The sequence below is a fragment of the Mesorhizobium sp. ES1-4 genome, assembly GCF_020164745.1.
GTDB lineage: Bacteria > Pseudomonadota > Alphaproteobacteria > Rhizobiales > Rhizobiaceae > Mesorhizobium.
In genome coordinates, this window is the sequence record NZ_JAIUGV010000007.1 from 109,956 (window position 1) to 165,937 (window position 55,982).

Consider the following 55,982-nt stretch of genomic DNA (forward strand, 5'->3'; position numbering starts at 1 on the left):
GTTCATGGTGCTCAAAGGCACCGTGGAACTCACCCTCGCCGACGAGCGCCACGTGATGCGCGAAGGCGACAGCGTCGAATACGCGACCTCGGTGCCGCACCGAACGGTCAATATCGGCGACACGCCGGCGGAGGTGCTGTGGATCATCGCCCCGCCAACCGCCGGCGCGTTCGAACTCGATCAATACAGGCCCGGAAACCGCTCGCATCCGGGTGAATGAGAACAAATGCGAGTTCTGCAATGGGAGAGTTGACGATGAGACTGAGATTTGGACATGCGGCGGGCGTCGCCGTGCTTCTGGCGGCCACCGCCGCGCTCGCACAATCGAAGCCGGTGGCGGGAGAGGTGGCGGAAGGCTCGCTCAAGGGCAAGACGCTGACCTTCGTTTCCTATGGCGGCATCTACCAGGACGGGCAGGCGGCGGCGCTCAAGGACTTCGTCGACAAGTCCGGCGTCAAGCTGCTCAATGACGGCCCGACGGAGATCGCCAAACTGCAGGCGCAGGTCGAGTCCGGCAATGTCACCTGGGACGTCGTCGATACCGACGACCTGCCGCCCTATGTCTATTGCGGCAAGCTGTTCCAGAAGCTCGACCTGACGAAGCTCGACGTTTCGAAAATTCCGGAAGGCCAGGTCGGCGAATGCTCGGTGCCGGCGATGAACTACGGTGTCGTGCTGATGTACAACAAGGAAAAGTACAAGGATAACCCGCCCAAGAGCTGGGCCGATTTCTTCGACACCCAAAAATTCCCCGGCGTGCGTGGGATCGACGGCTCCGGCAGCCCGACCGGCGGCCTGCTGGAACAAGCTTTCAAGGTTGCCGGCGGCGACCCGAAGACGATGACGGTGGCCGATATCGACAAGGCCATCGATGTGGTCCGCAAGCTCGGCCCCGACACGATTTTCTGGAAGACCGGCGCCGAATCGCAGCAGCTCGCCGAATCCGGCGAGGCCGACATGCTGATGATGTGGACGGGCCGCGCGATGACCGCGGTCAAGAACGGCGCGAAATATGCGCCCGCCTGGCAAGACTGGCTGGTGGTGATGGACCAGATGACGATCCCGGTCGGCGTCAAGGACACGGATGCGTCCTACGCGCTGCTCAATGCCTATCTCGGCAAGAATGCTCAGGAAATATTGGCGGAGAAAACCTCCTACACGCCGATCAACAACGACGCGCAGCCCAAGGTCGACGCTTCCGTGTCCGCCTACCTGACCAATACGCCTGAACGCCAGAAGCAGGGCTACAAACAGAACTTCAAGTTCTGGGTGCCGAACTTCGCGGTGGCGCAGGAGAAGTGGTCGGCGCTGATGGCCGGCAATTGACCAGCTGACGGGAACAGCACCGTGAGCGCGTCCGAGCCAACCATTCCGGCTGCCGAAAGGCGCTGGGCATGGCGGCCGTACGCGCTCGCAATGCCGGCGCTGGTCCTGCTCCTGGCGGTGATCGGCTATCCGCTGCTCACCATCGTCCTGCGCAGCCTGTCGGAACCACAGTGGGGCCTTCAGAACTATATCTGGTTCTTCAGCGCGCCGATCAATCTCACCGTGCTCCAGCGGACCTTCGTCATTTCGACGTGGGTCACGCTGGTGTGCGTGGTCTCAGCCTATCCCTACGCCTATCTGATGACCGCGGTCGGACCCCGCATTCGGCTGGTGCTGATGCTGTGCGTGCTGATCCCGTTTTGGGTGAGCGGCGTGGTGCGCACCTTGTCCTGGGTGATCCTGCTCCAGGATTCGGGCGTCATCAACTCGATCCTGCGGTCGTTCGGGCTCGGTGGCGTTCGGCTGATCCGGACCCAGACCGGCGTGGTCATCGGCATGGCGCAGGTTCTTTTGCCTTTCATGATCCTGCCGCTCTATTCGGTCATGAAAGGCATCGATCTCAGGCTGATGCGCGCGGCGCAAAGTCTTGGCGCGCGACCGTTCCGCGCCTTCTTCACCATCTACCTTCCGCTGTCGCTGCCGGGCGTCTATGCCGGGGCGATCATCGTCTTCATCCTGGCGCTCGGCTTCTACATCACACCGGCTTTGCTCGGCGGCCCGCGTTCGACCATGCTTTCCACCCTGGTGCAAACACAAGTGCTAAGCCTGCTGCAATGGGGCAGGGGCGGCGCGATGGGCGTGGTGCTATTGGTCGTGACCTTCGTGCTGCTGGCACTTGCCGCGCCCGTGATGCGATCCAGGTATCGGGAAGCGGGGCGGCGCTAAATGGAGATGAAGCCGCTCACGCGCGCCGTCCTGGGCCTCGTCTGCCTGCTGGTGGCGATATGGCTGGTGGCGCCGACGCTGGTCGTGGTGCCGATGTCGTTCAACGAGAACAAGTCGCTGGCGTTTCCGCCGCAGGGCTTCTCCTGGCAATGGTACCAGAACTTCGTCACCAACCCGGATTGGTCGAACAGCTTCCTCAATTCCCTGAAGGTCGCCTCGATCGTCGCGGTGCTGGCAACGGTGCTCGGCACGCTTGCCGCCTTCGGTCTCGACCGCATGAAAGCGCGGCCGGCGAACCTTTTGCGCATGCTGATCTTGACGCCGATGGTGGTGCCGGGCGTGGTGCTGGCCATCGGCATCTACGCGGTCTATCTCGATACGCGGCTTGTCGGCACGCTGCTCGGCTTCGTGCTCGCCCACACCATCCTTGCGCTGCCCTTCGTGCTGATTGCCGTCTCGGCCAATCTCGAAGTGTTCGACAGGCGCCTCGAGACAGCGGCTGCGAGCCTGGGCGCCAACGCGCTCACCACCTTCCGCACGGTGACGCTGCCGCTGATCGCGCCCGGCGTGCTGTCGGGCCTGCTGTTCGCCTTCGCCACCTCCTTCGACGAGATCGTCGTGTCGCTGTTCATCACCAATCCCTATCTCAAGACATTGCCGGTGCAGATCTTCGCCTCCATCACGCGCGACGCCGACCCGACGGTCGCGGCCGTCGGCACGATCCTGCTGTTTGCCACCACCATCCTGATCGGCGGCGGCATGCTTCTTCTTGGCCGTGAGCGGAAAGGACGCCAATGAACCCGGGACAGGAAAACAGGGGGAACCCGGGACAGGAAAACATGGGGAACCCGGGACAGGAAAGCAGGGGCGCGGCGATCGATCTCAGGGCGATCAGCAAGGCCTATGGCAGTTTCAAGGCGCTGGACGGCGTGTCGCTGCGCATCGAGGCCGGCGAGTTCATGACGCTGCTCGGGCCAAGCGGCTCCGGCAAGACGACGACGCTCAATGTCGTCGCCGGTTTCACCGAGGCCAGTTCCGGCGCGCTGGAAGTGGGCGGCAGGAGCGTCGTCGGCGTGCCGGCGCACAAGCGCAATATCGGCGTTGTCTTCCAGCATTACGCCCTGTTCCCGCACATGACGGTGAGCCGCAACGTCGCCTATCCGCTCGCTCTGCGCGGTGTCGCCGGAGCCGAGCGCGAACGCCGCGTGCGCCAGGCGCTCGACATGGTCAAGATGGCGGATTTCGGCCACCGCTTTCCCAGCGAGCTTTCGGGCGGCCAGCAGCAGCGCGTGGCGCTGGCCCGCGCCATCGTCTTCGATCCGCCGCTGCTGTTGATGGACGAGCCGCTCGGCGCGCTCGACAAGAAACTGCGCGAATGGCTGCAGCTCGAAATCAAGCGCATCCACCGCGAACTCGGCACCACATTCGTCTATGTGACGCACGATCAGGAGGAGGCACTGGTGCTGTCGGACCGCATCGCCGTGTTCAACCGGGGCCGCATCGAGCAGATCGGCACCGGGCGCGAGCTGTATGACGAGCCGGCGACGCTGTTCGTCGGCAAGTTCATCGGCGATTCCACCGTGCTGCGCGGGGCCGCCGCCATTTCCGGCGGGGAGACGGCGATCGAAATAGCGGGCCAGAAGGTGGCGACCCCCCGGCGCCTTGCCAATGGCGGCAGGCCGGTCATGCTGCTGCGGCCCGAAAAGCTGGCGCTCGTCCGCCGTGGCGCCAGCGGCGATGGCCGCAACCGGCTCACGGGGCGCATCGGCGAGGCCATCTATCTCGGCTCCGGTTCCAAATACGAGGTTGATCTGGCCGACGGCTCGAAAGCCATCGTGCGCTCGACGCTGGAAGCAGACAGTTTCGCCATAGGAGACGAGGTCGAGGTGTTGTTCGCGGGCGCCGACGTGAAGTTGCTCGCCGACGACGACAAGGCCGATCTGTCGCTTACCTGAACCCTCTTTGTTTCAACGCGATTCCGGACGGAAAGCCGCTTCCTGAATTGCCCATCGAAAGCAGTCCGCAATGCAAGCAGAGCACAATGGCGACGTGTCGTTCTGGTATGCCGATATCGGGGGCGTGCCGGCCTATCGGCCCTCCCTGCCGGGCGACATCGAAGCCGATGTCTGCATTGTCGGCGCCGGCTACACCGGCCTGTGGACCGCCTATTATTTGAAGAAGGCGCAGCCTGCGCTGCGCATCGCCATGGTCGAGAAGGAGTTCGCCGGCTTCGGCGCTTCGGGCCGCAATGGCGGCTGGCTGTCGGGCGGCTTCAGCTGGTCGCGCGAGAAATACGCAAAGACCTCGTCGCGCGGCGCCGTGATCGACATGCAACGCGCCATGTCCGGCACGGTCGATGAGGTGATCGCGGTGACGGAAGCCGAGGGCATCGATGCCGATATCCGCCGTGTCGACAACATCACCGTTGCCACCAACGCCGCGCAATTGCAGCGCGCCAGGGCCGAATACGAGGAGCTGCTGGACTGGGAAATGCCGCCGGAGCGGCTGGCTTTCCTCGACGCGCGGGAGGCGCGCCAGCGCATCGCCATCGACAAGGTGCTGGGCGCTTTCGTCGTGCGCAACGTCGCCCGTGTCCAGCCGGCCAAGCTGGTCCAGGGTCTGGCGGCCGCGGTCGCTCGGCTCGGCGTGCCGATCTACGAGCAGACGCAGGTGCTGGCGATCGAGAAGGGCAAGGTCACCACCACCAGGGGCATCGTGCGGGCGCAAAAGATCGTCCGCGCCACCGAGGGATTCACGGCGGGTATTCCCGGCTACGAGCGTCTCTGGCTGCCGCTGAACAGCGCCATCGTGGTGACCGAGAAGCTGCCGCAGGAACTCTGGGACGCGATCGGCTGGAACGGCTACGAGGTGCTGGGCGACGCGGCGCACACCTATTGCTACGCGCAGCGCACGCGCGAAGGCCGCATCGCCATGGGCGGCCGCGGCGTGCCCTATCGCTTCGGCTCGCGCACCGATGTGCGCGGCCGGACCCAGCAGGCGACCATCGACCAGTTGCATGAGGTGCTGACGAGGCTGTTGCCGCAGACCAAGGGCGTGCGTCTCGACCATGCCTGGTGCGGCACGCTCGGCGTGCCGCGCGACTGGTGCACCACGTCGGGCTTCGACCGTGAGAGCGGCATCGGGTGGGCCGGCGGCTATGTCGGGCTCGGCGTCTCGAGCTCCAACCTTTCCGGCCGCACCTTGCGCGACCTGGTGCTCGGCCACGACACCGAGCTGACCCGGCTGCCCTGGGTCAACCGCACGGTCAAGAAATGGGAGCCGGAGCCGCTGCGCTGGCTCGGCGTCCACACCATGTACCAGCTCTATCGCATCGCCGACCGGCGTGAAGCAAACGCCTTGGGCCGGACCTCACGCCTGGCGGCTTTTGCCGATCGGCTGACCGGACACTGAAAGCATTCGAGCAGGATTTGTAACGGTTTCCGTCAGCAATCGCGCCGAACCGTATGACGCTACAACTGGCGATCGATGGGGGTCTCGGATCCCGGCTTGTGGATGAAAGCCGCACCCAGGATCGGGCCTGGCAGGCCATCCTTGCCGACCGACTGCAGAAGCACGGCGCAGCCGCCCTTCTTGGTGATCTCGCTCAGCGGCAATTCGTAGCGCTGCGCCTTGCCGTGCCACATGCCGGCGGTCTGTATTCCGGTGACCGCGTTCCAATAGGTCATCTTGCGGCCGGTGTTCTCCCCCTGGCCGATCTTGACTGTCTGCGGCGCCTCGAAATAGACGATGACGACATGGGCGTCGTTCGGGCCGGTGCCGGCATCGCCGGTGTCGATGATCACGCGGTCGCCGGTGCGGCTGACCCTGACAGCGACGCGCATGCCTTCGCCGCCGCGGGCCATGCGGGAAAGCGCGCCGTCGACCTCGCCGCGATTGGCGCCGTTGACATGCATGCGGCCGTTCAGCACGGCCTGCGGCGTATAGACGGACCGGCTGCCGAAATAGCGCATATAGTCATATTGCCGCTCGGTGTTTTCCTTGCGGCTCAGCGTGTCCTTCCAGCCGAGATAGTCCCAGTAGTCGACGTGATAGGCGAGCGCGACAAGGTCTTGCCTGGCGGCGAGTTCGGCGAAGAACGCATCCGCCGGCGGGCAGGAACTGCAGCCCTGGCTGGTGAACAGTTCGACCACGCCGAGCGGCCGGTCGGGCTGGGGCTTGTCAGCCTGGACCTTTTCGGGCTCGCTGGCATGGCCAGCGCCGGCAAAAGCCGACAAGGCCAGCGCCAAGGCTGCCAGCCACAGTGATCTCCGCGAGGCCATGACCATTCCAATTCCCGCCGGTGATGCCGGCTTTGTTCTGCTTTGCCGAAATATGTGGCAGAACGGGAAGTCAACGGGAAGTCACGTTGCGGTGAAATTTTAGCGCGCCGTAACCATGGGGCAAGGCCGCAGTAGGAGTAGCCACTGCATTTCAGGACGTGGTTCGATTGAGCGGCGGCATCATCCCCATGAGGCAGGTTCTCCTCACCCCCGGCGATCTCCACTGCGAGCGATCTGGACTTTGGGCCGAACCGGTCAATGCTTTGACGAAGCTTGCCTTAGTCGCCGCGGGAGTAGGGGAGTAGGGGAGTAGGGGAGTAGGGATAGGCTCCCTACTCGCCCGCCGCCTTTGTTGCTAAGCCGCCAGATCGCGCAGCACGTATTGCAGGATGCCGCCGTTCTTGAAGTAGTCGAGCTCATCCAGCGTATCGATGCGGCAGATGATCGGCACGTTCCTCACCGTACCGTCGCCATGGGTAATCTTGGCGGTCATCTTCTGGCGCGGCTTGATCGCATCGAGGCCGTCGATCTCGACCAGCTCGTCGCCCTTGAGGTTGAGGGAAGCCCATGAGGTGCCTTCCTCGAAGACGAAGGGGATGACGCCCATGCCGACCAGGTTCGAGCGGTGGATGCGCTCGAAGGACTGGGCGATGACGGCGCGGACTCCAAGCAGGTTGGTTCCCTTGGCCGCCCAGTCGCGCGACGAGCCGTTGCCGTATTCGACGCCGGCGAAGATGACCAGCGGCACGCCTTCCTTCTTGTACTCCATCGCCGCGTCGTAGATCGATTCCTCTTCCTTGCTGGGGTAGTGGATGGTGTAGCCGCCCTCGCGGCCATTCTCGCCCAGCATGTGGTTGCGGATGCGGATGTTGGCGAAGGTGCCGCGCATCATCACTTCATGGTTGCCGCGCCGGGTGCCGTACTGGTTGAAGTCGGCAACGCCGACGCCGTGGTCGGTGAGATACTTGCCGGCCGGCGACGCGGCCTTGATGGAGCCGGCCGGCGAGATGTGGTCGGTGGTGATCTTGTCGCCGAACAGGCCGAGCACGCGGGCGCCCTTGATGTCGCCGATCTTGCCGAAACCCGTGGTCATGCCGGCGAAATAGGGCGGGTTCTGCACGTAGGTCGAATTGTTGTCCCAGGCATAGGTCTGGCCTTCCGGCGCCTTGACGTTCTGCCAGTACTCGTCGCCCTTGAAAACGTCGGCGTATTTGCGGGCGAACAGTTCGCGGGTGACGTTCTTCTCGATGAACTCCTGGATCTCGGCCGAGCTCGGCCAGATGTCCTTGAGATAGACCGGATTGCCGTTCCTGTCCTCGCCGAGTGGCTCGGTGGTCAGGTCCTTGGTGACCGTGCCGGCCAGCGCGTGCGCCACGACCAGCGGCGGCGAAGCGAGATAATTCGCCTGCACGTCGGGCGAGACGCGGCCTTCGAAGTTGCGGTTGCCGGAGAGCACGGCGGCGGCAATCAAGCCCTTGTCGTTGATGGTTTTCGAGATCGGCGCCGGCAGCGGGCCGGAATTGCCGATGCAGGTGGTGCAGCCGAAGCCGACCAGGTTGAAACCGATCTGGTCGAGCTCCTTCTGCAGGCCCGACTTCTCCAGATACTCGGCCACCACCTGGCTGCCGGGCGCCAGCGAGGTTTTTACCCACGGCTTCTGCTTCAAGCCGACGCGGTTGGCGTTGCGGGCCAGCAGGCCGGCGCCGATCAGCACGCTCGGGTTCGAGGTGTTGGTGCAAGAGGTGATGGCGGCGATGACGACGTCGCCATGGCCGAGGTCGTGGTCGGTGCCTTCGACGGCGTAGCGCTTGGAGATTTCAGCCGCCTTCTTGTATTCGGTCTCCATAGCCTTGGCGAAGCCGGCCGGGATGCCTTCGAGCGCGACACGGCCTTCCGGGCGCTTGGGGCCGGCCATCGACGGCACGACGCTGTCCAGTTCCAGTTCGAGCAGGTCGGTGAAGACCGGATCGGCGGAGCCGGCCTCGCGCCACATGCCTTGCGCCTTGGAATAGGCCTCGACCAAAGCGATGCGGTCCTCGCTGCGGCCGGACATGGTGAGGTAGCGGATGGTTTCAGAATCGACCGGGAAGAAACCGCAGGTCGCGCCATATTCGGGCGCCATGTTGCCGATGGTGGCACGGTCGGCCAGCGTCATGTTGGACAGGCCGGGGCCGAAGAACTCGACGAACTTGCCGACGACGCCCTTCTTGCGCAACATCTGGGTGACGGTGAGCACGAGGTCGGTGGCGGTGACGCCTTCCTTGAGCTTGCCGGTAAGGCGGAAGCCGATCACTTCGGGCAAAAGCATGGAGACCGGCTGGCCGAGCATGGCCGCCTCTGCCTCGATGCCACCGACACCCCAGCCCAGCACGCCAAGGCCGTTGATCATGGTGGTGTGCGAATCGGTGCCGACGCAGGTGTCGGGATAGGCTGTCGTTTCGCCATCTTCGGTGTTGGTCCACACGACCTGGCCGAGATATTCGAGGTTTACCTGGTGGCAGATGCCGGTGCCGGGCGGCACGACGCGGAAATTGCGGAACGCCTGCTGACCCCATTTCAGGAACTTGTAGCGCTCTTCGTTGCGCTCATATTCGAGCTCGACATTGCGGGCGAAGGCCATCGGCGTGCCGAATTCGTCGACGATGACGGAATGGTCGATGACGAGATCGACCGGCACCAGCGGGTTGATCTTCTGCGGATCACCGCCGAGCGAAACCATGGCGTCGCGCATGGCGGCGAGGTCGACCACGGCCGGGACGCCGGTGAAATCCTGCATCAGCACGCGGGCCGGGCGATAGGCGATCTCGACGCCGGCTGTGCCCTTGTCGGTCAGCCAGCCGGCCACCGCCTGGATCGAGTCCTTGGTGACGGAGCGGCCGTCCTCGTTGCGCAGCAGGTTTTCCAGCAGCACCTTCATCGAATAGGGCAGCTGGGCAATGCCGGTGAGGCCATTCTTCTCGGCCTCGACGAGGTCGAAATAGACATATTCCGCATCGCCCGCTTTCAGCGTGCGGCGGCAATTGAAACTGTCGAGGGGTTTTGACACGTGCGATCCGTCCTTGTCTGTTCAGCCTGAAAGGGAACGGACGCCGATGGCATGCAATCACGCGCAAAGGTGCGGGTACGGCCATTTCCGCTGTCCGTTCCCAAGCAACCCGAGCCGTTCAAGGCGGCGCGTGCGCTGGTTCGGCGCTAATTCTGTTCCCGTGCCGACCGCTGGCACGGATGACCCGCATATAGAGAATTTTCCGGAATAGTTCTAGACAGTTGCAAAGCAAATTTGTGCGATGCGGCAGCGGCCGTGCCGCATCGTTGCAAGGACAGGGACGGGATGCGGCTGATCGCCGAAAATCTGGGCGGCGAGCGCGGCGGCGAGGCGGTGTTTTCCGGCATCGGGTTCGCGTTGGAGGCCGGGCAGGCGCTGGTCGTGACCGGGCCGAACGGTTCGGGCAAATCAACCTTGCTCAGGGTGGTCGCCGGGCTGCTTCCGAAAGCCGAGGGCCGCCTGCTGCTCGAAGGCGGCGGCGACGAATTCCCGTCGATCGCCTCGGCCTGCCACTATCTCGGCCATCAGAACGCGATGAAGACGGCGCTGAGCGTGGCCGAGAATTTGCGCTTCTGGCGGGAGTTCCATGGCGAAGGCCGGCTCGATGTCGAGGAGGCGCTGGAAACGGTCGGGCTGGGCGGCATCGGCCATCTGCCGTTCGGCTATCTCTCGACCGGACAGCGGCGACGCGCGGCGATCGCCAAGCTGCTGGTCAGCCACCGGCCGCTGTGGCTGCTGGACGAGCCGACGGCAGGATTGGACAAGGCTTCGGAGGGGCGGTTTGCGGGGCTGATGACGACACATCTCGGAGATGGCGGGATCGTGGTTGCGGCCACGCATCTGCCGCTGGGACTCGACGGCGTTAACGAGCTGCGGATGGGGGGCGCCCGTTGATGTCGATACTCCACGGCGCCTTCCTCCGCCTGAGAGGGAGGCCTGGGCGCAGGCATGTCAAACCATGCTAGCCCTCTTCGCACGCGACATCCGTCTTTCGATCCGCGCCGGCGGCGGCGCATTGACTGGCGTCATCTTCTTCCTCGCCGTCATCGCCACCATTCCCTTCGGCGTCGGGCCGGACCTGAAGCTGCTTTCCCGCATCGGCCCGGCGATCCTGTGGATCGGCGCGCTGCTTGCCTGCCTGCTTGGGCTCGACAGGCTGTTCCAGGCCGACCGCGAGGATGGCTCGCTCGATCTGCTGGTCCTCGGCAACGACCGGCACATGCTGGCGCTGACGGTGCTGGTGAAATGCATCGCGCATTGGGCGGGCAGCGTCTTGCCGCTGGTGGTCGCCGCGCCCCTGCTCGGCCTGTTCATGAACATGGAGCCGTTGGCGATCGGCGCCACGGCGCTGACGCTTCTGGTCGGCACGCCAGCGATCACCTTCATCGGTGCCGTGGGCGCGGCGGTGGCAGTGGCGCTGCCGCGTGGCGGGCTCCTGATTTCGGTGCTTGTGCTGCCATTGACCATCCCTGTGCTGATCTTCGGCGTTTCGGCGAGCTATGGCGCGACGGCCAATCCCGATCCTTTCCTGCAGCCCTTCCTCATTCTTGCCGCGCTGACGCTGTTTCTTGGTGTGCTGGGCCCTGTCTCGGCGGCGCTGGCGCTGCGCCATGGTACGGATTGATGTGGCCGCGCAGGTCTGAAGACCGCGGCGCGGCGGCCGATTGCGCGGGCCGTGGCGCGAGGCTAAGGGAAGTCATGATCGAACGCAGCGAACGGATCGGGTTGGCGAGCGGCATGCCAGGGAGGCAGCCGGCATGAGCCCGCACGCACTCTACGTCACCGCCGCCTATGCCATCACCGCGGTGGTGCTGGCCGGGTTGATCGGCTGGATCCTGCTCGACCAGCGGGCGCGCAAGCGCGAACTCGCCGAACTGGAGGCGGCCGGCGTGCGCCGCCGTTCCGACAAGGCGGGGACAGCAAAGCCGTGAGCAGCGAAACGGAAACACCGACGCCCCGCCGGCGCCTGTTCGTCTTCTTGCCGCTGCTGGTCTTCCTCGGCCTGGCGGGGCTGTTCCTGTCGCAACTGTTGTCGGGACGCGATGTCTCGGAAGTGCCCTCGGCCCTGATCGGGCTGGCGGCGCCACGGACCAGCCTGCCGCCCTTGGAGGGCAGCAACCTGCCGGGGCTCGATTCGAAAGCCTTCGCCGGCAAGGTAACGCTGGTCAACGTGTTTGCATCATGGTGCGCGCCGTGCCGGGAAGAGCACCCGGTGCTGCTGGCGCTGGCCCAGGACAAGCGCTTCGTCATGGCGGCGCTGAACTACAAGGACCGGCCGGAAAACGCCCGCCGCTTCCTTGGCGACCTCGGCAATCCGTTCCAGGCGATCGGCGTCGACGAAGCCGGCCGCACGGCGATCGACTGGGGTGTCTATGGCGTGCCGGAAACCTTCGTCATCGGCAAGGACGGCAAGATTGCCTACAAGCATGTCGGCCCGCTGACGGCTGAGTCCGCCAAGGAGCTTCTGTTGCCGCAGATCGACAAGGCGCTCGCAGCGCCCGGATGACGCGGCGGCGCCCCTCATCCGGCCGCTACGCAGCCACCTTCTCCCCGAGGGGAGAAGAAACAGGGGCGTTGGTGCAACTTAGCTCCTCTCCCCTCGGGGAGAGGTCGGATTGCCTGAATTGCTTTTGCAATTCGGTTCGGCAATCCGGGTGAGGGCAGTGGCTGCTGCTCTGAAAAGCTCAGCCGTAGATCTGCTTGTGGATCTGGTAGAGCATTTCCGAACGGTCGGCGCGCATGTCAGCCAGGTCGCGGCTGGAAAAGCTGTCGATTTCGGCGACAAGGCGGTTGTAGTGCTTGCGCTTGGCGATGCTGGTGCGAGCGCGGGTCATGAGATCGCTGAAGATCATGGCAAGGTTCCTTCTGTGCCGCGTTTGCCGCGGCTGGTTTCTTCCTCCCTTGATCGATACGGACCATGACATAGTAATGGTGCGACGCAAAAAGAAGATGTTGCAACGCACCATTGCAGTGAGCGCATAGCCGGTTAATGGCGTCCTAAAGCGCGTCGTGCCTGGACAGGCAGGGTCGGCTCGGCGCGGCAGCCGGGTTTCCGGTCCATTTTGTCTTACAATTGCTGATACGCCGTCTTGCCAGATCGATCGCGGGCTGGCTTGATCCGGCGTGACGTGATGCCGGGAGGACAATGCATGGCGGCCGCAGACTATTACGAAGTTCTCGATCCGCGCTTCGCGCGCCTGTTCAACGGCAGCGCGCAAGTGGAGAAGCTGTTCACCGGATGCCGCTGGGCGGAAGGGCCGGCCTGGTTCGCCGCCGGCCGCTATGTCGTGTGGTCCGATATTCCGAACAACCGGATGCTGCGCTATGACGAGACGGACGGCAGCGTCAGCGTGTTCCGGCAGCCGTCGGGGAATTCCAACGGCAACACCGTCGACCGGCAGGGCCGGCTGGTCACCTGCGAGCATTCGGGCCGCCGCGTCAGCCGCACCGAGCACGACGGCTCTGTCACCACCATCGCCGCCAGATGGAAGGGCAAGCCGCTGAACTCCCCCAACGACGTGGTGGTGAGGTCCGACGGCTCGATCTGGTTCACCGATCCGACCTACGGCATCGACACCGACTATGAGGGCGACAAGGCCGAGAGCGAGATCGGCGCCTGCCATGTCTACCGGGTCGACCCCGACAGCGGTGAGGTCGAAGCCGTGATCACCGACATGGTCAGGCCGAACGGGCTTGCCTTCTCGCTCGACGAGAGCCTGCTCTATGTCGTCGATACCGGCCGCACGCATGGCGCTGACAATCCGGCGCATATGCGGGTGTTCAATGTCGGCAAGCACGGCAAGAAGGTTTCGGGCGGCAAGGTGTTCGCCGACTGTACCGCCGGCCTGTTCGACGGCTTCCGGCTCGACGCCGACGGGCGCATCTGGACAAGTGCGGCCGACGGCATCCATTGCTATGATCCGGACGGTACGCTGATCGGCAAGGTCAAGGTGCCGGAGGTAACCGCCAATTGCGTGTTCGGCGGCGCCAAGCTGAACTGCCTCTATATCGCCGGCACCACCTCGCTCTATTCGGTGCGGCTGATGGTGAATGGGGCCAAGACCTATTGAGGCCCTTCAGGATCGAACAACAACCGGGAGGCAATCATGCCGTTCGTCAACATCCGCATCGTCAAGGAAGTGATCGCAGCCGATCCGGCGGGCAAGAAGGCCGACATCGCCAGGAAAGTCACGGCTGCCATCATGGACGCCACCGGGCTCGGCAATGACGATGTCTGGGTTGTCTTCGAGGAGGTCAACGCCCGGGACTGGTATGTCGGCAAGACCGATGTCGAGACGTTGCGGGGCAAGAAGTAAGCTGCCTCTCTTCCTTCTCCACAAGGGGAGAAGGAAGAGAGGCTGCGCCACTCATCGCCTGCGGATGAAATCCGCGAAGGCCGAAAGCGTGTCGCGCATCGCCAGCACCGTCACCGGCTCAGCCAGAATGCTCTCCATCTCCGGCGGCTTCTTGCCGAGCAGTGCGATCTCCAGTGCCGTCTCCTCAAACAGCGCGAACGACATCGTGCGCATGATCTCGGCCAGCGCGGCGCGGGCATAGGCCGAGCGTGGCGAGGCGTGCACCAGCATCGCCGGCTTGTTTATGGCGGCGTCGCGCGAAACCAGCCAGTCGAGCGCGTTCTTCAGCCCGCCCGGCACGCCATGGGCATATTCGGGGCAGGAGATGATGACGCCGTCGGCGCTGGTCACGGCGTCGATCAGGTCGAAGGCCTCGCGCGGCGTCCGCTCGCCCTCGTCGTCGGGGTTGAAGATCGGCAGGAGGCCAAGCCCGTCGTAGACGGTGACGCGACAGCCCTCGGGCGCGTTGCGCGCCAATGCCGCGACGAGGGCCGAATTGGTGGAGGCCGCCCGCAGGCTGCCCGAGATGGCAAGAAGATTGAGCAAGTTGGACAGGTCCGGGCGAATCGTGGGCCGAAAACTACCACATCGTTTGCTTGTACTCGTCGTCCAGCCAGCGATCGGTCGCCTCGGCCGTATCGGCCAATGCCAGTTGGTCGCGCAGGATCTGGCCGAGCGTCGGCAGCGTGGCGCGGTCGTACCAGCTCTCCGGCTTCCACAAATCGGAGCGCATGAAGGCCTTGGCGCAATGCATGTAGGCGGCTTTGACGGCGACGACGATGACACTTTGCGGCTCCTTGCCATCGACGGCAAGGCGCTCGCGCAAGGTGGCGTCGACGGTGAGGCGGGCGTCGCCGTTGACGCGCAGCGTCTCGTTCATGCCCGGTATGAGGAAGAGCAGCCCGACGGAGGGATTGCGTAGGATGTTCTCCAGCGTATCCAGCCGGTTGTTGCCGGGCCGGTCGGGGATGGCGATGGTCTTCTCGTCGAGAATGGCGGCGAAGCCGGGCTTGTCGCCTTTCGGGGTGACGTCGGCATTGCCTTCGCCATCGGACGAGCCGATCAGCACGAACGGGCTCTTGCCGATGAAAGAGCGGCAATGGCGGTCGAGCACCTTCAATTCCTTGCGGATCGAGCCATCGGTCGGGCGCGGCGTCTTGTAGATCGTCCGTAGCTCTTCGTGGGTGGTGACGAATTCCATGGCTCTCCCCTTTGTCCGCGGCCCTATTTGTTGGCCTTCTCTTCCTCGCCGGCCTTGTCGTCGAGCGAATGGCGCAGGATCAGCGGCATCTGGCTGAACGTGAACAGAAGCGTGATCGGCATGATGCCCCAGACCTTGAAGGTAACCCAGGCATCGGTGGAGAAATTGCGCCAGACCAGTTCGTTGACGACGGCCAGGAACAGGAAGAACAGGCCCCAGCGGAAGGTGAGCTTGCGCCAGCCTTCGACATCGAGCTTGAAAGCGGACTCGAAGACATAGCCGAGCAGCGACTTGCCGAAGAACAGGCCACCGAGCAGCACGCCGCCGAACAGCGTGTTGACGATGGTCGGCTTCATCTTGATGAAGATGTCGTCCTGCAGATAGAGCGTCAGCGCGCCGAAGATGAAGACGACGACGCCCGACACCATCGGCATGATCGGCAAGGTGCGGGTGAGCAGCCACGAGGCGATCAACGCGATCGCGGTCGCGGCCATGAAAAGGCCGGTGGCGACGAAGATCGGGCCGCCGAATTCGGCCAGGACGGGAAATTTCTGCGTCAGCCACTCGCCGCGCGCATTGGCGAAGAAGAACACCATCAAGGGTCCGAGCTCGAGCACCAGCTTAAGCAATGGATTGATGCCTTCCTTCTTCTCTTTCTGCGGGTCGGATGGATCGCGTTCGAGAATGGGTGGGTTCATGGTTTCCTTCTAACGCACGATCCAATCCGGAAGCCTCGTTTCCGGCGTCATGCTTGTTCAGGCCACTCCAGCGATCGCCCTGGCGAATTCGCTTGCCGAGAAAGGTTCGAGGTCGTCGACCTGTTCGCCGACGCCGATGAAATAGACCGGCAATTTGTGCTTTGCCGCGATCGCCACAAGAATACCGCCGCGCGCCGTGCCGTCCAGCTTGGTCATCACCAGGCCGTTGACGCCGGCGACATTGCGGAAGATCTCGACCTGGTTGAGCGCGTTCTGGCCGGTGGTGGCGTCGACCGTCTGCAGCACCGTGTGCGGTGCTTCGGGATCGAGCTTGCCCAGCACGCGGACGATCTTTTCCAGCTCCGCCATCAGTTCGGTCTTGTTCTGCAGCCGGCCGGCGGTGTCGATGATCAGCACGTCGGAGCCGGCTTCTTTTGCTCGTTCGAAGGCGTCGTAGGCGAGGCCGGCGGCATCGGCGCCGAGCCTGGAGGCAATGACCGGCGATTTCGTGCGTTCGCCCCAGATCTTCAGCTGTTCGATGGCGGCGGCGCGGAACGTATCGCCGGCGGCCAGCATCACCGACAGGCCGCCATCGGTCAGCTTGGCGGCGAGCTTGCCGATCGTCGTGGTCTTGCCGGTGCCGTTGACGCCGACCACCAGGATGACATGCGGCTTGTGCGACAGGTCCAGTTCGAGCGGTTTGGCGACCGGGGCGAGCACCTTCTCAACCTCGGCCGCCATGACGGCGCGAACCTCGGTATCGGAAACATCCTTGCCATAGCGGCTGGAAGCCAAGGAATCGGTGACGCGCAGCGCCGTTTCCACGCCGAGATCGGCGCGGATCAGAACGTCCTCCAGGTCCTGCAGCGTCTCCTCGTCCAGCTTGCGCTTGGTGAAGACGCCGGCGATGTTGCCGGTCAGCTCGCGCGAGGATCGGGCAAGCCCGTCGCGCATGCGCTGGAACCAGGATCGTCTCGGCGCCGGCTCGGGTGCCTTCTGGGGCTCGGCCTTCTGCTCGACCTTTTTGGTGACGGTTACCTTGCCCTGGGCGGGTGTCGGCTCTGGGGCTGGTGATGGGACCGGTTGCGGCTCAGGCGCGATCTCGGCAATGACAGGCTGTGCTTCGACCGGGGAAGGTTGCCGAAGCGGGGGCGCGATTTCCGCTGGTGGCGCCGGAATCGCCGGCGAAGCTTCGGCGGTGGGTGCGGAATTTTCCGCCGGCTGGCGCTGCCCCTCACCATACGGGGAGAAGGTGCCGGCAGGCGGATGAGGGGCAGCGCCGACCTCTGAAGTCGGCTGCTCGGAGGCGGACGACGGAGGCACTTCGACCGGCGCCGCCGGTGGCACCTCGACAGGCGCGGGCGTCTCGGCGGGCACTTCGGGGGGCGCCGGTTCCGGCTGCTTCTCCGGACGCGACGGAACGATTTCCGGCGCGGATGGCGCGGGCGGTGGCACCTCTTGCGGTTGTGGCTCTGGAACGGGCCCTGGAACGGCGGGCCGCGTCGGAATTTCCTCGGGCGCAGGCTGTTCGGCAGGGGTTTCCGGAGCAGGTTTTGGCACTTCCCGCGGCCCGGGTTGCGGCAGTGGTTCCGGCACGGCTGGAACGGTCGGCTCCGGTGTGGGCGGAATGGCCGGCTCCGGTGTCGGTTCCTCAGTGGGCGCTGGCCTTGCCTGTTCCTCGAGAGGAGGGGCGGCGGCGGGCGCGGCTTCCGCCGCCGGCTCCTCGCGCTTCAAAAACTCCGGCACGGCCTGCTCGGCCGCCGGCTTTAGCGCGTCGAGCTGGTCCCATTTGATCGGCGGCAGCGGGGCGGTCTCATCGATGCGCTCATCGACGACCTCCTTCTTGCCGAACGAAAATATCTTCTTGAAAAAACCAGCCATGCTTTTGCGTTCTCAGGCGGCGCGGGCGGCAAGCGGGGCGGCTATCAGCCTGATACCATCGTGGCCGGTTATTGTTGCTTCGACGATCTCTCCCGGTGCACCGGCGCCGAGTGCCGCAAGCGTGAACCCTTCGGTGCGGCCAAGGCCGTCGCGTTCGATCAGGATCGACTGGCGGCTGCCGGCGAGCGAAGACAGATGCCTGACATAGGCCGCTTCGCCGGCAGCGCGGAGCCTTGCCGCGCGCTGCTTGACCAGCTCGCGACGGACCTGCGGCATGCGCGCGGCCGGCGTGCCTTCGCGCGGTGAAAACGGGAATACGTGCAGGTGGGTCAGGCCGCACGCCTCGACGATTTCCAGCGACTTCTCGAACATGGCGTCGGTCTCGGTCGGGAAGCCCGCGATGATGTCGGCGCCGAAAACCATGCCGGGACGCAGCTTGCGCACGTCCTCGCAAAAGCGGATCGACTGATCGCGCAGATGCCGGCGCTTCATGCGCTTCAGGATCATGTCGTCGCCCGACTGCAACGACAGATGCAGATGCGGCATCAGCCGCGGCTCGGTGGCGATGGCATCGAGCAGGTCCTCGTCGGCTTCGATCGAGTCGATCGAAGACAGCCGCAGGCGTTTCACCTCGGGCACCTGTTTCAGGATGGTCTTCACCAGCCGGCCGAGCTTCGGAGCGCCCGGCAGGTCGGCGCCGAAGGAAGTCATGTCGACCCCGGTCAGCACGATCTCGGCATAACCGTTACCGGCGAGCCGCTTGACCTGCTCGACCACGGCGCCCATCGGCACCGAGCGCGAATTGCCGCGGCCGTAGGGGATGATGCAGAAGGTGCAGCGGTGGTCGCAGCCGTTCTGCACCTGCACGAAGGCGCGCGCCCTGCCCTCGATGGCGTCGACCATGTGGCCGGCGGTCTCGCGCACCGAGAAGATGTCGTTGACGCGCGCCTTCTCGGTGTCGTTGACGCCGAAATCGGGCAGCGCGCGGTAGGAGTTGGCCTTCAGCTTCTCTTCATTGCCAAGGACGAGATCGACCTCGTCCATGGTGGCGAATTTTTCAGGCTCGGTCTGCGCGGCGCAGCCGGTGACGATGATGCGCGCGGCCGGATTGTCGCGGCGCGCCTTGCGGATCGCCTGCCTTGCCTGGCGCACCGCCTCGCCGGTGACGGCGCAGGTGTTGAAGATGACGGCGCCGCCGGCCAGCGCGGCGAGGCCCGCACTTTCGGCCTCGCGCCGCATCACTTCGGACTCATAGGTGTTGAGGCGGCAGCCGAAGGTCACCACGTCGATGCGGCCGGGCTCCTTCGCCACGTCGACGTCCTTGGCAAGAGCCGACATCAGGCCGCGCTTTCGGTGTCGCGGGCCCATTTTCCGGTCGACGGATCGAAGCTGCCGGAAAATTCCCACTCGGCCGCGCCGGTCAGGATGACGTGGTCGTCATCGCGCCACTCGACGTGCAGCGTGCCGCCGCCGGGGGTCAGCAGATTGACGACGCGGCCGGTGCGCCTGGTGCGGGCAGCGGCCACCACGGCCGCGCAAGCCGCCGAGCCGCAGGCCTTGGTCAGGCCGGCGCCGCGCTCCCAGGTGCGGATGACCATGCCATCGGGCGAAGTCACCTGCGCTATGGTTATGTTGGCGCGTTCGGGAAAGATCGGATGGTTTTCCAGCAGCGGGCCGAAACGGTCGAGCTCATAGGTCCAGACGTCGTCGTCGACCCAGAAGATGGCGTGCGGATTGCCCATCGAGACGACGGAGGGCGAATGCAGCACCGGCGCGTCGATCGGGCCGACCTGCAATTCGATCATGCGGGTGTCGCGAAACTCCTCGGCCAGCGGAATGTCGCGCCAGCCGAAGCGCGGCGTGCCCATATCGACCGAGATCGAGCCGTCGGCGTGTTCGCGGGCATTGAGGATGCCGGCCACGGTCTCGAAGGTGAAGGTCTTCTCGCCGGTCTCGGCGGCCAGTGCCTGGACGACGCAGCGCATGCCGTTGCCGCAGGCCTGCGCACCCGACCCGTCGGAATTCAGGATATCGACGAAATAGGCGGTGCCCGGCGTCCTGGCGTCGTGGATCGCCATGATCTGGTCGAACCGCGTCGGGGCATCGGCGTTGAGCGCGATGGCGGCCGCGGCCGTCACCCGATCCGCACGGCCACGCATATCGGCAACGATGATCTCGTTGCCGATGCCGTTCATCTTGGCGAAAGGGGCCGTGCCTGCCATTGCTCCGAAATTCCATGTCCGCTCGGCGCTATATGGCGGAAACGGGCAGGAATTACCAGTGCGCGAAGGCGCCCGCCTCATGTCACCGCGAAGACCCCAAGCAAGATCAACAGGAAGATGATGAGCACGACACCGATGAGAATGCGCGCGCCAGTGGCGGCGGCGCCGGCCAGTGCCGGCATGCCGAGCAGGCTCGCCGCGGCGGCGATGATCAGAAGAATGATGATCCATTTGAGCATGGGACACCTCGCTTAGCCGAACACATTGAAACCGGTTGAAAAACGCGGCTGTGCTGCTTGGGTTCCCGAGGCCGGGAGGTAGCGCTTTCAGGTGTCGTTCAGCCGACGCCGATCGAACGAATGACCCGGGCCGGATTTCCGCCGACAAGGGTGTTCGGGGGAACGTTCCTGGTGACCACCGAACCCGCGGCCACGACCGCGTTTTCGCCCACAGTCACCCCGCCGATGACAATCGCACCGGCCGCGATCCAGACGTTTCTCCCGATCACAATGGGCTTTCCGATCGTTGCGGCGCGGCGCTGTGACGGATCAAGCGGATGCCCCGTCGTGATGACGCTCACATTCGGGCCGATCATCACATCGTCGGCGATGTCGAGGCCGCCGAGGTCGTAGAAGTGCAGTTCTGATTGATGAAGACATTGCGTCCGACGCGGATTTCGTCGCCGCCGGCTGTGTAGAATGGCGGGATCAGCAGGAAACTCTCGTGCACCTCCTTGCCGATGAGCTGGCTGAACAGGGCCCGGACTTCTTCCGCATCGTCGAACGTCAAGCGGTTAAGCCGGGCGGTGATTGCCATGGCCCGTTTGACATTCGCCAGCATGGAGGCGGATTCGGGCGTCCTGCGGTGAATTATCCTTGTGCCGTTTCCATCGGACATCGGTCGTTTCCAAAATCCCTTAGCCGGCGATCTCGACATCCTTGCCTATGGGGCCGTCTTGCTGGCCAAAAGACCTGCCATGAACGACTTCATCTGATTCCCCTATCCTGCCGGCGGAAGACCATCAGCGAAAAGCATGGCAGCGTAAACAGTCATTCTGGCCGTCGAGGCGATCATATCCGGGGCACTTCCCAGACCTCGCCGGGCCGCAGGGCACGGAACTGCTGTCGCGGCAGGCCTTCGGCCTCAAGCGCTTCGATGAGTTTCCGGACCGGCTCGTCGAATGGCTCGTCGGTGAGCTGGAAGGTGCCCCAATGGCAGCCGGCGGCGAAGGCGGCGTTGCACAACAGCATGCCCTGGACCGCTTCCTCGGGGTTCTGGTGCTGCGGCGCCATGAACCAGCGTGGCTCGTAGGCGCCGATCGGCAGGATGGCGAAGCGGAAGCCGCCATGTTTTTCCGCCATCAGCCGGTAGTTGATGCCATCGTGGAAGCCGGTGTCGCCGGCAAAATAAATCTTTCCGCCAGGCGTCTCGATGACGAAGCCGGCCCACAGCGCCATGCGCCGGTCGCGCGCCCCGCGTGCCGACCAGTGATGCGCGGGCTCGACGTGGATGGCGGCGCCGGCGCCGGCATCGATCCTGTCGTGCCAGTCATGCGCGGAAAGCCGCATGCCGGGCACGGCGGCGGCGATGATGGCATCGTTGCCGAGCGGCGTCACCACCAGCGGATCGTGCTTCTCCTTCAACTGCCTCAGCGTGGCAATGTCGAGATGGTCGTAGTGATTGTGGCTGACCAGAACGAGGTCGACGGGCGGCAGGTCGGTGAAAGCAATGCCCGGCGGGTTGACGCGTTTGGGCCCGGCGAAGGAAAACGGCGACGTGCGTTGCGACCAGACCGGATCGGTGAGGATGTTCAGCCCGGCGGTCTGGATCAGCAAGGTAGAATGGCCGACCATGGTCACGGTCAGATCCGCACCCTCGACCGTCGCGAGCGGCTTTGCCTGGGCAAAGGGGCTCGGGCTGGCAGGCGGCCATTTCGAACGTTGGCCGCTGAACTGCCATTTCAGCAGATCCACGAAGGGGCCGGGCATCCGGCCGCCGGGATTGAAGAACAGGGTGCCGTCGAAATGATCGCTGGGCGGACCGCTGTAGTAGCGGTTGGCGGCTTTCTGTCTCGAGGCCAAGGTCTGCGCTCCAGCGGGGTTTTGGTGAACTCTTGTTCTCATGCAATTCCCCCGGGAAAGCGCCGCGCGCTTTCCCGGAAAACCGCCGCGCACCTTTCCTGGAGCTGCCCCAGACATAGGCCGTGCCGCGGCTGGCGCAAGCGTTTGCCGGCCGAAGGCAAGCGGCGGCGAAGCGGCCTCTGCGACGTTTCAATGACAAGCCGCCTGATCCGGGCGCGTGCGATATACCGCTGGACCGGACTGATATGTGCTCTTGCGGAGCCTACCGCTCGCCGGAGGATTGCGATAAATTTGCAACAATCTTGCCGCAAAACCCTATTTTAACCATATCGGGTTGAAATTTCGCCACCTTCTCCATCTTGGTGGAGGCGAGATTGCGCGGACGGCGTCCCCCCAGCCGAATCCGACGGAGGTGGTAATGAATTTTTCGAAAGGCGGCCTGGTGGCCGTATCCTTGGCGGCATTGGTTGCGAGCGGCTGCTCAACCTCACGGTTTTCGTCGATGGACGACCAGCAGCCCGCCCCGCTGCAGGCGGCGCCTTCCGGCCAGGTGAGCTCGAGCCAGCTGCCGCCGCCGGCGTCGCCCGGCACCACCGACCCTTCGCAATTCCCGACCGCGCCGGCGAACACGCAGGTGGCCTCCTTGCCGCCGGACGGCACGGCACCCGCGGGTGCCTCGGATCTCAGCGCGGCAAGCGTCGCCGGTGTCTGGAACGTCAGCGTCTCCGGCCAGAGCTGCAAGGTGGCGACGCCGCAGACCAAATTCGGCGCCGGCTTCCGCGCCGGCCCGCTGCACTGCCCGCCGCCGATCGACGGCATCAAGTCGTGGAACGTCGCCGGCAAGCAGCTGACGCTTTATGACGAGAATGGCGGCTCGCTGGCGCGGCTCTATTCGTCGGGCGGCTCGAAATTCGACGGCCAGACCTCCAACGGACAGCCGATCTCGCTTACAAGATAGGCTGGGGCACGCCCTCTCACTCCCTCTTGAGCGTCCTGCTCTGAACAACGACGTGACCGATGCATCTGCGTGACGGCCTCCAGACCCATGCGACCGTCAGGCAGCGCTACGACCACCTGGTGGAAACCGGCGTGATCGGACGCGATGCCGCGCAGGAAAAGATCGCCGCCGCGCTCGACCGGCTGACCGTGGAGATCTCGGCCAAACGGCTGGCGCACAAGTCCAGTGCGCTGGGCTGGCTGTTCGCCCGCAAGCGCGAGACGCATGAGGCGGTCAGGGGCCTCTACATCCATGGCGGCGTCGGGCGCGGCAAGACCATGCTGATGGACATGTTCTTCGAGCTCTTGCCGGTGCGGCGCAAGCGCCGCGCCCATTTCAACGACTTCATGGCCGACGTGCAGGACCGCATCCAGAAGCACCGGCAGGGGCGCAAGGAAGGCACGGTCAGGGAGGACGATCCGATCCCGCCGGTGGCCAAGGCGCTCGCCGAACAAGCCTGGGTGCTGTGCTTCGACGAGTTCTCGGTCACCGACATCGCCGATGCGATGATCCTGTCCAGGCTGTTCTCGGCGCTGTTCGCCAACGGGGTCGTGCTGGTCGCCACCTCGAACGTGGCGCCGCAAGACCTCTACCGTGACGGGCTGAACCGCCAGCTCTTCCTGCCGTTCATCGCCACATTGGAGCGCCACGCAGAGGTACTGTCGCTGGACAGCCACAAGGACTACCGGCTGGAAAAGCTCACCCGCACGCCGGTCTATGTCACGCCGGCGAATGCGGCGGCCGACCAGGCACTCGACGAGGCCTGGCGGGAGATGACGCGCGGGGCGCCGACGGCCGGGACCTCGCTGACGCTGAAGGGCCGCAAGGTGGCCGTGCCGGCCGCCGCCGGCGATGCGGCGCGTTTCTCCTTCGCCGACCTCTGCGAAAAGCCACTCGGAGCGCGCGATTACCTGGCGATCGCCGGCCGGTTTTCGACCGTCTTCATCGACCATGTGCCGGTGCTAGGCGAAGGCAAGCGCAACGAGGCCAAGCGCTTCATCCTGTTGATCGATACGCTCTACGACCATCATGTGCGCCTGGTGGTGAGCGCCGAGGCGCCGCCGCACGACCTTTATGTGGCCAAGCGCGGCGTCGAGGTGTTCGAATTCGAACGCACGGCCTCACGACTGATCGAGATGCAGAGCCGCGACTGGCTGGAGGATTGGGCGGAGCGGCGGAAGACGAAGGCGGAAGCGCGGCAGGCGCAGGCCTGAATATCCGAATTGCTCGGCGCTTCGGCGTCCCGCCAGCATCAAATCGTCGAGATCACAAGGGCGTCATTTGCAGGATAGAGCCTTCTGATTTCGCTGTCCATTGTGTAAATTCTCGCAAGTCGGCTTACAAATTTTGACGTTTACGTAAATCCCAAACACTCTAACCGATTGAAAATACAGGGGTCGAAATAATCGTTTGAATTTATTTCGCGCCGGAGTTATTGGGTGCGGCGAAATTCGCGGTTCCCCGCGGCATTCCGGCCTCTTCCTCGACGCCGTGTCGGCGCCGTCACAGACAAAGGGAAATCATCCTCACATGGCACGCAACAGGATAGCGCTTATCGGCTCAGGCATGATCGGCGGCACGCTCGCCCACATGATCGGCCTCAAGGATCTCGGCGACGTGGTGCTGTTCGATATCGCCGAGGGCATCCCGCAAGGCAAGGGGCTCGATATCGCGCAGTCTTCGCCGGTCGATGGTTTCGACTCGCGGCTGACCGGTGTCAACGACTATGCCGGCATCGAGGGTGCCGACGTGTGCATCGTCACCGCCGGCGTGCCGCGCAAGCCGGGCATGAGCCGCGACGATCTTCTGGGCATCAATTTGAAGGTCATGGAGCAGGTCGGCGCCGGGCTGAAGAAGTACGCGCCGAAGGCGTTCGTCATCTGCATCACCAATCCGCTCGATGCCATGGTGTGGGCGCTGCAGAAGTTTTCCGGCCTGCCCAAGACCCATGTGGTGGGCATGGCCGGCGTGCTCGACTCCTCGCGCTTCCGCTATTTCCTGGCCGAGGAATTCAAGGTTTCGGTCGAGGACGTTACCGCCTTCGTGCTTGGCGGCCACGGCGATTCCATGGTGCCGATGATCCGCTATTCGACCGTCGCCGGCATTCCGCTGCCCGACCTCGTCAAGATGGGCTGGACCTCGAAGGAGAAGCTCGACCAGATCGTGCAGCGCACCCGTGACGGCGGCGCCGAGATCGTCGGCCTGCTGAAGACCGGCTCGGCCTATTACGCGCCGGCGGCTTCGGCGATCTCGATGGCGGAAGCCTACCTCAAGGACAAGAAGCGCGTGCTGCCCTGTGCGGCGCACCTCTCCGGCCAGTATGGCATCAAGGGCACCTATGTCGGCGTGCCCGTGGTTATCGGCGCCGGCGGTGTCGAGCGCGTCATCGAGATCGACCTCAACAAGGCCGAGCAGAAGATGTTCGACGCATCGGTGGCGACCGTGCAGGGCCTGACCGAGGCCTGCGTCAAGATCGCGCCGCAGCTCGCCTCGAAGTAACTCGTCCAAACATCACCCCGGCAAACGACCTGGAGATAGTTCCCGATGAACATCCATGAATATCAAGGCAAGGCGCTGCTGAAGAGCTTTGGCGCGCCGGTGGCCGAAGGCGTGCCGGTGTTCAAGGCAAGCGAGGCGGAAGCCGCCGCACAAGCGCTGCCCGGCCCGCTCTATGTGGTGAAGAGCCAGATCCATGCCGGCGGCCGCGGCAAGGGCAAGTTCAAGGAACTCAGCCCCGATGCCAAGGGCGGCGTCAGGCTGGCGAAGTCGGTCGCCGAGGTGGTCGCCAACGCCAACGAGATGCTCGGCCACACGCTGGTGACCAAACAGACCGGCCCGGCCGGCAAGCAGGTCAACCGCCTCTATATCGAGGACGGAGCCGACATCGAGCGCGAGCTCTATCTGTCTGTTCTGGTCGATCGCACGGTCGGTCGCGTCGCCTTCGTCGTCTCGACCGAGGGCGGCATGGATATCGAGGCGGTCGCCCACGACACGCCGGAAAAGATCATCACCGTTGCCATCGACCCGGATATGGGCGTGACGGCGGACGACGTGAAGAAGCTCAACGCGGCGCTCAAGCTCGACGGCGATGCGGCCAGCGACGGCGGTTCGCTGTTCCCGATCCTCTACAAGGCCTTCGTCGAGAAGGACATGAGCCTGCTCGAGATCAATCCGCTGATCGTCATGAAGAACGGCCGGCTGCGCGTGCTCGACGCGAAAGTGTCGTTCGACAACAACGCGCTGTTTCGCCACCCGGACGTGCTGGAGCTGCGCGACACCACCGAAGAGGACGAGAAGGAGATCGAGGCGTCGAAATACGACCTCGCCTATGTCGCGCTCGACGGCAATATCGGCTGCATGGTCAACGGCGCCGGCCTTGCCATGGCGACGATGGACATCATCAAGCTCTATGGCGCCGAGCCCGCCAACTTCCTCGACGTCGGCGGCGGCGCATCGAAGGAGAAGGTGACGGCGGCGTTCAAGATCATCACCAGGGATCCGGCCGTCAAAGGCATCCTGATCAACATCTTCGGCGGCATCATGAAGTGCGACATCATCGCCGAGGGGGTCATCGCCGCGGTCAAGGAAGTCGGGCTGAAAGTGCCGCTGGTGGTGCGCCTGGAAGGCACCAATGCCGAGCTCGGCAAGAAGATCATCAACGACAGCGGCCTGAATGTCGTGTCGGCCGATGATCTTGATGACGCAGCCAAGAAGATCGTGGCGGCGGTGAAGGGCTGATACGGTGCCTCCGCGCAAGATAAACCTGGTCGAGGCGGCGGATCAAAAGATCAGCAAGGTCTTCGATCCGCACATTGCCGGCGACGTCAACGACAGCCAGGCGAAGGTGGCCAAGTTCGGCGAGACCTTCGACTGGCACGCGCATGACAATGAGGACGAAGCTTTTCTGGTGCTGCGGGGCAGGATTGCCATCGATTTCCGCGATGGTCCGGTCGAACTCGGCGAGGGCGACTTCATCGTCGTGCCGCGCGGCGTGGAGCACCGGCCGCGCTCGCTCACCGTCGAGCCCGTGGTGCTGATGTTCGAGCCGTCGACGACGCTCAACACCGGCAATGCCAAGAGCGACCTCACCGTCACCGACCTGAAGCGGCTCTGACCCATGAATGCCTCGCCCTTCTCATCGCTCTCGGCCGACCACCAGCGCCTGCAGGCGCTGGTGGGTGCGTGGCGCGGCGAGGAAGAGGTGGCGGACACGCAGTGGGCCGACGGCGGCGCGGCGACCAGCGAAATGCTGGCGGAAGCGGAGTTCGGCGGCCAGTTCGTGGTGCAGCGCTATCGTCAGCGCCGTGACGGCACGATTTCGTTCGGATCGCACACTGTGTTCGGCTTCGACCACCAGCACGGCGCCGTCACCATGCACCAGTTCGATTCGATGGGTTTCGTGCCGATGTCGCCTGCCACCGGCACGTGGAACGGCAACGAGCTCAATCTGGAACGGTCGTCGCCGCGCGGCTCTGCGCGCGTGACGTATATTTTCGACGATGCCGACACTTACCGCATGCGATTGCATTTCAAACCCGCCGGCAGCGATGGCTGGCAAGACATGGTGAGCGGCGTCTACCGGCGCGTCTCGCCTTCCTCGATCAACGGTTTTTAGAAAAGGGCTCCGATGTCCATTCTCGTCGACAAGAACACCAAGGTGCTGGTGCAGGGCCTGACCGGCAAGACCGGTACGTTCCACACAGAGCAGGCGCTGGCCTATCATGGGACAAAAATGGTCGGCGGCATCCATCCCAAGAAGGGCGGCGAGACCTGGACCGGCTCCAAGGGCGAAAGCCTGCCGATCTTCGCCACGGTTGCCGAAGGCAAGGAAAGGACGGGCGCCAACGCCTCCGTCATCTACGTGCCGCCGGCGGGCGCGGGCGAAGCCATCATCGAGGCGATCGAGGCGGAAATCCCGCTCATCGTCTGCATCACCGAAGGCATTCCGGTGATGGACATGGTCAAGGTCAAGGCGCGTCTCGACCGTTCGGCCTCGCGGCTGATCGGCCCCAACTGCCCGGGCGTGCTCACCCCCGACGAATGCAAGATCGGCATCATGCCCGGCAACATCTTCCGCAAGGGCTCGGTCGGTGTTGTTTCGCGCTCGGGAACGCTTACCTATGAGGCTGTGTTCCAGACCACCAATGTCGGCCTCGGCCAAACCACCGCTGTCGGCATCGGCGGCGACCCCGTCAAGGGCACCGAGTTCATCGACATGCTCGAGATGTTCCTCGCTGACGACGAGACCAAGTCGATCATCATGATCGGCGAAATCGGCGGTTCGGCCGAGGAAGATGCAGCGCAGTTCCTCAAGGACGAGGCCAAGCGCGGCCGCAGGAAACCGATGGCGGGCTTCATCGCCGGGCGCACCGCGCCGGCCGGCCGCACCATGGGCCATGCCGGTGCCGTCATCTCCGGCGGCAAGGGCGGCGCGGAAGACAAGATCGCGGCGATGGAATCGGCGGGCATCAAGGTCTCGCCGTCGCCGGCACGGCTGGGCACGACGCTGGTCGAGGCCATCAAGGGCTAAGGTAGTGAGTAGGCAGCATTGAATAGGGACGACCAGGTGAGTGGCCGCTGAGTCGAAAGTTCCATTTTCTACTCACTACCGACCACTCACTGTTCCCTCAAAAGGAGACGGAGCCGGGCTCCGCTGAAACGACATGGCAAGACAAGATCAGGCCAACGACCAGTTCTCGCTCACCTCATTCCTCTATGGCGGCAATGCCGACTACATCGACGCGCTCTATGCCGCCTATGAAGACGATCCCGCCTCGGTCAATCCCGAGTGGCAGGAGTTCTTCGCCGGGCTGAAGGACGATGCCGGCGATGTGCGCAGGAACGCCAAGGGCGCTTCGTGGGCCAAGCCTTCCTGGCCGCTGCAGGCGAATGGCGAACTGGTCTCGGCGCTCGACGGCAATTGGGGCATCGTCGAAAAGCACCTGGAAAAGAAGGTCAAGGACAAGGCCGTCACCAACGGTGTCGTGCTGTCCGATGCCGATGTGCACCAGGCGACGCGCGATTCGGTGCGCGCCATCATGATGATCCGCGCCTTCCGCATGCGTGGCCATCTGCACGCCAATCTCGATCCGCTCGGCATCGCCAAGCTCGAAGACTACAACGAACTGTCGCCGGAGAATTACGGCTTCACCGAAGCCGACTACGACCGGCCGATCTTCCTCGACAATGTGCTCGGGCTCGAATTCGGCAGCATCCGGCAGATGCTGGAGATTCTCACCCGCACCTATTGCTCGACGCTCGGTGTCGAGTTCATGCATATTTCCGATCCCGAGGAGAAGGCCTGGCTCCAGGCGCGTATCGAAGGCGCGGACAAGGAGATTTCCTTCACCGCCACCGGCAAGAAGGCGATCCTGCAGAAGCTGGTCGAGGCGGAAGGCTTCGAGCAGTTCATCGACGTCAAGTACAAGGGCACCAAGCGCTTCGGCCTCGACGGCGGCGAATCGCTGATCCCGGCGCTGGAGCAGATCGTCAAGCGCGGCGGCCAGCTCGGCATGAAGGAGATCGTGCTCGGCATGGCCCATCGCGGCCGGCTCAACGTGCTGTCCCAGGTGATGGCCAAGCCGCACCGCGCCATCTTCCACGAGTTCAAGGGCGGCTCGGCGGCTCCCGACGAGGTCGAGGGCTCGGGCGACGTGAAGTACCATCTCGGCGCCTCGTCGGACCGTGAGTTCGACGGCAACAAGGTGCACCTGTCCCTGACCGCCAACCCCTCGCATCTGGAAATCGTCGATCCCGTGGTGATGGGCAAGGCGCGCGCCAAGCAGGATTACCTGTTCGGCCGCGGCCGCGAGGAGATCGTTCCTCTGGAAGAGCGGGCCAAGGTGCTGCCGCTCTTGCTGCACGGCGACGCCGCCTTCGCCGGCCAGGGCGTGATCGCCGAAATCCTCGGCCTGTCTGGCCTGCGCGGCCACCGCGTCGCCGGCACGCTGCATTTCATCATCAACAACCAGATCGGCTTCACCACCAATCCGCGCTTCTCGCGCTCGTCGCCTTATCCGTCCGACGTTGCCAAGATGATCGAGGCACCGATCTTCCACGTCAATGGCGACGACCCCGAAGCCGTGGTGCACGCCACCAAGGTGGCGATCGAGTTCCGCATGAAGTTCCACAAGCCGGTGGTCGTGGACATGTTCTGCTACCGCCGCTTCGGCCACAATGAGGGTGACGAGCCGGCCTTCACGCAGCCGCTCATGTACCGCAACATCCGCACCCACAAGACGACGGTGCAGATCTATGCCGACCGCCTGATCGCCGAAGGCCACATAAGCCAGGCCGAATTCGACAAGATGAAAGCCGACTGGCGCGCGCATCTGGAAGCCGAATGGGAAGTTGGCCAGCACTACAAGCCCAACAAGGCCGACTGGCTGGACGGCGCATGGTCCGGCCTGCGCACGGCCGACAACCAGGACGAACAGCGGCGCGGCAAGACGGCCGTGCCGGTCAAGACGCTGAAGGAAATCGGCAAGAAGCTGACCGAGGTGCCGAAGGATTTCGAGGCGCACAAGACGATCATCCGCTTCCTCGAGAACCGGCGTCAGGCGATCGAGTCGGGCGAAGGCATCGACTGGTCGACGGCCGAAGCGCTGGCCTTCGGCGCGATCCTGCTCGACGGCAATCCGATCCGGCTTTCGGGCCAGGATTCCGAGCGCGGCACCTTCTCGCAGCGCCATTCCGTGCTTTACGACCAGCGTGACGAGACCCGCTACATCCCGCTCAACAATCTGTCGGCGGCGCAAGCCGGCTACGAAGTCATCAACTCAATGCTGTCGGAAGAGGCGGTGCTGGGCTTCGAGTATGGCTACAGCCTTGCCGAACCGAAGGCGCTGACGCTGTGGGAGGCGCAGTTCGGCGACTTCGCCAACGGCGCCCAGGTTGTGTTCGACCAGTTCATCTCGTCGGGCGAGCGCAAGTGGCTCAGAATGTCGGGCCTGGTCTGCCTGCTGCCGCATGGCTATGAAGGCCAGGGCCCGGAACATTCTTCCGCCAGGCTGGAGCGCTTCCTGCAGCTTTGCGCCGAAGACAACATGCAGGTCGCCAACTGCACGACGCCGGCTAACTACTTCCACATCCTGCGCCGGCAGTTGAAACGCGACTTCCGCAAACCGCTGATCCTGATGACGCCGAAATCGCTGCTGCGCCACAAGCGGGCGGTCTCGACGCTGCCGGAAATCTCGGGCGAAAGCTCGTTCCACCGGCTGCTGTGGGACGACGCCCAGCTGTTGCCCGACCAGGCCATCAAGCTGACCAAGGATTCCAAGATCCGCCGCGTCGTGCTGTGCTCGGGCAAAGTCTATTACGACCTCTACGAGGAGCGCGAGAAGCGCGGCATCAACGACATCTACCTGCTGCGCGTCGAACAGCTCTATCCGTTCCCGGCCAAGGCGCTGATCACCGAGCTGTCACGCTTCCGCAACGCCGAGATGGTGTGGTGCCAGGAGGAGCCCAAGAACATGGGCGCCTGGTCGTTCATCGATCCATATCTGGAATGGGTGCTGGCGCATATCGACGCCAAGCATCAGCGGGTGCGCTACACAGGCCGCCCGGCCGCCGCGTCGCCGGCGACCGGATTGATGTCGAAGCACCTTGCCCAGCTCGCCGCCTTGCTCGAAGACGCGCTCGGCGAATAGAACTCAGGAACAACGGACAGGCACAATGGCTACCGAAATCCGCGTCCCCACTCTCGGCGAATCCGTCACCGAGGCGACCATCGGCAAGTGGTTCAAGAAGGTCGGTGATGCCATTGCCGTCGACGAGCCGCTGGTCGAGCTCGAAACCGACAAGGTGACGGTCGAGGTTCCGGCGGCCGCCGCCGGCACGCTGGGCGAAATCACCGCCAAGGAAGGCGAGACGGTCGAAGTCGGCGCCTTGCTGGGCTCGATTTCGGCTGGTGGCGCCGCCGCCGCGGCCAAGCGGCAGGCCGTGGCGCAGGCGTCCAGCCCCGACGCCGCGCAGACCACCAAGCAAGCGGCCGCCGAGACCGCCAAGATCGCCGGCGATGCCGGCCAGGTCGAGCCGCGCACCATGCCGCCGGCGCCGGCGGCTGCCAAGCTGATCGCCGAGAACAATCTGTCGGTCGACCAGCTTTCCGGCTCGGGCAAGCGCGGCCAGGTGCTGAAGGGCGATGTGCTCGATGCCATCTCCAAGGGTGCGCCGTCGCAGCCGGCGGAGACACCGAAGGCGGCGCCCGCTCCGGCGGCGCCAGTCGCTGCCCGCGCGCCGTCCTCGGGCGACGACGCGGCCCGCGAGGAGCGCGTGCGCATGACCAAGCTGCGCCAGACCATCGCGCGCCGGCTCAAGGAAGCGCAGTCGACCGCCGCCATGCTGACCACCTTCAACGAGGTCGACATGTCGGCGGTGATGGCGCTCAGGACCAAGTACAAGGACGTGTTCGAGAAGAAGCACGGCGTGAAGCTCGGCTTCATGGGCTTTTTCACCAAGGCGGTCACGCACGCGCTGAAGGAAATTCCTTCGGTCAACGCCGAGATCGACGGCACCGACATCATCTTCAAGAACTACGCCCATATCGGCGTCGCGGTCGGCACCGAAAAGGGTCTCGTGGTTCCAGTCGTGCGCGATGCGGATCAGATGTCGATCGCCGAGATCGAGAAGGATATCGGCCGCCTGGGCATCGCCGCGCGCGACGGCAAGCTGTCGGTCGCCGACATGCAGGGCGGCACGTTCACCATCTCCAATGGCGGCGTCTACGGGTCGCTGATGTCGACGCCGATTCTCAACGCGCCGCAGTCGGGCATTCTCGGCATGCACAAGATCCAGGACCGGCCGGTCGTGGTCGGGGGCCAGATCGTGATCCGGCCGATGATGTACCTGGCGCTCAGCTACGATCACCGCATCGTCGACGGCAAGGAAGCCGTGACCTTCCTGGTGCGCGTCAAGGAAAGCCTGGAGGATCCTGAGCGGCTGGTGCTGGATCTCTAAGGCCGTCGGATGACGGGTTGCGGCATGGGTGGCCAGTGATGGCCCGTTTGCTTGGGCTCGTGCTGGTGGCCGGCATTCTCGCGGCTGCTGCAAATGCCCATGCCGCCTGCCCGATCGAACTCGCCGTCTATGGCGACGCCCGGAGCGGCGCCGAGACGAGCGGCGCCGAGATAGATTTTACCCCGACCGGCACGTCCGCCACCGTCACCAATACGTTTCGCTTGATCCTCGACAACAATGTGGTGCTCAACGGCATCGTCATGTGGACTCAGGACATAGCGCGGCCGAATGGCTCGCTGATGTACAAATGCCCGGAAGGCGATGTCACCGGCGCCGAGCTTGCCGCCTGCACGCTGTGGAACGGCGTCATCTATACGTCCGACGACAAGGGCGATGTCGGGCTTTTGCCGGCCGAGCGCGTCGAGGCGCCGAAGACGCTGATCCTGCCCGATCTCGGTCCGGTGCTCAGGCAATGGCAGGCCCATGGCGGCAGCGGGTTTTCGAAGGTGCCGTCGGATGTGTTCGTCTTGAAGGGATGCCAGGAATGAGCGGGAAGGTTTTGCTGGTCACCGGCGGCAGCCGCGGCATTGGAGCGGCGATCTGCCGGCTCGGATCGAAGGCCGGCTATCGCGTCGTGGTGAACTATGCCTCGAACAAGGCTGCCGCCGACGCGCTGGTCGCCGAAATCGAGGCCGCCGCCGGCGAGGCTCTTGCCGTCAAGGGCGATGTCGGCAGCGAGGCCGATATCATGGCCATGTTCGAGGCGGTGGACCGAGCCTATGGAAGGCTCGATGCCTTCGTCAACAATGCCGGCATCGTCGACGCCAAGGCGCGTGTCGACGAGATGAGCGCGGCACGGCTCGAGCGGATGATGCGTATCAATGTCGTCGGTTCCATCCTCTGCGCCCGTGAGGCGGTCAAGCGCATGTCGACCCGTTACGGCGGTTCAGGCGGATCGATCGTCAACATCTCGTCGGCCGCCGCCAGGCTCGGTTCGCCCGGCGAATATGTCGACTACGCCGCCTCCAAGGGCGCGATCGACACCATGACCATCGGCCTGGCGCGCGAGGTGGCGCTGGAGGGCATCCGGGTCAACGCGGTCAGCCCCGGCATCACCGACACCGAAATCCATGCCTCCGGCGGCCAGCCCGATCGCGTGGCGCGGATGCAGGACATGCTGCCGATGAAGCGGGCGGGCACGGCCGAGGAAGTCGCGAGCGCGGTTCTCTACCTTCTGTCGGATGAGGCTTCCTATATAACGGGCGCGATCCTGAACGTCAGCGGCGGCCGCTGAGCGCCAAGCAAAGGGAAAACATAGATGGCTTATGACGTCGTTATCATCGGATCGGGACCGGGCGGCTATGTCTGCGCCATCAAGGCGGCGCAGCTCGGGCTGAAGGTCGCGGTGGTCGAGAAGAACGCGACCTTTGGCGGCACCTGCCTCAACATCGGCTGCATCCCGTCCAAGGCGCTGCTTCATGCCTCCGAGATGTTCGCGGAGGCCGGCCATTCCTTCGATACACTGGGCGTCGAAATCCCGGCTCCCAAGCTGAACCTGAAGAAGATGATGGCGCACAAGGACACGACGGTGTCGGCCAACGTCAATGGCGTCGCCTTCCTGTTCAAGAAGAACAAGATCGATAGCTTCCGCGGCACCGGCAAGGTGATCGCGGCCGGCAAGGTGTCGGTAACTGGCGAGGACGGCAAGATCGAGGAGATCGAGACGAAGAACATCGTCATCGCCACCGGGTCGGATGTCGCCGGCATTCCCGGCGTCAAGGTCGATTTCGACGAGAAGATGATCGTGTCGTCGACGGGGGCGCTGTCGCTCGAGAAGGTTCCCGGCCATCTGGTGGTGGTCGGCGGCGGCGTCATCGGGCTCGAGCTCGGCTCGGTCTGGGCACGGCTCGGCGCCAAGGTCACCGTGGTCGAGTTCCTCGACACCATTCTGGGCGGCATGGACGGCGAGGTGTCGAAACAGTTCCAGCGGCTGCTCTCCAAGCAGGGCTTCGAGTTCAAGCTCGGCGCCAAGGTCACCGGCGTCGCCAAGGCCAAGAAGGGCGCGACCGTAACCTTCGAGCCGGTCAAGGGCGGCGCGGCCGAGACCATAGAGGCCGATGCCGTGCTGATCTCGACGGGGCGCCGTGCCTTTTCAGACAGCCTCGGGCTGAAGGAAGCCGGCGTCGAGGCCGACGAGCGCGGCCGGGTCAAGACCGACGGGCATCTCAGGACCAATGTCCCCGGCATCTACGCGATCGGCGATGTCATCGCCGGGCCGATGCTGGCGCACAAGGCCGAGGATGAGGGCGTGGCGGTGGCCGAGACCATCGCCGGCCAGGCCGGCCATGTGAACTATGACGTCATTCCGAGCGTCGTCTACACCAGTCCGGAGATCGCCTCGGTCGGCAAGACCGAGGAAGAATTGAAGAAGGCCGGCATCGACTACAAGGTCGGCAAGTTCCCCTTTACCGCCAACGGCCGCGCGCGCGCCATGCTGCATACCGACGGGTTCGTCAAGATCCTGGCCGACAAGCAGAGCGACCGGGTGCTCGGCGTTCATATCGTCGGCTTCGGCGCCGGCGAGATGATCCACGAGGCGGCGGTGCTGATGGAGTTCGGCGGCTCCTCGGAAGACCTCGCCCGCACCTGCCACGCGCATCCGACGATGTCGGAAGCGGTGAAGGAAGCGGCGCTGGCCACGTTCTTCAAGCCGATCCACATTTAGTCGATCCATAGAAGGTCGCCCAAAACAAAACGGCCCGCCTTTCGGCGGGCCGTTCGCAGTTGATACCTAACCGCTTACTGGGCTGGTGCCGGAGCAGGAGCGGGCGCCGGAGCAGGAGCCGGAGCGGGCGCCGGGGCTGGTGCGGGCGCCGGGGCCGGGGCCGGTGCCGGTGCCGGCGCTGGTGCCGGTTCAGCGGGCTTCATCGGTTCTGCCGGTGCGGGCGCCGGGGCCGGTGTGCTGGCCGCTGGCGGCTCGGCGGGTGCCGGGTGCTCGCCGCTTCTTCCGAAGACGTAATACGCAACAATCGCCAGGATAACGACGACCAGCGCAATCAGCCAAGGGCTGCCGCCGCCGCCGCTTGGCCTGGGAGTGTCGTTTGGTGTGTTCGCCATGAAAGTGTCCTCCGTGGATGAAAATTATCAATCAACAGACATCAACGCGCTATCGTTGAACAGGTTTCACGCTAGCGGAAGGACGCGCCGAAATTACGACGGTCAGATCGCCAGCCGCCATCCGACTCAATTGACGGCGGTGACAGTATAGCCGGCTTTGCGGAAATCCTCGACCAGTCCCTCGGGACCGGGGAGGTGCAGCGCGCCGACCGCCATGAAGGCGTTGCCCTTGGCCAGGATCGGCCCGGCATGATCGACCATCACCTTGTTGCGGCTGGTGATCATGGTTTCCTCGAAGGCGGCGTAGCCCGTGGGGTCGTTCTGCTCGTCGGGCATGGCGGCGCGGAACAACGGCCAGAACATGCCGGTGTCGCCACGCTGGTAGAGCACGATCATGGTTTCGTTGATGTCGTTGACCTTGTCGCCCAGCTTCAGCGTGTCGACCAGGCCCTTCATGTGAAAGGCGAGCGGCAGCGAAGCCATGGCGCGCAGCTGGCTCTCGGCTGTTTCCAATCCTTCCACCGGCTTGCCGGCCGCCTTGGCGCTCTCCGCCAGCTTGACGTCGAGCACAGGCGCACCGCTGGACTGGCGGGCGAGCTCGCAAGCCGGCAGCGCCATCATGGCCGAGAGCATCCACGGCTTCATCTTGGCGACCGTGGCCGGCGGAATGCCGCGCGCGTCCAGCGCGGCGTTCATGGCCGCCGCGTCGTCGGGCGACAGCAATGACGACAGCGTCGTGGAGTCGGTGAACATCATCAGGTCCGGCTCCTTCAGCATCGCCGCCATCATCTTCTGCTTGTCGAGTACGTCGGTGGTCTCGATGATGAGGGTGCCGGCGGCATCAAAGGCGTTCTGTGCATACGCCGGCAGCGTGGTCACGCGCGGATCGGTCATGTGCATTGTGCCGAACAGGTAGGATGGCTGTTCGCCTGGTTTTTCGAGCTTCCACAACAAGCCCTTGCCATTGAGCGTGGCAGCCGCCTCGGCCTCGATCCTGTCGTAGGTGGCAGGGTTGCCCTTCTGCAAGGCCGACAGCATGTCGGCGCCGCTGCAGCCCGGGATTTCAGCATGTGCCCTGCCGGCCGCGAACAGCAGGACGGCAAGGAAGGACAGGAAAAACAGCACGTTGAGCGCGACAAGCAGTTTCAGCGAGACGGAAGCTGCACGGTCGGCGATGGCGATGACGCGTTTCATGATCCCATTGCTAGGACGAAAAAGCGGCAAAACCGTTAATCGGCGTTACGAAATTGTCCTGACCGGCCATCGCCCTGTGCTCACGTTGATGAGCGTCGTTCTCCAGTGATCAACGAAAACGTCCGTCTCCTTCGTCATCCACGGGCGGAGCAAGGAGCGCAGCGACGCGGCGCAGACCCGAGGATCCATGCCGCGACACACGAGCGCTGCTGCGGTGCAGAATTCTGCTCCGCTGCACTCCTCGGCTAAGGTAACGGCATGGATCCCAGGGTCTGCGCTGCGTCGCTCCGCTCCTGCTTCGCCCCAGGATGACGAAGTTGGGAAGGTTTCAACTAATCGCGAACGTTTAGGCCCCATCCGGTGCGGGCCACCGGGCGCTTATGCCCTTGGATGGGCCGATTCGTAGATTTCGAGCAGCCTCGCGGTGTCGACGCCGGTGTAGATCTGCGTCGTCGACAGGCTGGCGTGGCCGAGCAATTCCTGGATGGTGCGCAAATCGCCGCCTCGGCCGAGCAGATGGGTGGCGAAGGAATGGCGCAAGGCGTGCGGCGTCGCGGTGTCGGGCAGGTTGAGCGCCGAGCGCATTTTTGCCATGCCGCGCTGGATGATGGCCGGGTTTAGCGGGCCGCCACGCGCGCCGCGAAACAGCAGCTCCTTCGGATCGAGATGGTAGGGACACAGCCGGCGGTATTCGGCGAGCGCCCTGAGCGCTACCGGCAGCACCGGCACCAGCCGCGTCTTGCCGCCCTTGCCGGTGACGCGCAGCACGGTGTCGGCTTCCGACGCCAGATCGGCGCCGACAAGGCCAAGCGCTTCCGAAATGCGCAGGCCCGAGCCGTAGAGCAGCGTCAGCACGGCGGCGTCGCGGGCGGCGATCCAGGGTTCCTCGGCCAACTGACCCTCGACGGAGACCACGTGCTTTGCGTCGCTCGCCGTCAATGGTTTCGGCAGGGACTTGGGCTGGCGCGGCGCGCGCAAGGCCGCGGCCCCGGCGGCATTGGCCAGGCCGCGCCGTTCGAGGAACCGCAGCAGCGAGCGGATGCCGGCAAGGCCGCGGCCGAGCGTGCGGGCGCCGGCGCCGGTATTGCGTCGGGCGGCGAGGAAGCCGCGCAAATCGGCGGGGCGCAGATTTGCAATGTCGGAAATACCGGGCGGTCCGCCGATATGGCCGGTGAGGAAATGCAGGAACTGGCGTGAATCGCGCTCGTAGGCCTCGACTGTGTGCGGCGACAGCCGGCGTTCGCGCGCCAGCATCTTCAGCCAGCTTTCACGTGCCGCCTGGAGGTCGGGTTTTGCCGGTATGAGGAATTCCTGCATGGGGTCTGTTCCGGTTCGCCGTCATTTTCCGGCAGCCGGGTTAGGAAGCGGTGAAGAGGCCGTCATTGAAATGCTGGCCCGGCAGGGCTAGGAGATTGGCTGGAACGAGACCGGTGAGCCTTTTCTGAATTGCCGTGCTTTTTAGTCACCGTAACGGAATGGATCCTCGGGTCTGCGCAGCCGCTCCGCGCCTGCTCCGCCCGTGGATGACGAAGGTAAAAGCGCCCGATGAGCAAGCCCCAAAACCCCGTCCAGATGGCCGTGATCGGCGCCGCCCACGGCATCAAGGGCGAGCTCAGGGTGAAAACCTTCACCGGCGACCCGATGGCGCTGGCCGACTATGGGCCGCTCTACGCCAGGGACGGCCGTGCCTTCCAGATCACCGACATAAGGCCCGCCAACACCGTCGTCGTGGTGCGCTTCAAGGGCGTCAGCGACCGCAACGCGGCCGAAGCGCTGGCCGGCACGGAGCTGTTCGTCGACCGCTCGATGCTGCCCGATGACGGCGAGGAGGACGAATTCTACCATGCCGACCTGATCGGGCTGGAAATCCGCGACGACACCGGTGCGGCGATCGGCAAGGTCGTCGCGGTGCATAATTTCGGCGGCGGCGACATCCTCGACGTGACGCTCGCCGGGCGCAAGGGCGTGCTGATCCCGTTCACGCAGGCCGCCGTGCCTGCCGTCTCGATCGCCGAGGGCTTCGTCCGCGTCGACCCGGTGGCGGCGGGGCTGGTCGAGGACGAGGATGGCGAGGCGCCGCGCGAAGACGATTTCGACCCCAAGGGCCGGCCGCGCGGACCGCGTGACGCCGGGGGCAACCGGTGAGTTTTGCCGCGTCCGTGCTGACGCTCTATCCCGAGATGTTTCCGGGCGCGCTCGGACTGTCGCTGGCCGGGCGGGCGCTGGAGGCGGGCGCATGGTCGCTTGATGCGATCCAGATCCGCGACTTCGCCACCGACCGCCACCGCACCGTCGACGACACGCCGGCCGGCGGCGGCGCCGGCATGGTGATGCGCGCCGACGTGCTGGCCAGGGCGATCGATCACGCCTCGCCGGAAGGGGATTTGCGGCCGCGGCTCTTGATGAGCCCGCGCGGCAAGCCGCTGACGCAGGCGCGCGTGCGCGAACTGGCCGCCGGACCGGGTGCCGTCATCCTGTGTGGCCGCTTCGAAGGCGTCGACCAGCGGGTGATCGACGCGCGTGGGCTGGAGGAAGTCTCGGTCGGCGATTTCATCCTGTCGGGTGGCGAGCCAGCCGCCCTCGTGCTGCTCGACGCGGTGGTGCGGCTGCTGCCCGGCGTGATGGGCAATGCCGTCTCGGGCGAGGAAGAAAGTTTTGAGAACGGCCTGCTCGAACATCCGCATTACACGCGGCCGCAGGAGTTCGAGGGCCGGGAGATTCCCGAGGTTCTGATCTCCGGCAATCATAAGAAGATCGCGGCTTGGCGGCGGGACCAATCGGAGAGATTGACCAGGGAGAGGCGGCCCGATCTTCTGGGCGCTCAGCCCTTGCCGAAATAGTAGAACGCCAGAAACAGGCCGACGGCGATGACGAAGCCGCGCACGACGTTCTGCGGCACGCGCTTGGCGATCCACACGCCGGCATAGCCGCCGAGCGCACCGCCCGGGATCATGACGATCGCCTGCGGCCAGGCGACGACACCGCCCGACACGAAGACGACGATGGCGACCGCCGCGATGACCACGGCCAGCATGTTCTTCAACGCGTTCAGCCGGTGGTAGTCGCCGGCTTGGGTCAGGCCGAGCGTCGCCAGCATCATCACGCCCATGCCGGCGCCGAAAAAGCCGCCATAGATGGCGGTGGCGAATTGCGCCAGCGAACCGGCGAACGAGCCCACGGCCGCTTCATGCCCGGGTTTCGGCGCCGGCTTCAGCCAGGGCCCGGCGGCAAACAGCGCCGTCGCGCCCAGAAGCAGCCACGGCACCAGCGCGCGAAAGGACGGATTGTCGAGCGCCAGCAGGATCAGCGCGCCGGCCAGCGCGCCGACCGCCGAGATCAGGCAAAGCAGCAGCGCGCCGCGCCAGAAATGCCTGATGTCGGCCCAGTAAGCGAGCGTCGAGGTGATGTAGCCTGGAAACTGCGTCACCGACGAGGTGGCGTTGGCGACGATCGGCGGCACGCCGACCAATGTCATGGCGCCGAAGGTGATGAAGGTGCCGCCGCCGGCGACCGCGTTGGCGGCGCCTGACAGAAAGCCGGCCAGGAAGAGCAGGATGGCGTCGAAGACAGACATGGAAGGCCGCCCTTGAGAAGTGTGCTATGTCCGGCTTAGAAAGCTTGCCGGACCGACGCAACCCGGCACGGCGGGATTAAGATGGTGCCATGCTGGGGCCATGCCGGTAAAAAATGCGTGGGCAAGGCGTGACAAAGCGCCGAAATAGCTGTATGTGCCCGCCCGTACCGGCAAGAACAATCTTCCGGACCCGTCAACAATGACGGTGTAGTCGCCCCTGTCCGATGTCGAGACAAATGTCTTGGAGGCAAAGGACATAGCCGAGCGGTCGAAAAGAACTGCAAGGCGAGCGTAGGGCGCTCTGACTGTCGGAAGAACAAGAAGTGGATTTTCAGATGGATCTCATCCGTCAGCTCGAGGCCGAACAGGCCGCCAAGATCGAAGCCAAGCGCAAGCTCCCCGAATTCCAGCCCGGCGACACCGTGCGCGTCCAGGTCCGCGTGACCGAAGGCACCCGCACCCGCGTCCAGGCCTATGAGGGCGTCGTCATCGCCCGCGCCGGTTCCGGCTTCCAGGAAAATTTCACCGTCCGCAAGATCTCCTACGGCGAAGGCGTCGAGCGCGTGTTCCCGGTCTACTCGCCGATGGTCGAAGGCGTCGAGATCGTGCGCCGCGGCAAGGTGCGCCGCGCCAAGCTCTATTACCTGCGCGACCGTCGCGGCAAGTCGGCCCGTATCTCGGAAAACACCGGCGTGCGCGCCCGCAAGCTCAATGATGAGGAGCGCGACGCGCTGAACGCCGAGAAGGCCCGCATCGAGGCCGAGAAGGTCGCCGCCGCCCAGGCGCTGGCCGCCGAGACGGCCGCCAAGGAAGCCGCCGAGAAGAAGGCAGCCGCGGAGGCCGAAGCAGCAGCCAAGGCTGCCGCCGAGGCGACCCCCGCCGAATAAGATTTCGGCAATGATTTTGGAAAAGGCGGCTCCGGCCGCCTTTTTTCGTTTGGCCACGACCGACGAAAAACTGATCGCGGCACGGACTGTCCTCGAAATCGTATCCCGGAAGCACTCGAATCCACGTTGATGCGCAACGTCGCGGCGGACCCGTCTTGCAAGGCGCTTGTGGAAAGCTAAAGTCGGCGCCGGATTTCCTGTAAGCCCGGCCCATGTCCGGGCGCTTTCAGTTTAGGGAGTGTGTCATGACCAAATCGAAACTGCTGCTGGCCGGCCTGCTGGCCCTCGTCCTGGCGCCCGTCGCCGCCTTCGCGCAGGCGCTGCCCGATCTCGGCGGCAGGATAGTCGTGGTGGTGACGGAGAACGCCTATCCGCCGCTGCAGTTCATCGATGCCAAGACCGGCAAGCAGATCGGCTGGGAATATGACGCGATGAACGAGATCGCCAAGCGGCTCAATTTCAAGGTCGAGTACCAGAGCACCTCCTGGGACGCGATGATCCAGGCGGTTTCCGACAACCAATACAACATCGGCATGACCGGCATCACCATCAAGGACGACCGCAAGGAGAAGGTGGATTTCTCCGACCCGTATATGCGCTCGGAACAGTTCATGCTGGTGCGCGGCGATGAAAGCCGCTTCACCGACGCCAAGACCTTCGGCGCTTTCAAGGACGGACTGATCGGTGCACAGGCCGGCACCACACCGTTCTACACCGCCGTCTACAGCGTGCTCGACGGCAATGAGCAGAACCCGCGCATCAAACTGTTCGAGACGTTTGGGGCCACGGTGCAGGCGCTGAAGTCTGGCGACGTCGATGTCGTGCTGACCGACGGCACCGCCGGCAAGGGCTATGTCGACGCTTCGGAGGGCAAGCTGAAGCTGATCGGCGGCCCGCTCGGCACCGAGGATTTCGGCTTCATCTTCCCCAAGGGCTCGGATCTGGTGAAGCCGGTCAACGCGGCGATCGCGGCACTCAAGGCCGACGGCACGCTGGATGCGCTCAACAAGAAGTGGTTCCTTGACTACAAGATGGGGCAGTGAGCCGTTTTGGCGTGGGCGGGGACGCGCGGGAATTCGCGCCGACTGTGCGGTTGAATACCCTGGCGCGTCCCTCTCGCGATTCCTGCGGCGCCGACCTCTCCTGATGGCGCCGCCCTCCTCCGACAAACCCGAATTTCCCTGGTGGCTGGCCGTTGCCGGCATCCTTGCGCTGGCCGCCGCCCTTTTCATCGCGACCAGCGATCTCTATGCCCAGGTCTTCGCCACGGTCGTAAAGGGTGTCGGCATCACCGTCTTCGTCACCGTGGTCGCCTTCGCCCTGGCATCGGCAATCGGTCTCGGCATCGCGCTCATGGGCCTGTCGGGTTCGGCCTGGTTGCGGCAGATCGCCCGCTTCTATGTCGAGATCATCCGCGGCGTGCCGATCCTGGTGCTGTTGTTCTGGATCGCCTTTGCCGGCGCGCCGGCGTTCGTCGCGGCCTGGAACGCGCTGACCGCGCCGCTGCAAGGCGCCGGCATTCTCGGCGAACTGCTGGTGCGCGACGTGTCGTTGCTGTGGCGCGCCATCATGGCGCTGACCATCGGCTATTCGGCCTTCATCTCGGAGGTTTTCCGCGCCGGCATCCAGTCGGTCGAGAAGGGCCAGATCGAGGCGGCGAAGGCTTTGGGGCTGAGCCGCGCGCAGCGCTTCCGGCTGATCGTGTTCCCGCAGGCGATCCGCACCATCCTGCCGCCGCTCGGCAACGATTTCGTCGCCCTGGTCAAGGATTCCTCGCTGGTCTCGGTACTCGGCGTCGCCGACATCACCCAGATGGGCAAGGTTTATGCCGCCGGCTCATTCCGCTTCTTCGAGACCTATTCGATAACAGCCTATATCTATCTCATCCTCACTGTCGGCCTGTCGCTGGCGCTGAGGGCGCTGGAGCGCCATTTGCGCCGCCAGCACGAGGAATAGTTTTTCGGCGAAGACGGCACGACGCCGAGGTGCCTACCGGAGGAGGAGCATGCCCATGAACATCGACAAGGCCAATGCGGCGCTGGATTCCGTCTATGGTGCCGACACGCCCGAAACGCTGGCGCAGGCCTATGCCGCATGGGCCGCGACCTATGACAGCGAAACCGCTTCGCTCGGTTACCTGCTGCCGTTCCTGATCACCGCCTGGGTGGCGCGCCATGTGCCGGCGGGCGCGGGGCCACTGCTCGACGCCGGTTGCGGCACCGGTCTGTCGGGACCTTCGCTGAAGGCGCTCGGCTACGCCGACATTGCCGGGCTGGACCTGTCGGACGACATGCTCAAGATCGCCGGCAGCCGCGATGCCTACAGCGAATTGAAAAAGGCGATGCTGGGTGGACCGCTGCCCTGGCCGGACGGACATTTCCGCGCCTTCTTCTCCACCGGCGTGTTCACCATCAGCCACGCGCCGGCCTCAAGCCTGCACGAACTGGTGCGCATCACCGGGAAAGGCGGCCACGCCATCTTCACCGTGCGCGACCAGGTGTTCGAGAGCGGTGGCTTCCAGGCCGTGTTCGAGGCGCTGGAGCGGGCAGGGAAGTGGCGGGCGGTCGAACAGAGCCCGTGGTTCCGCTGCTATGCCATCGCCGAGCCTGATGCGCTGGTGAAGACTTTTGTGTTCGAGGTGGTTTGAGCGGCGCCTTCTTCCTTCTCCCCTTTGGGAGAAGGTGGATCGGCGCGTTAGCGCCGAGACGGTTGAGGGGTGCGTGAAGGATCGCCATCCTTGCCAAGCTGGAACACCCCTCATCCGTCGCCTTCGGTGACACCTTCTCCCACAAGGGGAGAAGGAAGAAGCGCTCGCGACACGCCGCAATTGCCGAAAACCCAAAACATTGCTATCTACCCGGCCATGGAAGAGCTTTTTGGCGATCCGGCTTACAAGGGATTCGTGCTGCAGGACAGAAAACGCCTGCCGTCGCGCTTTTCTTCGCGCGTGTCCGGAGCCCTGACCAGCCGACTTCGCTGATCGCCGACGGCCGGCCGCAGGCTTGCGGCATCAGCTTCTTCCCATCCTCATATCGACGGATTTACGCACATGAGCGCACCGCGCACCCTCTACGACAAGATTTTCGACGACCATGTCGTCGACCGCCAGGACGACGGCACCTGCCTGCTCTATATCGACCGCCACCTCGTCCATGAGGTGACCAGCCCGCAAGCCTTCGAAGGCCTGCGCATGAGCGGCCGGAAAGTCCGGCATCCGGAAAAGACGCTGGCCGTGGTCGATCACAATGTCTCGACCTCGCCCGAGCGCAAGTTCGGCATCAAGAACGAGGAAAGCCGCATCCAGGTCGAGGCGCTGGCCAAGAACGCCAGGGATTTCGGCGTCGAATATTATTCCGAGAACGACATCCGCCAGGGCATCGTCCACATCATCGGTCCCGAGCAGGGCTTTACGCTGCCGGGCATGACCATCGTCTGCGGCGACAGCCACACGTCGACGCATGGCGCTTTCGGCGCGCTGGCGCACGGCATCGGCACGTCCGAGGTCGAGCATGTACTGGCCACGCAAACGCTGATCCAGCGCAAGGCCAAGAACATGCTGGTGCGCGTCGACGGCGTGCTCCCGGAGGGCGTCACCGCCAAGGACATCATCCTCGCCATCATCGGCGAGATCGGCACCGCCGGCGGCACCGGCTATGTCATCGAGTATGCCGGCGAGGCGATCCGTGCGCTGTCGATGGAAGGCCGCATGACGATCTGCAACATGTCGATCGAGGGTGGCGCGCGCGCCGGCCTGATCGCGGCGGACGAGACCACCTTCGCCTATGTCAAGGACAAGCCGCGCGCGCCCAAGGGCGCTGCCTGGGACGCGGCGCTCGAATACTGGAAGACGCTGCAGAGCGACGAAGGGGCACATTTCGACAAGGTGATCGTGCTCGACGCGGCCAAGCTGCCGCCGATCGTCTCCTGGGGCTCCTCGCCCGAGGACGTCGTCTCCGTGCAAGGCATCGTGCCGAACCCGGAAGACATCACCGACGAGAACAAGCGCACTTCCAAGCAGCGCGCGCTCGACTATATGGGCCTGACGCCGGGAACGAAGATCACCGATATCGCGCTCGACCGTGTCTTCATCGGCTCCTGCACCAATGGCCGCATCGAGGACCTGCGCGCCGTCGCCAAGGTGGTCGAGGGCAAGACCGTCAGCCCGCATGTCGATGCCATGATCGTGCCAGGCTCCGGCCTGGTGAAGGAACAGGCGGAAGCCGAGGGCCTCGACAAGATCTTCCTCGCCGCCGGTTTCGACTGGCGCGAGCCGGGCTGCTCAATGTGCCTGGCCATGAACGACGACCGGCTGAAGCCGCATGAACGCTGCGCCTCGACCTCGAACCGCAATTTCGAAGGCCGCCAGGGTTTTAAGGGCCGCACCCATCTGGTGTCGCCGGCGATGGCGGCGGCGGCGGCGATCGCCGGCCACTTCGTCGACATCCGCGACTGGAAATGAGCCAGGCTCGGCTTGATCCGAGCCAAGTTGCTCGGGTCAAGCCTTGCCGTCGCGCCGGATGAGTTCGTGGAATTCGTCCCGGCGCCCGGGCTCGTCGGGTGCAACCACAAGCGCCAACTGCTGCTCTTCGAAGACTTTGAACCACTCGTCCCATTCAACGAGCTCATAGCCACCGGCATTGATGGGCCGCTCCGGCTGGTCCTGGTCCTGGTAGGCATGCTGGCCGAAGACCAGCCTCAGCATGGGCTGAGTCCCAGCCTCGGGAGATATATCGACGATTGCCGGAAAGCCCGCGCGCCCGGCAGCCCAGTCCCGGATTGCCTCGTGGTCGGTCAAAGTGATCGTGTCGGCCATGGCCTGCTCCTAGATCGTGAGTTCAGGAACGCTGGCGAGGGCACCCGGTTCCTCCGCCGACATATCGCGCCAACACCCAGGCTTAACGGCTTGTTTGGTGTTGCCCTCTATGGTCTTCCCCGACGTCAAACGAAGGGAAATCACGGTCCTTTGGACACTGGCCTGTTGATAGCGCTGCTCAATCCGACGATCGCGCTGGCGCTTGGCGCGGCGTTCCTCGTCCTGTGGTTCCATCAGCGCCATCGGCCCTATCTGGCGGTGCTGGCGCTCAGCTACTGCGCCTCGGCGCCCGGTTTCCTGTTCCAGTATTTCACCTTGCCCATCGGCGTGGCGCCGACCAAGCTGGTGTCGAACATCTGCTTCACCATCGCCGCCTGCTGCCTGTCCGGCGCCATCATCGCGCGCTACGGCAGGAAAGTGCCCGGCGTGGCGATCGCCGTGCTGGCGGGCGGCGGCCTGGCGGCATTCGCGTGGTTCCTGTTCGTCACGCCGGATCTGACCTGGCGCATCCTGGCGATGAATTTCGGTTTCGGCGGCGTCAGCCTGCTCGTCGCCGCCGAACTGCGCCCGGTGCGCAACAACGGCCCGACGGAGATGATCCTGTTCGTGCTGTCGCTGCTTTGCAGCGTCAATTTTTTCGTACGCACGCTGGCGGTCGTCATCGCGCACGGGCCTTTCGTCGGCTATGACGGCTTTTACGGCTCGTCCTACTGGACGACGGCGCTGTTGTCGCACGCGCTGCTGTCGCTGCTGATCGCGCTCTGCCTCTTCACCGCCGCCGCACTCGACGTGATGAAGGCACTGAAGGCGGAAACATATACCGACCCGCTTTCAGGGCTGCTGAACCGCCGAGGTTTCGAGGATCGCGCGGCCATGCTGCTGCAGCATTGCACCATGGCCAAATTCCCGGTGGCGATGGTTTTGGCCGACCTCGATCATTTCAAGGCCCTCAACGACGTGCACGGTCATGCGGCCGGCGACCGGGTGATCGCGGACTTCGCAGCCAAGCTGCGCTCGGCGACAGGAGCACGGGGTGCCGCCGGACGCATCGGCGGCGAGGAATTCGCCGTGCTGCTGCCGCTGACCGATCTCGCCGCCGCGCGGCTATTCGCCGAGGCAGTGCGCACACTCTATTCGGCCGGCGGCGTCGACGGGCTTCCCGCCGGCACGAAGGTCACCGCCAGCTTCGGCGTGGCGGCGCGCAGCGGCGAGGAGGGGCTGGAACCCTTGATGCGCCGGGCCGACGAGGCGCTTTACAAGGCCAAGAAAAACGGCCGCGACAGCGTGCGCCTCTCCTACGAGCGACCGGAGACGACGTTCGTGCCGGAGCCGCTGGGGGCTGTTTGACAGCAGGCGTCAATGTCCGGCGTTAACGTCTTTTTCGCCGGTCGATGCTTAGCTTCCGGCGGGGGTTCGAGAATCCATGACCGGCGCCAATTTCATCCTGTTGATCAACCTGTCGGTCGCCGGCCTGCTGGCGGCATCCTTCATGGCGGTCTCGTTCCACGATGCCGGCCGCCTCCCGGCGCGCTGGCTGGCGGCAGGCTATGTCCTGGGCATGGCCTATTTTGCCATCGAATTCAGCATCCCAGCCGTCAGCGACGCGCGGCTTGCGGTGGTCGCCGCCTTCGCCGTCTTCCTTGGCGCCACCATTGCCTTCAATGGCGGGCTTGCCCGCAAATATGGCGTGGCGCCGCCATGGACGCCGATGCTGTTCTTCCTGGCCGCAACCACCATCATCGTCTATTTCGTGCAGGATCTGCCACGCCAGTCGCTCACCCGCATGATGGCCTACCAGCTTCCCTACGCCGCGATGCAGTTCGTCGGCCTTGGCATCGTCTGGTCGTCGAGACAAAGCCGTGGCCGGCTCGATCTGATCCTGATGGCGGTGCTGGCGGCCAGCGGCCTGCAGTTTGCCTCAAAACCCTTTATCGCGCATGCGCTCGGCGGCTGGGGCGCCAATCCGCAGGCCTATCTGCAAAGCAGCTATGCGCTGGTGTCGCAGTCGCTCGGCACTGTCTTCGGGCTGGCGCTGGCGCTGCTCATTCTGGCCATCCTGGTCCGCGACGTGCTCGCCGAGGTGACGTCGAAGTCGGAGGTGGACACGCTGTCGGGTCTGCTCAACCGTGGCGGCTTCACGCGTCACGCGGAACTGGCCGTGCACGACGCCACGCGCCTGGCCATGCCGGTGGCGATGGTCATTGCCGATCTCGATCATTTCAAGGCCGTCAACGACAGCTTCGGCCATGCTTCCGGCGACCGGGTGATCGAGGTGTTCGCCGGCCTGCTGCGAGAGGCGGCGGAGGATCATCACGTGGTCGGCCGCATCGGTGGCGAGGAGTTCGCCGTTATCCTGACAGGCGCCAATCTTGCAGCCGCCCGGCTGTTCGCGGAAGGCACCCGCAACGCATTCGGTGCATTGCCCATCAGCGGGCTGCCGGCCGACAGCCGCTGCTCGTCGAGCTTCGGCATCGCCGAGCTTCACATGGGGGAGGGTTTCTCCGACCTGATGCGGCGTGCGGATGAAGCGCTCTACCTGGCAAAGAACGCGGGGCGCGACTGCGTGCGTGTCTCCAGCGGGCCAGCCGATGGGCGGGCCGTGGCAAAAATCGGCCAGGCCCGTATCAGCGGCAGGGGCTGAGTTCCGGCATCTCGCCGTCGGAAAGGCCATACATATAGGAGCGGCCCTTGACGAACACGGGCGGGCGATAGCAGCCGCCGTCGCCCGAAATGTCGTCTGATTCGTTCTGGTAGATCACCTTGGGCTGGCCGGCGCTGGTGTAGTCGGACAGTTGCCTGGCCAGCTTGCCTTCGCCGACGATGATGCGCTTGTAGCCGGCGGCGCTGTCGATGACGAGATTGCCGAACGAATCGGCATAGACGCGGTCATGATGGCGCAAGCCGGCCTCGGCCGGCGCGGCCACCGCAACCACAAGTGCTGCCAGCGTAACGACCGCGAGGCTTGTCCGCGCTGATTTGGCCCGCACTGATTCGGAACGCACTGATTTGGCCCGCACTGGTTTGGAACGCATGTCGCTCTCCTTCGTCGGCGCGAGAGAGATCGCGCCCGATCTGATCCGAATCGGAAATTAACCTTTTCTTAACCTTTGTTAAGGGGAGGAGCGGCTGCGTGGCTGGTTCTTAATGAACATGGTTAATTTTTGCCGCCGCGCTCGAGCCCCCGACGATATCCGCGGCCGTTTGGCGGGGCCCGTCGGGGGTGAACTTGATCTTGGCGCGTCGCGTGGCTAGCGTGCCCCGGCATGAGGGGGCAGCGTATGATATTTGGCCGAACGATTCGGGTGTCGTTCGTTGTTCCGCTGCTTGTCGCGGCCGCTGCCTGTGTGCCGCAGGACGGCGCGCCCAAGCCAGCAAACACGGTGGCACCCGTGGTGTCGCCTGCCGCCCCTGCCCAGCAACAGTCCGCGCCACCGGCGACCAAGATCATCACGGACCTCACGGCGCCGCGCGCCACCACGGGCACGGCCACCTACAGATGCGGCAATGGCGCCGCGATCACCATCCAGAATCTCGGCACGTCGCTGCGCGTCGTGGGGCAGGAAGGCGTGACCGAGGACTTCGCGGCTTCGCCGGCCAACCAGAGCAGCCGCTATCAGGCGGTGACGCATGACGCGATCGTGATCGACGGGCGCGAGGCGCTGGTGATGAAGAAGGGCTCGACGCCGCAGACCTGCACCCGCTGATGCCGATTCTGGCACGGCAGCGCCTGGGCCAGACATGCTGCACTGCAGCGACATCGAGCCGGCTTCGGGTGTTCGGCCGCTAATCGATTGAAGCCGCGTGCGGCCTTTTAGTCAGACTAAATTACGTTTTCAAAACGGTTTTCTGGCTTTGACGCGGTGCAAAAAGAGCATTAGAAACCGGCTGTCCGAAGTCGCAACCGGAGGCGGCAATGCCGCATTTCCACCCGAGGCAGGAGACGCCGAACTGGGGGAGCCATGAGCAAATCACCAGCCACCCGAGCCAGACGCGAACGGCCGCTTTCGCCGCATCTGACGGTCTACCGGCCGCCGATCACCATGACGATGTCGATCATCCATCGCATCACCGGGGGCGCGCTTTATTTCGGGACGCTGCTGGTCGCCGTCTGGCTGATGGCGGCAGCAAGTTCACAGGGTGCTTTCGATCTCGTGAACTGGGCTTTCAGCACATGGCTCGGGCGGCTCATCCTGTTCGGCTACACCTGGGCGCTGATGCATCACATGCTGGGCGGCGTCCGGCATCTGATCTGGGATACCGGCGCCGGCCTTGAAAAGCATACGGCCTCGAAGATCGCCTGGGCGACGCTTGCCGGCTCGATTCCGCTCACCTTGCTGATCTGGATCGCGGGCTACATGGCGCGGGGAGCTTTGTGATGAGTGCGAAGAACACCGACATGCGCACCCCGCTGGCCAGGGTGCGCGGCCTGGGCTCGGCCCGCGAAGGCACCGGGCATTTCTGGCGCCAGCGGCTGACGGCAATCGCCAACATCCCGCTGACGCTGTTCTTCGTCGGCTTTCTCATCGCGCTCAACGGCGCCGGCTACATGCATGTGCGCGCGGCGCTCGCCAACCCGTTCGTGGCGCTGGTGATGGCCCTGGTGCTCATCTCGCCGCTCTACCATATGCGGATCGGCATGCAGGTGATCATCGAGGACTATGTGCATGCCGAAGGCATGAAGCTGGCGCTGATCGCCCTCAATACATTCTTCACCATAGCGGTCGGCGTCGCTTCGCTCTTCGCCCTGCTGAAACTGGCATTCGGAGGCTGAAGTCTTGGCCCAGGACACGAAATCAGCCAACACGGCAGGCTACAGCTTTGTCGACCACAAGTTCGACGTGGTCATCGTCGGCGCCGGGGGCGCGGGCCTGCGCGCCACGCTCGGCATGGCCGAGCAGGGCCTGCGCACCGCCTGCATCACCAAAGTGTTCCCGACCCGGTCGCATACGGTCGCCGCGCAAGGCGGCATCGCCGCCTCGCTGTCCAATATGGGTCCGGATTCCTGGCAGTGGCACATGTACGACACCGTCAAGGGGTCGGACTGGCTGGGCGATGTCGACGCCATGGAATACATGGTGCGCGAGGCGCCGGCGGCGGTCTACGAACTCGAACATTACGGCGTGCCGTTCTCGCGCACCGAAGAAGGCAAGATCTACCAGCGGCCGTTCGGCGGCCACATGATGAATTACGGCGACGGCCCGCCGGTGCAGCGCACCTGCGCCGCGGCCGACCGCACCGGCCACGCCATCCTGCACACGCTCTACGGCCAGTCGCTGAAGAACAATGCGCAATTCTTCATCGAATATTTCGCGCTCGACCTAATCATGGAGCCGGACGGCACCTGCACCGGCGTCGTGGCATGGAATCTCGACGACGGCACCATCCATCGCTTCTCGGCCAAGATGGTGGTGCTGGCGACCGGCGGCTACGGCCGCGCCTATTTCTCGGCCACCTCGGCGCACACCTGTACCGGCGACGGCGGCGGCATGGCCGCACGGGCCGGGCTTCCCCTCCAGGACATGGAGTTCGTGCAGTTCCATCCGACGGGCATTTACGGCGCCGGCTGCCTGATCACCGAGGGCGCGCGCGGCGAGGGCGGCTACCTCGTCAACTCCGAAGGCGAGCGCTTCATGGAGCGCTATGCGCCGTCGGCCAAGGACCTCGCCTCGCGCGACGTCGTCTCGCGCTGCATGACGCTGGAAATCCGCGAAGGCCGCGGCGTCGGCAAGAACAAGGACCACATCTTCCTGCACCTCGATCATCTCGATCCGGCGGTCTTGCACGAAAGGCTTCCGGGCATTTCGGAGTCGGCGAAAATCTTCGCCGGCGTCGATCTGACCAAGGAGCCAATCCCGGTGCTGCCGACCGTGCACTACAATATGGGCGGCGTGCCGACCAATTACTGGGGCGAGGTGCTCAACCCGACGGCCGAAAACCCCGACCGGGTCTCGCCCGGCCTGATGGCGGTCGGCGAGGCGGGCTGCGCGTCGGTGCATGGCGCCAACCGGCTGGGCTCGAACTCGCTGATCGACCTCGTCGTGTTCGGCCGCGCGGCCGCCATACGCGCCGGCCAGGTGATCGACCGCAAGGCGGCGATCCCGTCGCCGAACGAAGCTTCGGTCGAAAAGATCATGGAGCGCTTCGACAAGCTGCGCCACGCCAACGGCTCGACGCCGACGGCGGTCCTGCGCGAAAAAATGCAGCGGGCGATGCAGGAAGACGCCGCCGTGTTCCGCACGCAGGAATCGCTCGAAAAAGGCTGCGAGCGCATTTCGCAGATCTGGGGCGAGCTCAAGGACATCAAGGTCACCGACCGCTCGATGATCTGGAATTCGGACCTCGTCGAGACGCTGGAGCTGGAAAACCTGATGGCCAACGCCATCACCACCGTCTATGGCGCCGAGGCCCGCAAGGAGAGTCGTGGCGCGCATGCGCGGGAGGATTTTTCCGCTCGCGACGACGCCAACTGGCGCAAGCACACGCTCGCCCATCTCAGCGAGGACGGCAAGGTGACGCTGACCTACCGGCCCGTGCACACCGAGCCCCTGGTGGCCGAAAAGGACGGCGGCATCAGTCTCGCCAAGATCGCGCCGAAGGCCAGGGTGTATTGAGCATGGCGACGGCGGCGGGATATTCAGCTACGCCCCTTCCGGCCAAGCTCGGCCTGAAGGACGGCATGGTCGCCGCCTTCATCGCACTGCCGGGGGAACTCGAATGCCTCACCGAAGCGGCGAATTTCGCTTCTGTCGACCGGCTGGCCGAATGGTCCGGCATTTCCGGTGCGACCCTGAAATACGACGCCGTCCACGCCTTCACCAGAGAGCGCGGCGAGATCGAGAATAGTCTCGGCGATGTCAAAGCGGCGATCAAGCGCGACGGCATGGTCTGGGTCTCCTGGCCGAAAAAGGCCTCGAAAGTGGCCACCGACGTCACCGAGGGCGTTGTCCGCGCTGAAGCTCTCAAGCTCGATCTTGTCGACGTCAAGGTCGCTGCGTTGAATGAAGTCTGGTCCGGGCTGAAGCTCGTCATCCGAAAGGACCTGAGGTAATGGTCGAACTCACGCTCCCCAAGAATTCCAAGGTCCAGCAGGGCAAGACCTGGCCGAAGCCCGAGGGCGCGACGAACCTGCGCGAATACCGCATCTACCGCTGGTCGCCGGACGATGACGAGAACCCGCGCATGGACACCTATTTCGTCGACATGGACGATTGCGGGCCGATGGTTCTCGATGCCCTGCTGTGGATCAAGAACAAGATCGACCCGACGCTGACGCTGCGCCGCTCCTGCCGCGAAGGCATTTGCGGCTCCTGCGCCATGAACATCGACGGCTCGAACACGCTCGCCTGCACCAAGGGCTGCGACGACATTTCAGGCGCGGTCAAGATCTATCCGCTGCCGCATATGCCCGTGATCAAGGACCTGGTGCCAGACCTTACCAATTTCTACGCCCAGCACGCCTCGATCGAGCCGTGGCTGAAGACGGTGTCGCCGACGCCCGCCAAGGAGTGGCTGCAGAGCCATGAGGACCGCGAAAAGCTCGACGGGCTCTATGAGTGCATCCTGTGCGCCTGCTGCTCCACATCGTGCCCGAGCTACTGGTGGAACGGCGACCGCTATCTCGGCCCGGCGACGCTGCTGCAGGCCTATCGCTGGCTGATCGACAGCCGCGACGAGGCCAAGGGCGAACGGCTCGACAATCTCGAAGACCCGTTCCGGCTCTATCGCTGCCACACCATCATGAACTGCGCGCAGACCTGCCCCAAGGGGCTGAACCCCGCGAAGGCGATCGCCGAAATCAAGAAGATGATGGTGGAGAGACGGGTTTAGGAGGCCTAGCGTCCTGTCCCCGTTCGAAAACTTGGCCGCTCGATCGGAACGTCGAATTCGCTGACGGTCCAGGTGACGCATGACGCCGCCAACCAGCGCCATGGCATTAGACGGCGTGGTGATTGCCGCGGACGACCTTGGAATCTGCCTTGCTCGGCCATCTCTTGCATGGGCCGCTGACCGCGAGTGAATTGTTGACGCGCCAAACGCCACGATCATCATTTCCAAGCATGTCGCTCGGCAGAACGGAGGATACTTCTCGGCGGCTTACATTAGCAGCAACGTAAATAATCGTTTGTTGTAACCGGAGTCGCACAGCATTGTCTTAGTATAGTTTTAAGCTATCTTCGATATCCACCTTGAGATCGTCGCTCGAGTGTAAAGTGATGCGCAGCTTTATCATGACTCGCTACCGGCTGTCTGGATCTTTGATCAGTGCCGCAACAGTGGGGTCGCTCACTTGGCTCGTGTCGCTGATCTATTTCCAGGAGAAGGCGCTACTCGCGGCTCTTGGCTTGGGAGCCCTGATCCCACTCTTATTGCTGGATCACATCCGGAATAAAAAGCCTGACCAGTCAAAAAGCAGGTGGTTCAAAGTCTATTTCTCGCTGGTCCCCTGCTTGCTTTTCCTTGTGTATGTCTATCTCGAAAGCGTCTTCGGCTATTTTGATTGGGGCGCGATGCTCATGCATGTCGATGCGGGCATTCTGACGCCCGGTGTCGTTCTCGAATATCTGATGAATACCGGAAGCACGATACTAATCATTACAGTCGTTCTCTTCGGCCTTGGCGCGCTGAAGGCGCGTGGCACGCTGACAAGAGCATTGGACGTTGCCTTGATGGCAGTCTTTCTGGCGGCAAATCCAATGCTGACGCGTCCGATCTCGGCAGCGATCCATCCCAACCCGCTGCATGATTTCCTGTCCAAGCGGTTCGTCGATGTCACTTCCTTGACAAAGCCGGAGGCTGGAACAGCGTCAGTCGCCGTCGCGCGGAAGAACCTCATTCATATTTTCATCGAAAGCGCCGAGCGTACCTACATGAACGAGGCCGAGTTCGGCGATGTCATGGGTCCGCTGCTAGAATTCGATAGGCGTGGCCTTTCGGCAACCAACATGGTGCAGCTTGCCTACACCAACAACTCCATGGCCGGGATGGTGGCGGCGAACTGCGGAACGCCGTTGCTGATGACGTATTTCACGACGCGCCAGTATCTGGAGGAGAATTCGCAATTCCTGCCAGGCCTGACCTGCCTGGGAGACATTCTGAAGGCGCGGGGCTATCAGCAGAATTTCATATCCGGTTGGCCGCTCAGCTTCACCGGTCAAGGATCATTCTTTGCCACCCACGGCTACTCGTCGCTCTTTGGCGGATCGGAGGTTGTGGCTGCCGTCCCCGGAAAAGGCAGTCCTTTTGGAGCCGACGACGCCCAGGTTCTGGCTTTGAGCCTCGACGTTATGCGGCATGCGCAGCGGGCCGGCGAACCGTTCTCACTGACGATTGCCGTCAGTGGCGGACATGCGATGGATGGCTATCTGACTGATGAATGTATCGGCAAGACAGGGCTTCCTCCCCAAGCCCCACATATTCTTCATGCGGTGAAATGCACAAATATGCTCATCGCGGACTTCATCCACAAAG

At 64.3% G+C, this 55,982-nt stretch carries 59 protein-coding genes (2 of these 59 cut by a window edge); 41 read left to right on the top strand and 18 right to left on the bottom strand.

Translation table 11 applies throughout. The features are described 5' to 3' along the window. From LB556_RS15085 to LB556_RS15110, 6 genes are all read left to right on the top strand, one after another. A protein-coding gene (locus LB556_RS15085; RefSeq protein ID WP_224568314.1) for a helix-turn-helix domain-containing protein crosses the window boundary here: on the top strand, positions 1 to 220 show its 3' portion. It extends 440 nt beyond the left edge of the window; 220 of the gene's 660 nt are visible here — the last part of the coding sequence; the start codon falls outside the window, past its left edge; its stop codon occupies positions 218 to 220. A gap of 35 nt (positions 221 to 255) precedes the next feature. After that, positions 256 to 1,326, top strand: coding sequence for an extracellular solute-binding protein (locus LB556_RS15090; RefSeq protein ID WP_224568316.1), 1,071 nt, complete (start codon positions 256 to 258; stop codon positions 1,324 to 1,326). Positions 1,327 to 1,347: 21 nt separating this feature from the next. Further along, positions 1,348 to 2,211, top strand: coding sequence for an ABC transporter permease (locus tag LB556_RS15095; RefSeq protein ID WP_224568317.1), 864 nt, complete (start codon positions 1,348 to 1,350; stop codon positions 2,209 to 2,211). Then, a complete protein-coding gene (locus tag LB556_RS15100; protein ID WP_224568319.1) occupies positions 2,212 to 3,009 on the top strand; it encodes an ABC transporter permease in 798 nt (265 codons plus the stop codon). It abuts the gene before it with no gap. A gap of 41 nt (positions 3,010 to 3,050) precedes the next feature. Further along, complete coding sequence (locus tag LB556_RS15105; protein WP_224568322.1) at positions 3,051 to 4,166, top strand: ABC transporter ATP-binding protein; 1,116 nt, start codon at positions 3,051 to 3,053, stop codon at positions 4,164 to 4,166. A gap of 70 nt (positions 4,167 to 4,236) precedes the next feature. Next, positions 4,237 to 5,622 carry an NAD(P)/FAD-dependent oxidoreductase gene (locus tag LB556_RS15110; protein ID WP_224568324.1) on the top strand — a complete coding sequence of 462 codons (1,386 nt, stop codon included), beginning with the start codon at positions 4,237 to 4,239 and terminating at the stop codon, positions 5,620 to 5,622. 59 nt (positions 5,623 to 5,681) lie between these two features. Here LB556_RS15110 and LB556_RS15115 read toward each other — a convergent pair whose 3' ends face one another. Together LB556_RS15115 and acnA are read right to left on the bottom strand one after the other, a co-directional pair. Then, on the bottom strand, positions 5,682 to 6,497 hold the full coding sequence (locus LB556_RS15115) for a DUF1223 domain-containing protein (protein ID WP_224568326.1): 816 nt from the start codon (positions 6,495 to 6,497) through the stop codon (positions 5,682 to 5,684). 349 nt (positions 6,498 to 6,846) lie between these two features. Further along, positions 6,847 to 9,537: an aconitate hydratase AcnA gene (acnA, locus tag LB556_RS15120; protein WP_224568328.1), complete on the bottom strand. Its 2,691-nt coding sequence runs from the start codon at positions 9,535 to 9,537 to the stop codon at positions 6,847 to 6,849. Between the two features lie 285 nt (positions 9,538 to 9,822). Between acnA and ccmA the strand changes: the two genes are divergently transcribed. The 4 genes from ccmA (at position 9,823) to LB556_RS15140 (ending at position 12,043) form a co-directional block, all read left to right on the top strand. Beyond that, on the top strand, positions 9,823 to 10,431 hold the full coding sequence (ccmA, locus tag LB556_RS15125; protein WP_224568330.1) for a heme ABC exporter ATP-binding protein CcmA: 609 nt from the start codon (positions 9,823 to 9,825) through the stop codon (positions 10,429 to 10,431). 64 nt (positions 10,432 to 10,495) lie between these two features. Next, complete coding sequence (gene ccmB, locus LB556_RS15130) at positions 10,496 to 11,161, top strand: heme exporter protein CcmB (protein ID WP_224568332.1); 666 nt, start codon at positions 10,496 to 10,498, stop codon at positions 11,159 to 11,161. 133 nt (positions 11,162 to 11,294) lie between these two features. Next, entirely contained in the window at positions 11,295 to 11,468 is a 174-nt protein-coding gene (ccmD, locus tag LB556_RS15135) for a heme exporter protein CcmD (protein ID WP_224568334.1), read from the top strand. After that, the gene (locus tag LB556_RS15140; RefSeq protein WP_224568337.1) at positions 11,465 to 12,043 is read left to right on the top strand and encodes a DsbE family thiol:disulfide interchange protein; all 579 of its coding nucleotides are present in this window, start codon (positions 11,465 to 11,467) and stop codon (positions 12,041 to 12,043) included. Before ccmD ends, LB556_RS15140 begins: the two co-directional genes overlap by 4 nt. 178 nt (positions 12,044 to 12,221) lie before the next feature. Here LB556_RS15140 and LB556_RS15145 read toward each other — a convergent pair whose 3' ends face one another. Then, complete coding sequence (locus LB556_RS15145; protein ID WP_224568339.1) at positions 12,222 to 12,389, bottom strand: hypothetical protein; 168 nt, start codon at positions 12,387 to 12,389, stop codon at positions 12,222 to 12,224. 297 nt (positions 12,390 to 12,686) lie between these two features. Between LB556_RS15145 and LB556_RS15150 the strand changes: the two genes are divergently transcribed. Further along, positions 12,687 to 13,607 carry an SMP-30/gluconolactonase/LRE family protein gene (locus LB556_RS15150; RefSeq protein WP_224568341.1) on the top strand — a complete coding sequence of 307 codons (921 nt, stop codon included), beginning with the start codon at positions 12,687 to 12,689 and terminating at the stop codon, positions 13,605 to 13,607. A gap of 36 nt (positions 13,608 to 13,643) precedes the next feature. Further along, a complete protein-coding gene (locus tag LB556_RS15155) occupies positions 13,644 to 13,853 on the top strand; it encodes a tautomerase family protein (RefSeq protein WP_140618294.1) in 210 nt (69 codons plus the stop codon). Positions 13,854 to 13,904: 51 nt separating this feature from the next. Here LB556_RS15155 and LB556_RS15160 read toward each other — a convergent pair whose 3' ends face one another. From LB556_RS15160 to LB556_RS15205, 10 genes are all read right to left on the bottom strand, one after another. After that, positions 13,905 to 14,438: an NADPH-dependent FMN reductase gene (locus LB556_RS15160; RefSeq protein WP_224568343.1), complete on the bottom strand. Its 534-nt coding sequence runs from the start codon at positions 14,436 to 14,438 to the stop codon at positions 13,905 to 13,907. 34 nt (positions 14,439 to 14,472) lie between these two features. Next, a complete protein-coding gene (locus tag LB556_RS15165) occupies positions 14,473 to 15,093 on the bottom strand; it encodes a pyridoxamine 5'-phosphate oxidase family protein (RefSeq protein WP_224568345.1) in 621 nt (206 codons plus the stop codon). Between the two features lie 23 nt (positions 15,094 to 15,116). Next, positions 15,117 to 15,791, bottom strand: a complete 675-nt coding sequence (locus tag LB556_RS15170; protein ID WP_224568347.1) for a septation protein A — start codon at positions 15,789 to 15,791, stop codon at positions 15,117 to 15,119. Positions 15,792 to 15,848: 57 nt separating this feature from the next. Next, positions 15,849 to 17,672, bottom strand: coding sequence for a signal recognition particle-docking protein FtsY (ftsY, locus tag LB556_RS15175; RefSeq protein ID WP_224568350.1), 1,824 nt, complete (start codon positions 17,670 to 17,672; stop codon positions 15,849 to 15,851). A gap of 12 nt (positions 17,673 to 17,684) precedes the next feature. Next, complete coding sequence (mtaB, locus tag LB556_RS15180; RefSeq protein WP_224568352.1) at positions 17,685 to 19,010, bottom strand: tRNA (N(6)-L-threonylcarbamoyladenosine(37)-C(2))-methylthiotransferase MtaB; 1,326 nt, start codon at positions 19,008 to 19,010, stop codon at positions 17,685 to 17,687. Then, positions 19,010 to 19,894: a diaminopimelate epimerase gene (gene dapF / locus LB556_RS15185; RefSeq protein ID WP_224568354.1), complete on the bottom strand. Its 885-nt coding sequence runs from the start codon at positions 19,892 to 19,894 to the stop codon at positions 19,010 to 19,012. Before dapF ends, mtaB begins: the two co-directional genes overlap by 1 nt. A gap of 77 nt (positions 19,895 to 19,971) precedes the next feature. Then, positions 19,972 to 20,133: a DUF1328 family protein gene (locus LB556_RS15190; RefSeq protein WP_149903588.1), complete on the bottom strand. Its 162-nt coding sequence runs from the start codon at positions 20,131 to 20,133 to the stop codon at positions 19,972 to 19,974. Positions 20,134 to 20,231: 98 nt separating this feature from the next. Next, positions 20,232 to 20,489, bottom strand: a complete 258-nt coding sequence (locus tag LB556_RS15195) for a DapH/DapD/GlmU-related protein (protein ID WP_224568357.1) — start codon at positions 20,487 to 20,489, stop codon at positions 20,232 to 20,234. After that, positions 20,489 to 20,791 (bottom strand): hypothetical protein, encoded by a 303-nt coding sequence (locus LB556_RS15200; RefSeq protein ID WP_224568359.1) that lies wholly within the window; start codon positions 20,789 to 20,791, stop codon positions 20,489 to 20,491. The genes LB556_RS15195 and LB556_RS15200 overlap by 1 nt, the downstream gene beginning before the upstream one ends. A gap of 173 nt (positions 20,792 to 20,964) precedes the next feature. Next, a complete protein-coding gene (locus LB556_RS15205) occupies positions 20,965 to 21,975 on the bottom strand; it encodes an MBL fold metallo-hydrolase (RefSeq protein ID WP_224568361.1) in 1,011 nt (336 codons plus the stop codon). Between the two features lie 418 nt (positions 21,976 to 22,393). Between LB556_RS15205 and LB556_RS15210 the strand changes: the two genes are divergently transcribed. The 12 genes from LB556_RS15210 (at position 22,394) to lpdA (ending at position 35,654) form a co-directional block, all read left to right on the top strand. After that, a complete protein-coding gene (locus LB556_RS15210; RefSeq protein ID WP_224568363.1) occupies positions 22,394 to 22,933 on the top strand; it encodes a protease inhibitor Inh/omp19 family protein in 540 nt (179 codons plus the stop codon). Between the two features lie 59 nt (positions 22,934 to 22,992). Next, the gene (gene zapE / locus LB556_RS15215; RefSeq protein WP_224568365.1) at positions 22,993 to 24,186 is read left to right on the top strand and encodes a cell division protein ZapE; all 1,194 of its coding nucleotides are present in this window, start codon (positions 22,993 to 22,995) and stop codon (positions 24,184 to 24,186) included. 316 nt (positions 24,187 to 24,502) lie between these two features. After that, on the top strand, positions 24,503 to 25,471 hold the full coding sequence (mdh, locus tag LB556_RS15220; RefSeq protein WP_224568368.1) for a malate dehydrogenase: 969 nt from the start codon (positions 24,503 to 24,505) through the stop codon (positions 25,469 to 25,471). A 45-nt stretch (positions 25,472 to 25,516) separates the two neighbouring features. Next, on the top strand, positions 25,517 to 26,710 hold the full coding sequence (sucC, locus tag LB556_RS15225) for an ADP-forming succinate--CoA ligase subunit beta (RefSeq protein ID WP_224568370.1): 1,194 nt from the start codon (positions 25,517 to 25,519) through the stop codon (positions 26,708 to 26,710). 4 nt (positions 26,711 to 26,714) lie between these two features. After that, on the top strand, positions 26,715 to 27,086 hold the full coding sequence (locus LB556_RS15230; protein ID WP_224568372.1) for a cupin domain-containing protein: 372 nt from the start codon (positions 26,715 to 26,717) through the stop codon (positions 27,084 to 27,086). A 3-nt stretch (positions 27,087 to 27,089) separates the two neighbouring features. After that, positions 27,090 to 27,587 (top strand): DUF1579 family protein, encoded by a 498-nt coding sequence (locus LB556_RS15235; RefSeq protein WP_224568374.1) that lies wholly within the window; start codon positions 27,090 to 27,092, stop codon positions 27,585 to 27,587. Between the two features lie 12 nt (positions 27,588 to 27,599). Continuing rightward, on the top strand, positions 27,600 to 28,502 hold the full coding sequence (gene sucD / locus LB556_RS15240) for a succinate--CoA ligase subunit alpha (protein ID WP_224568376.1): 903 nt from the start codon (positions 27,600 to 27,602) through the stop codon (positions 28,500 to 28,502). 133 nt (positions 28,503 to 28,635) lie between these two features. Next, complete coding sequence (locus LB556_RS15245) at positions 28,636 to 31,620, top strand: 2-oxoglutarate dehydrogenase E1 component (protein ID WP_224568378.1); 2,985 nt, start codon at positions 28,636 to 28,638, stop codon at positions 31,618 to 31,620. A 25-nt stretch (positions 31,621 to 31,645) separates the two neighbouring features. After that, positions 31,646 to 32,929, top strand: coding sequence for a 2-oxoglutarate dehydrogenase complex dihydrolipoyllysine-residue succinyltransferase (odhB, locus tag LB556_RS15250; protein WP_224568380.1), 1,284 nt, complete (start codon positions 31,646 to 31,648; stop codon positions 32,927 to 32,929). Between the two features lie 38 nt (positions 32,930 to 32,967). Then, positions 32,968 to 33,477 (top strand): hypothetical protein, encoded by a 510-nt coding sequence (locus tag LB556_RS15255; protein WP_224568382.1) that lies wholly within the window; start codon positions 32,968 to 32,970, stop codon positions 33,475 to 33,477. Continuing rightward, complete coding sequence (locus LB556_RS15260; RefSeq protein ID WP_224568385.1) at positions 33,474 to 34,223, top strand: SDR family oxidoreductase; 750 nt, start codon at positions 33,474 to 33,476, stop codon at positions 34,221 to 34,223. The genes LB556_RS15255 and LB556_RS15260 overlap by 4 nt, the downstream gene beginning before the upstream one ends. A 24-nt stretch (positions 34,224 to 34,247) precedes the next feature. Further along, positions 34,248 to 35,654, top strand: a complete 1,407-nt coding sequence (gene lpdA / locus LB556_RS15265; protein WP_224568387.1) for a dihydrolipoyl dehydrogenase — start codon at positions 34,248 to 34,250, stop codon at positions 35,652 to 35,654. Between the two features lie 518 nt (positions 35,655 to 36,172). On the opposite strand, the gene LB556_RS15270 is transcribed toward lpdA, so the two are convergent. Together LB556_RS15270 and LB556_RS15275 are read right to left on the bottom strand one after the other, a co-directional pair. After that, entirely contained in the window at positions 36,173 to 37,240 is a 1,068-nt protein-coding gene (locus LB556_RS15270; RefSeq protein WP_224568389.1) for a TraB/GumN family protein, read from the bottom strand. 378 nt (positions 37,241 to 37,618) lie between these two features. Then, positions 37,619 to 38,557: a tyrosine recombinase XerC gene (locus tag LB556_RS15275; RefSeq protein WP_224568391.1), complete on the bottom strand. Its 939-nt coding sequence runs from the start codon at positions 38,555 to 38,557 to the stop codon at positions 37,619 to 37,621. Positions 38,558 to 38,785: 228 nt separating this feature from the next. On the opposite strand from LB556_RS15275, the gene rimM reads away from it, so the two are divergent. Beyond that, positions 38,786 to 39,385, top strand: a complete 600-nt coding sequence (gene rimM, locus LB556_RS15280) for a ribosome maturation factor RimM (RefSeq protein WP_224568393.1) — start codon at positions 38,786 to 38,788, stop codon at positions 39,383 to 39,385. Further along, positions 39,382 to 40,080: a tRNA (guanosine(37)-N1)-methyltransferase TrmD gene (gene trmD, locus LB556_RS15285; RefSeq protein ID WP_224568395.1), complete on the top strand. Its 699-nt coding sequence runs from the start codon at positions 39,382 to 39,384 to the stop codon at positions 40,078 to 40,080. The genes rimM and trmD overlap by 4 nt, the downstream gene beginning before the upstream one ends. Here the strand turns inward: trmD and LB556_RS15290 are convergent. Then, on the bottom strand, positions 40,062 to 40,814 hold the full coding sequence (locus LB556_RS15290) for a sulfite exporter TauE/SafE family protein (protein WP_224568397.1): 753 nt from the start codon (positions 40,812 to 40,814) through the stop codon (positions 40,062 to 40,064). The two genes, trmD and LB556_RS15290, sit on opposite strands and share 19 nt — an antisense overlap. A 335-nt stretch (positions 40,815 to 41,149) precedes the next feature. On the opposite strand from LB556_RS15290, the gene rplS reads away from it, so the two are divergent. From rplS to leuC, 6 genes are all read left to right on the top strand, one after another. Continuing rightward, complete coding sequence (rplS, locus tag LB556_RS15295; RefSeq protein ID WP_013892267.1) at positions 41,150 to 41,701, top strand: 50S ribosomal protein L19; 552 nt, start codon at positions 41,150 to 41,152, stop codon at positions 41,699 to 41,701. A 245-nt stretch (positions 41,702 to 41,946) separates the two neighbouring features. Then, positions 41,947 to 42,744, top strand: coding sequence for a transporter substrate-binding domain-containing protein (locus tag LB556_RS15300; RefSeq protein ID WP_224568398.1), 798 nt, complete (start codon positions 41,947 to 41,949; stop codon positions 42,742 to 42,744). 103 nt (positions 42,745 to 42,847) lie between these two features. Further along, positions 42,848 to 43,657: an amino acid ABC transporter permease gene (locus LB556_RS15305; protein WP_224568400.1), complete on the top strand. Its 810-nt coding sequence runs from the start codon at positions 42,848 to 42,850 to the stop codon at positions 43,655 to 43,657. A gap of 55 nt (positions 43,658 to 43,712) precedes the next feature. Beyond that, positions 43,713 to 44,348, top strand: a complete 636-nt coding sequence (locus LB556_RS15310; protein ID WP_224568402.1) for a class I SAM-dependent DNA methyltransferase — start codon at positions 43,713 to 43,715, stop codon at positions 44,346 to 44,348. A gap of 90 nt (positions 44,349 to 44,438) precedes the next feature. Next, complete coding sequence (locus LB556_RS15315; RefSeq protein ID WP_224568727.1) at positions 44,439 to 44,681, top strand: hypothetical protein; 243 nt, start codon at positions 44,439 to 44,441, stop codon at positions 44,679 to 44,681. Between the two features lie 69 nt (positions 44,682 to 44,750). Beyond that, a complete protein-coding gene (gene leuC, locus LB556_RS15320; protein ID WP_224568404.1) occupies positions 44,751 to 46,160 on the top strand; it encodes a 3-isopropylmalate dehydratase large subunit in 1,410 nt (469 codons plus the stop codon). Between the two features lie 36 nt (positions 46,161 to 46,196). Here leuC and LB556_RS15325 read toward each other — a convergent pair whose 3' ends face one another. Next, positions 46,197 to 46,514 (bottom strand): hypothetical protein, encoded by a 318-nt coding sequence (locus tag LB556_RS15325; protein WP_224568406.1) that lies wholly within the window; start codon positions 46,512 to 46,514, stop codon positions 46,197 to 46,199. A gap of 150 nt (positions 46,515 to 46,664) precedes the next feature. Between LB556_RS15325 and LB556_RS15330 the strand changes: the two genes are divergently transcribed. Both LB556_RS15330 and LB556_RS15335 read left to right on the top strand, forming a co-directional pair. After that, positions 46,665 to 47,861, top strand: a complete 1,197-nt coding sequence (locus LB556_RS15330) for a sensor domain-containing diguanylate cyclase (RefSeq protein WP_224568408.1) — start codon at positions 46,665 to 46,667, stop codon at positions 47,859 to 47,861. Between the two features lie 76 nt (positions 47,862 to 47,937). Next, on the top strand, positions 47,938 to 49,155 hold the full coding sequence (locus tag LB556_RS15335; RefSeq protein WP_224568410.1) for a sensor domain-containing diguanylate cyclase: 1,218 nt from the start codon (positions 47,938 to 47,940) through the stop codon (positions 49,153 to 49,155). Here LB556_RS15335 and LB556_RS15340 read toward each other — a convergent pair. After that, entirely contained in the window at positions 49,139 to 49,546 is a 408-nt protein-coding gene (locus LB556_RS15340) for a hypothetical protein (protein ID WP_263485283.1), read from the bottom strand. The genes LB556_RS15335 and LB556_RS15340 overlap by 17 nt on opposite strands. Positions 49,547 to 49,792: 246 nt before the next feature. Between LB556_RS15340 and LB556_RS15345 the strand changes: the two genes are divergently transcribed. The 7 genes from LB556_RS15345 to LB556_RS15375 form a co-directional block, all read left to right on the top strand. Then, on the top strand, positions 49,793 to 50,218 hold the full coding sequence (locus tag LB556_RS15345; protein ID WP_224568412.1) for a hypothetical protein: 426 nt from the start codon (positions 49,793 to 49,795) through the stop codon (positions 50,216 to 50,218). 255 nt (positions 50,219 to 50,473) lie between these two features. Further along, positions 50,474 to 50,890, top strand: coding sequence for a succinate dehydrogenase, cytochrome b556 subunit (gene sdhC / locus LB556_RS15350; RefSeq protein WP_224568414.1), 417 nt, complete (start codon positions 50,474 to 50,476; stop codon positions 50,888 to 50,890). Further along, a complete protein-coding gene (gene sdhD, locus LB556_RS15355; RefSeq protein ID WP_224568416.1) occupies positions 50,890 to 51,285 on the top strand; it encodes a succinate dehydrogenase, hydrophobic membrane anchor protein in 396 nt (131 codons plus the stop codon). Before sdhC ends, sdhD begins: the two co-directional genes overlap by 1 nt. A 4-nt stretch (positions 51,286 to 51,289) precedes the next feature. Beyond that, positions 51,290 to 53,125, top strand: coding sequence for a succinate dehydrogenase flavoprotein subunit (gene sdhA / locus LB556_RS15360; RefSeq protein WP_224568418.1), 1,836 nt, complete (start codon positions 51,290 to 51,292; stop codon positions 53,123 to 53,125). A 2-nt stretch (positions 53,126 to 53,127) separates the two neighbouring features. Continuing rightward, positions 53,128 to 53,562, top strand: coding sequence for a DUF3052 family protein (locus LB556_RS15365; protein WP_224568420.1), 435 nt, complete (start codon positions 53,128 to 53,130; stop codon positions 53,560 to 53,562). Further along, a complete protein-coding gene (locus LB556_RS15370; protein WP_023771886.1) occupies positions 53,562 to 54,341 on the top strand; it encodes a succinate dehydrogenase iron-sulfur subunit in 780 nt (259 codons plus the stop codon). The genes LB556_RS15365 and LB556_RS15370 overlap by 1 nt, the downstream gene beginning before the upstream one ends. Before the next feature lie 386 nt (positions 54,342 to 54,727). Next, a protein-coding gene (locus LB556_RS15375) for an LTA synthase family protein (protein ID WP_224568422.1) crosses the window boundary here: on the top strand, positions 54,728 to 55,982 show its 5' portion. 389 nt of this gene lie beyond the right edge of the window; only the first 1,255 of its 1,644 coding nucleotides appear in the window; the start codon lies at positions 54,728 to 54,730; its stop codon lies beyond the right edge, outside the window.

Bases quoted from the DNA above. Each gene is read 5' to 3' on its own strand.
- sucD (WP_224568376.1), top strand. From the start codon at position 27,600: ATGTCCATTCTCGTCGACAAGAACACCAAGGTGCTGGTGCAGGGCCTG.
- LB556_RS15270 (WP_224568389.1), bottom strand. From the start codon at position 37,240: ATGAAACGCGTCATCGCCATCGCCGACCGTGCAGCTTCCGTCTCGCTG.
- lpdA (WP_224568387.1), top strand. From the start codon at position 34,248: ATGGCTTATGACGTCGTTATCATCGGATCGGGACCGGGCGGCTATGTC.
- LB556_RS15325 (WP_224568406.1), bottom strand. From the start codon at position 46,514: ATGGCCGACACGATCACTTTGACCGACCACGAGGCAATCCGGGACTGG.
- LB556_RS15190 (WP_149903588.1), bottom strand. From the start codon at position 20,133: ATGCTCAAATGGATCATCATTCTTCTGATCATCGCCGCCGCGGCGAGC.
- LB556_RS15370 (WP_023771886.1), top strand. From the start codon at position 53,562: ATGGTCGAACTCACGCTCCCCAAGAATTCCAAGGTCCAGCAGGGCAAG.
- LB556_RS15365 (WP_224568420.1), top strand. From the start codon at position 53,128: ATGGCGACGGCGGCGGGATATTCAGCTACGCCCCTTCCGGCCAAGCTC.
- LB556_RS15100 (WP_224568319.1), top strand. From the start codon at position 2,212: ATGGAGATGAAGCCGCTCACGCGCGCCGTCCTGGGCCTCGTCTGCCTG.
- LB556_RS15345 (WP_224568412.1), top strand. From the start codon at position 49,793: ATGATATTTGGCCGAACGATTCGGGTGTCGTTCGTTGTTCCGCTGCTT.
- LB556_RS15115 (WP_224568326.1), bottom strand. From the start codon at position 6,497: ATGGTCATGGCCTCGCGGAGATCACTGTGGCTGGCAGCCTTGGCGCTG.
- LB556_RS15255 (WP_224568382.1), top strand. From the start codon at position 32,968: ATGGCCCGTTTGCTTGGGCTCGTGCTGGTGGCCGGCATTCTCGCGGCT.
- rplS (WP_013892267.1), top strand. From the start codon at position 41,150: ATGGATCTCATCCGTCAGCTCGAGGCCGAACAGGCCGCCAAGATCGAA.
- dapF (WP_224568354.1), bottom strand. From the start codon at position 19,894: ATGGCAGGCACGGCCCCTTTCGCCAAGATGAACGGCATCGGCAACGAG.
- ccmA (WP_224568330.1), top strand. From the start codon at position 9,823: ATGCGGCTGATCGCCGAAAATCTGGGCGGCGAGCGCGGCGGCGAGGCG.
- LB556_RS15210 (WP_224568363.1), top strand. From the start codon at position 22,394: ATGAATTTTTCGAAAGGCGGCCTGGTGGCCGTATCCTTGGCGGCATTG.
- LB556_RS15305 (WP_224568400.1), top strand. From the start codon at position 42,848: ATGGCGCCGCCCTCCTCCGACAAACCCGAATTTCCCTGGTGGCTGGCC.
- LB556_RS15165 (WP_224568345.1), bottom strand. From the start codon at position 15,093: ATGGAATTCGTCACCACCCACGAAGAGCTACGGACGATCTACAAGACG.
- LB556_RS15150 (WP_224568341.1), top strand. From the start codon at position 12,687: ATGGCGGCCGCAGACTATTACGAAGTTCTCGATCCGCGCTTCGCGCGC.
- ccmD (WP_224568334.1), top strand. From the start codon at position 11,295: ATGAGCCCGCACGCACTCTACGTCACCGCCGCCTATGCCATCACCGCG.
- LB556_RS15090 (WP_224568316.1), top strand. From the start codon at position 256: ATGAGACTGAGATTTGGACATGCGGCGGGCGTCGCCGTGCTTCTGGCG.
- sucC (WP_224568370.1), top strand. From the start codon at position 25,517: ATGAACATCCATGAATATCAAGGCAAGGCGCTGCTGAAGAGCTTTGGC.
- ccmB (WP_224568332.1), top strand. From the start codon at position 10,496: ATGCTAGCCCTCTTCGCACGCGACATCCGTCTTTCGATCCGCGCCGGC.
- LB556_RS15145 (WP_224568339.1), bottom strand. From the start codon at position 12,389: ATGATCTTCAGCGATCTCATGACCCGCGCTCGCACCAGCATCGCCAAG.
- LB556_RS15290 (WP_224568397.1), bottom strand. From the start codon at position 40,814: ATGTCTGTCTTCGACGCCATCCTGCTCTTCCTGGCCGGCTTTCTGTCA.
- rimM (WP_224568393.1), top strand. From the start codon at position 38,786: ATGAGCAAGCCCCAAAACCCCGTCCAGATGGCCGTGATCGGCGCCGCC.
- leuC (WP_224568404.1), top strand. From the start codon at position 44,751: ATGAGCGCACCGCGCACCCTCTACGACAAGATTTTCGACGACCATGTC.
- odhB (WP_224568380.1), top strand. From the start codon at position 31,646: ATGGCTACCGAAATCCGCGTCCCCACTCTCGGCGAATCCGTCACCGAG.
- LB556_RS15340 (WP_263485283.1), bottom strand. From the start codon at position 49,546: ATGCGTTCCAAACCAGTGCGGGCCAAATCAGTGCGTTCCGAATCAGTG.
- mdh (WP_224568368.1), top strand. From the start codon at position 24,503: ATGGCACGCAACAGGATAGCGCTTATCGGCTCAGGCATGATCGGCGGC.
- sdhC (WP_224568414.1), top strand. From the start codon at position 50,474: ATGAGCAAATCACCAGCCACCCGAGCCAGACGCGAACGGCCGCTTTCG.
- LB556_RS15200 (WP_224568359.1), bottom strand. From the start codon at position 20,791: ATGTCCGATGGAAACGGCACAAGGATAATTCACCGCAGGACGCCCGAA.
- LB556_RS15155 (WP_140618294.1), top strand. From the start codon at position 13,644: ATGCCGTTCGTCAACATCCGCATCGTCAAGGAAGTGATCGCAGCCGAT.
- LB556_RS15195 (WP_224568357.1), bottom strand. From the start codon at position 20,489: ATGATCGGCCCGAATGTGAGCGTCATCACGACGGGGCATCCGCTTGAT.
- LB556_RS15105 (WP_224568322.1), top strand. From the start codon at position 3,051: ATGGGGAACCCGGGACAGGAAAGCAGGGGCGCGGCGATCGATCTCAGG.
- LB556_RS15245 (WP_224568378.1), top strand. From the start codon at position 28,636: ATGGCAAGACAAGATCAGGCCAACGACCAGTTCTCGCTCACCTCATTC.
- mtaB (WP_224568352.1), bottom strand. From the start codon at position 19,010: ATGTCGGCTCTTGCCAAGGACGTCGACGTGGCGAAGGAGCCCGGCCGC.
- LB556_RS15110 (WP_224568324.1), top strand. From the start codon at position 4,237: ATGCAAGCAGAGCACAATGGCGACGTGTCGTTCTGGTATGCCGATATC.
- ftsY (WP_224568350.1), bottom strand. From the start codon at position 17,672: ATGGCTGGTTTTTTCAAGAAGATATTTTCGTTCGGCAAGAAGGAGGTC.
- LB556_RS15260 (WP_224568385.1), top strand. From the start codon at position 33,474: ATGAGCGGGAAGGTTTTGCTGGTCACCGGCGGCAGCCGCGGCATTGGA.
- LB556_RS15335 (WP_224568410.1), top strand. From the start codon at position 47,938: ATGACCGGCGCCAATTTCATCCTGTTGATCAACCTGTCGGTCGCCGGC.
- LB556_RS15170 (WP_224568347.1), bottom strand. From the start codon at position 15,791: ATGAACCCACCCATTCTCGAACGCGATCCATCCGACCCGCAGAAAGAG.
- LB556_RS15310 (WP_224568402.1), top strand. From the start codon at position 43,713: ATGAACATCGACAAGGCCAATGCGGCGCTGGATTCCGTCTATGGTGCC.
- zapE (WP_224568365.1), top strand. From the start codon at position 22,993: ATGCATCTGCGTGACGGCCTCCAGACCCATGCGACCGTCAGGCAGCGC.
- LB556_RS15300 (WP_224568398.1), top strand. From the start codon at position 41,947: ATGACCAAATCGAAACTGCTGCTGGCCGGCCTGCTGGCCCTCGTCCTG.
- LB556_RS15275 (WP_224568391.1), bottom strand. From the start codon at position 38,557: ATGCAGGAATTCCTCATACCGGCAAAACCCGACCTCCAGGCGGCACGT.
- sdhD (WP_224568416.1), top strand. From the start codon at position 50,890: ATGAGTGCGAAGAACACCGACATGCGCACCCCGCTGGCCAGGGTGCGC.
- LB556_RS15235 (WP_224568374.1), top strand. From the start codon at position 27,090: ATGAATGCCTCGCCCTTCTCATCGCTCTCGGCCGACCACCAGCGCCTG.